Origin of the sequence: Acidovorax sp. sic0104, assembly GCF_019219095.1 — a bacterium.
GTDB lineage: Bacteria > Pseudomonadota > Gammaproteobacteria > Burkholderiales > Burkholderiaceae_C > Acidovorax.
Genome location: NZ_JAHUWH010000030.1, coordinates 1 through 44,550, shown reverse-complemented (window position 1 = coordinate 44,550; position 44,550 = coordinate 1). Strand labels below are relative to the sequence as shown.

Below are 44,550 nucleotides of genomic sequence, written 5' to 3'. Positions count from 1 at the left end.
TGCCGCTGGCGTCCACGATCTCGCTCAGGTATCCCTTGCTGGTGGGCGTGAGGTCGTAGCGCAGGGTGGTGGTGCGGCCGTCGGCGTAGGTGACCAGGGTCGGGCGGCCGAGCCGGTCTCGCTCAATACTGGTGGTTTGGCCCAGGGCGTCTGTGATCGTGGCAGCCAAGCCCAGCGCGTCGTACTGGGCGCTCTCTGTACCCGTGTCCGGACTGGTCTCGCTGGTGGCGTTGCCCAGCGCGTCGCGGGTGTAGGTGGTGGCCACGCCCTTGAAGTCGCGGGCCTGGGTGGTGGCATCCAGGGCGTTGTAGCTCAGAGACGCTGTGGCGTTCTCTGCGTTGGTAATGCTGGCAACGCGGCGCAAAGCATCCAGGTTCTGGCTCTCGCTTTGCCCCTGGCCATTGGTGACCGACGTCGAATCGCCGTTGGCGTCGTAACCAAAGGTGGTTGTCTGCGCGCCGACTGTGACGGAGGATGCACGATTGAGGTTATTGATGGTGCGTGCAACGCGCCAGGCAGTTTGCCCCTGGGCGTTACGCAGGTCTTCCTGGGTGCGGTTGCCCATGGCATCCAGGGTGTAGACGCCGGAGTTGCTGCGGTTGTCGCTCCAGCCTGTCATGCGGTGAGCATCGTCGTACTGGTAGGTGACTGCGTAGCCCGCTGAGTCGGTGACCGTATGGACCTGCCCACTGGGCAGATAGGTCATCGTCTTGGTGTAGCCAGCACTGGCGAGCGTGAGCAGACGATCACGCGCATCCCAGGTGTAGCTGACTACGCGCCCGTTGGGGTAGGTGACGCTCGCCAGGCGGTTCCCGCTGTCCCAGCTGTACGTCGTGACATGACCCAGCGCGTTGGTCATCGTGGCTACATTGCCCACGCTGTCATAGGTGTACTGGGTAACAGCTCCGTTGGCGGCGGTGGCAGTCGCTACGAGGCCTTGAGCGTTGTAGGTCCAGCTCGATGTTCGATTGGTGTTGGGCGAGACCGTCGTATCTACGATCGTCCGGCTCAACGGGCGACCTTGCGTGTCGTAGGTAAAGATGGTGGTGCGCCCGGTCCTAGTGATACCGACCGGCAACCGCAGGTTGCTATGCCATGTGTACGTGGTTGAGCGCTGCTGAGCTGTCCCGAATGCTTCCGTGTAGTCGGTTTGCAGGAAGCGAGAGAGATCCCACGATGTTGTGGACTTGTTGCCTTTGAAGTCTGTGCTTTGCGTGACCAAGCCCTGCGCATTGATGGTGCGATTGGCAATGACAGAAGTGCCGGGACCAGAGGCAGCACTGGACGACGCGACCTGGCTGTATCCTCCCGCCGTGCTGTAGGAATAGCTGCGGGTGATGCCCAGCGGATCTTTGATGGTGCTTTGCCGCGCAGCCGGATAACCCACCTCATAGCGGCTGACCCCGCCGGCGAGTTCGCTACTGACCGCCCGACCCCATGCGTCATAGGCGAAGGTCCCCCACCGCTTGTTGTTCTCATCAATGATGCCGGTGAGCGCGTTGGGGAACAGCGTGTGTTCGTACACGAACTGGCGCTGCTTGTTGTCCGGGTAGGTGACCGAGGTGAGGCGGCGCGAGGTGTCGTAGCCGTAGCTAAGAATTCGGCCATCAGGCGTTTGCACGCTGGTCAGCTGATTCTGGGCGTTGTAGCCCAATGTGATCTGGCGCCCGAAGGGGTTGGTGACACCGGTCAGGAGACCGTTGGCTGAGTATGTATAGGTGGTGGTCCAGCCCGTGCGGTTGGTGGAGCTGATCAGCAGGCCGGTGGAACTAAAGATCCACAGGCTGTCGTCGTTGGCACGCTTCCACGTCCATGTCTGATTCGGGTTTTGGGTGAGCTGGTCCAATCCGTTTGCGGTTGTCCAACTTGTCGCGCCATTGAGCTTGCTGTAGACGTGCTCATCACCCGACGGCAGCTTGATGATGGCGCCGACAGGTCCACTTGCCGGGTACAGCGACAGGCTGGCACCCCAGTTGTGATTCCAGCCTTTGCCGATGCCCAGATCCGTATTGGTCTTACTGCTGTAGTAGCGAACAAAGCTCAGTGGGGATGGACCGCCATCGATCCAGTCCAGTTCATTGCGGATTTTTTCTGCCTTGGCGGGGACGATGGGATTCTCTGTGCAATTTGCGGGCTCCCAGGGCGGCGGCGTGTTCTCCGGTGGCCTGGGTGGCTCTGGTGGGGTGTCAGGGGGGAGATCTGGAGGTGGATTCTCTGGGGGCTGCTCTGGAGGCGGGGAGTCTTCATTCCCGCTTTCGTCGGGCTTATCTATCCAGCAATAAAGTTTGCCGCCGGCATTGTTTGTAATTGTCCACGCCCAATATCCTTCCTCGATATCTGAAAGCGTGAAAATTGCATCGAGATGGCCGGGCCAGACTTGGTGCCATATTTCGATATTGAACTCGTTGCAAGCCCCTGGGCTGGAAAACTTTCTGTCCTGATAGAAATGCGACCGCCATTCATTCGCCGAGTGAGCCGACTCTGTAAAAAACGCTACAAAAATTAACGCTGCAAGCGTTGAGATTCTTGGAGTCGCCTTTGAGCTTTTGAACATTGGTTTCCCTCTCTTATTATTTGAGGCAGGTTGATTCGCGTTATTCACCAAGGCTGGCGCACGCATCTCAAAAATCTACACGGATATGGAGCAGCCGCATGTACTGCATTGGCCTGATATTTGTTACGAATCGCTAAATCTGCAGCCAACCCAGGAACACGGTTTTCAGGGCGATTGCGTATAAATGCAATTTAATTCACATCGCGGCAGACGAAAATGTTAGCGCAACGTTTTCGTGTGCACTCTCGTCATCACTCATATTTCTTGTAGTTTCGCGACATGCCCATTTCTGTTAAGGAAAGGCGTGTAAAACCAGAAACCGTAGAACCTCTGCGTGAAAGGTTTTCAGGATTTCGAGGACACAGGGACATGGCTGCGCAATACGCCCGCACTACGCAGAAACACCCCGCACTTCCGCGAGTTTCACCAGCACCTGCAGCGCATGGTTCAGCGGTGTCGGCACCCCCAGAGCCGCTCCGCGCTTGACCACATAGCCATTCAAGTGGTCGATCTCGGTGGGTTTGCCCCGTGACAGATCCTGCGCGGTGGACGAATACTGCCCTGGCATGGTGCTGGCGATGCCACGCACGGCAGCCTGCACATCGCCCGGAATGGTGACTCCATCGGCAGCCGCCACTGCCAGGCATTCGGCCACGATGTCGGCAATCACCTGCGTCACGCCAGGCACCTGCACCAGCGGCCCATAGGGCTGTTGCGACAGGGCCGACAGCGCGTTGTAGGCGCTGTTAAGCACCAGCTTGGCCCACAGAGCGCCCCGCACGTTGTCAGACACCTGGGTGGGAATGCCCGCCGCCGTGAGCTGGCGGGCCACCGTGTCGCTGCGCGGCGAAGGCGCAATCACCAGCTCGCCCCGGCCATGGTGCACCACATGCCCCGCTCCACCCATGGCGGTGGCCACATAGACCACGGCTGCGGCCACCGGGGTGCTCGCATCCAGTACGGCGCGCACACGCTCATCGTTGTCCACGCCGTTCTGCAGCGTCAGCACCAGCGTACCGGGTGCCAGGTGCGGGCGAATCTGCTGCGCAGCGTCTTCCGAGTCGGACGATTTCACGCAAAACAGCACCACATCGGCACCCTGCACGGCACTGGCCTCGGTGCTGGCCGCCAGTGGCACCTGCACATCCATCGTCGCCGTCTGCAGTCGCAGCCCCTTGTCGCGGACGGCCAGCACGTGGGCAGGCCGCCCGATGAGCGTGACGGCATGGCCTGCACGGGCCAACAAGGCACCAAAGTAACAGCCCACCGCGCCCGCGCCCATGACGGCAAAGCGCAAGGCCGGGGTGGCGGAATCAACGGCTGGGGATTGGGCGGACTCGGTCATGGCGCTCTGGATGTTGGTGAAACTGGATGAGCAAAGTTGAACACATGGTATCGCCCGAAAAGCCATGCAGCGAAGACCCCGAATTTCCTTGCACCATTGCGATCTCACCCCGATTGACGCAAAATGCGCCAATCAGGAGATCACCATGTCTGCTACCGCCTTTTCTTCCGTCAAGCTGCCCGCCCATCTGGTGGAACAGGCCCGCCAAGCCGCACAGCCCATGCGCCGCTCCGTGGCCAGCCAGATCGAATACTGGGCCACGCTCGGACAGATCGTGGAGCACACAGGCCTGAGCGTCTCGGAGGCCCGCAGCGCCATAGAGCAATATGAAGCTGCGACTTCGCGGAACAGCGCCCTGGTAGCCCCGGCATCGGTGAACGACCTCACAGCCCGCCTGCTGGCAGCGCAGACTCGCGGGACTCTGGCGCAGCGGGTACGGGACGTGGTTCAGGAAAACCAGGCCAAGGCGGCTGCCGTCTGAAAAGTCGATGGCGCCGTCGCAGCCTCGCACTTCACCGCCGTCCAGCAGCTCCACCCCAACTCGCTGGTTTCACCTGCTGGCGGGCCCCAACGGCGCCGGCAAATCCACGCTCTACCGCGCGCTGGTGCGCGAGGGCATCCTCGGCCCGCCACTCCCGTTCGTGAACGCGGACCTGCATGAGCAGGCCCACCTTCAGCACATCGCCGACCCGGAGGCACGGTCTGAAACAGCCCGGCAATGGGCCGATGCACGCCGAGCCGCGCTGCTGTGCGAAGGCGCCGATTTCGCCAGCGAGACCGTGTTTTCGCACCCGTCCAAACTTGCGCTGATTGAGCAAGCCCAGCAGTGTGGCTACACAGTGGCCTTGTACATCGTGGCGCTGGACGACCCGGCGCGGCTGCTGTCGCGTGTGGCCCAACGTGTGCGCGAAGGCGGGCACGCCGTTCCGCCTGAACGCATCCTCGCGCGTTACCCCCGCACCATGGACAACCTGGCGCAGGCGGTGCGCCAAGCCAATGTGTCGTACCTGTATGACGCAGCAGAAGCCGCTGCCACCGGGCCGCAACTGGTGGCGATGTGCTCACCCGGCCAGATCACCCCGTTGGTCCAGCCGCTACCCGTATGGGCGCGGCGCCTGATCGGCCGATAGCCCGCTGCGGCATGTCCGCAAGGCGATCCAGAGCTGTCCGAACAGTCTTCGGGCACTGGATTTCACATAAAAATATGCCTCTAGCGCTTACTGGAAATACGCCAGAAGCTATGAATTAGATAGCAATTTCAGAGCTTTAAAAATCCCTGTTGCCGTTGTGGGTGATCACCATTGCCAAGACAATAATTGTCTAGTCAATTAAATTCCCTGCCCATGACCTCCCCAACCTCCTCTTCTTCCGCTCAGGGCTTTTACGACCCCAGCCAACTGAACCCGCAGGAGAGCGTGGGCTACCTGATGCGCAAGGTGATGTCGTCGATCCGCACCCAGGCGGACGCCCAGTTGTCCACGCACGACCTGACCTATGCGCAGTGGCTCCCGCTGTTCAAGATCTCGCTGTGCGACCAGACGACGGTGGCCAGCCTGGCGCGGGACCTGGAGACCGACCCCGCGTCCATGACCCGCGCGATGGACCGCCTGGAAGCCAAGGGCCTGGTGCTGCGCGAGCGCTCCACCACCGACCGCCGCGTCGTGCGCCTGGCGCTCACGGCCGAGGGCGACAAGGTCGCGGCCCGCGTGCCACCTGTGCTGGCGGAGGTGCTCAACGGCCACCTCAGCGACTTCAGCCACGACGAGTGGCAGCAGTTGCTCAGCCTGCTGCGCCGCATGCTGGCCAACGGCGATGCGCTGCGCCAGCAGCGGCCGCCGGATTCAGCCTGACGCCGTCAGCCCGCGCACTGTTTCCGACCTCCACACACAACACCCCATAAAACCATTTTGGAGAACCCTGTGAACACCACAGCCCCCCTGCCCTCGATCCGCTCGGCGTTTGCCGCGCATTTCGCCGTATCGGCCCTGGCATTGGCCGCCGCCCTCCTGCTGGTCGGCTGCGCCAGCCCCGGCGCGCCCCACACCCCGCTGGCCCAGACCACGCCTGCCGCCGTGGGCCTGGCGGAGTCCGCCACCACCGACACCGCAGCACCCAGCCAGTGGTGGACGACGCTGGGCGATGCCCAGCTCGACGCCCTGGTCGAGCAAGCTCTGCAAGGCAACCCCAGCCTGGCCGTCAGCCGCGCCCGGCTGGAGCAGGCGGTTGCCCTGAGTCAGGTGCGCGAAGCGGCCAACGGCCCGCAGGTCAACCTGGGTGTGGACGTGACCCGCCAGCGCTACACCGCCAACGGCCTGGTGCCGGCGCCCATCGCCGGCAACACCTACAACAGCGGCACGGTGCAGGCCACGCTGTCGTGGTCGCCGGACTTCTTCGGCCAGCATGCGGCCGAGCTGCAGGCTGCGCTGGGCCAGGCCCGCGCTGCCCAGGCCGATGCCGCCGCCGCCGCCAACACCCTGGCCGCGCAGGTGGGCCGCAGCTATGTGGCGCTGGCCCGGCTGGTATCGCAGCGCGATGTGGCCGCCCGCGCCCTGGCGCAGCGCGAAGAGCAGCAACGCCTCACCCAGGAGCGCGTGTCCGCCGGCCTGGACAGCCAGGTCGAGCTGACGCAGGCCCAGGCCGCCGTGCCCGATGCCCGCACGCAGATCGAAGCGCTGGACGAGCAGATCACTCTCGCACGCCGCCAGATCGCGGTGCTGAGCGGCCAGCCCCCCGATGCGCTGCCCACGCTGGCCCCGCAACTGGCCCAGCTGCAACGCAATGCCGTGCCCGACGTGCTGGGCGCAGACCTGCTGGGCCGCAGGCCTGACGTGGTGGCCGCACGCTGGCGCGTCGAAGCCGCCACGCAGGGTGTGAACAGCGCACGCAGCGAGTTCTACCCCAACATCAACATCGCAGCCTTCATCGGCCTGAACTCGCTGGGCCTGGACAATCTGTTCAATGCCGGCTCGCGCCAGATGGGCGTGACCCCGGCGCTGCGCCTGCCCATCTTCGACGGCGGCCGCCTGCGCGCGCAGCTGGGCGGCCGCCAGGCCGAACTGGACGCCGCCATCGCCCAGTACAACGGCGCGGTGCTCGACGCGGTGAAGGAAGCCGGCGACGCCATGGCATCCATCCAGTCGCTCACACGCCAGCAAACGCTCCAGGACGACGCCGTGGCCAGCGCCGAAAAGGCCTACCGCTTTGCGCAGGACCGCTACCGCGCAGGCCTGGGCAACTACCTGGTGGTGCTCTCCACCGAAAGCCAGGTGCTGGCCCAGCGCCGCCTGGCCGTGGACCTGCGCGCGCGCCAGCTCGATACCCGCCTGCAGCTGATGAAGGCGCTGGGCGGCGGCTGGACCGATGACACGGCAACGCTGCAGACCGCAGCGCGATAGACGCAAGGTTTGCTGTGGCCCAGTCCGAGCGCCTTCGCATGCCGTGCCTTTCCCACGCCCCTCATCCGTTCACGCTGAGCCTGTCGAAGCGCCGCGCAAGGCTTCGACAAGCTCAGCCCGAACGGTCGAGGTGACGTGCGAACGCTGACCAGCGCAACAGCCCGAAGCCAGCCCCCTACAAAAACCACACAACAACACATTCCTGAAAGACCACTGCCATGAGCGAACCTCTCACCGCCAACGAAGCCAACACCGCCCGCCGCCGGGGCCTCACCATCATTGCCGCCGCCGTCGCGCTGGTAGCCATCGGCTGGGGCGGCTGGCACTGGGCCAACGGCCGCCACGTCGAGACCACCGACAACGCCTACGTGGCGGGCAACGTGGTCCAGATCACGCCGCAGGTCGGCGGCACCGTCGTCTCCATCGGCGCGGACGACACCGACTACGTGAAGGCCGGCCAGCTGCTGGTCAAGCTCGACCCCGCCGATGCACGCGTGGCATTGGAGCAGGCCGAGGCCCAACTCGCGCAAACGGTGCGCGAAGTGCGCACGCTGTTCGCCAACAACTCCACGCTCAAGGCCCAGGTCAGCCTGCGCAGCGCCGACCTGGCCCGCGCGCAGGCAGAAGCCGCACGCCTGCAGGACGACGTGACGCGCCGCGCACCGCTGATGGCCAGCGGCGCCGTGGGCAAGGAAGAGTTCCAGCACGCCACGGCCCAGGTCACAGCCGCCAAGAGCACCGTCGCCGCTGCCCAGTCGGCCGTGGTGGCCGCGCAGGAGCAACTGGCCGCCAGCCAGACGCAGACCGAAGGCACCTCCATCGAGCAGCACCCCAACGTGCAGCGCGCCTCGGCCCGCGTGCGCGAGGCCTACCTGGCCGTGCAGCGCGCCCAACTGGTCGCGCCGCTGGACGGCCATGTCGCCAAGCGCGGCGTGCAGGTGGGCCAGCGCGTGCAGGCCGGCGCACCGCTGATGACGCTGGTGGCCTTGAACGATCTGTGGGTGGACGCGAACTTCAAGGAAAGCCAGCTGCAAAGCCTGCGCATCGGCCAACCCGCCGAGCTCGAAGCCGATGTATACGGCACCAAGGTCAAGTACCACGGCACCGTGACCGGCCTGGGGGCCGGCACCGGCGCAGCCTTTGCGCTGCTGCCCGCGCAGAACGCCACCGGCAACTGGATCAAGGTGGTGCAGCGCGTGCCTGTGCGCATCGCACTGGACGCCAAGCAGGTGGCCGAGCACCCGCTGCGTGTGGGCCTGTCGATGGAGGTCAAGGTGGACACGGCCGACCAGAGCGGCAAGACCCTGGCCGACACGCAACGCTCCACCCCCGTGGCCGCCACCGCCGTGTTCGACGAACAGTTCAAGGCGGCCGACGATGAAGTGGCGCAGATCATTGCCGCCAACCTGGGCCGCAGCAGCAAGGCCGCCGTGGCCGCGGCGTCGCCCAAGGTGGGCGCGGCCGGCAAGGCCAGTACGAAGTCCCCGGCCATGGCTTCAACGCCCTCCGCGCCCCACATCGAGAAGCATGCGTCTGCACCCGCAGCAGCCGCGCAAGCCCTGCAATCGCCAGCGGTGCAGTAAGCCGGGGTTCGCATGACTGCCGCCAACCCTACTGCAGACACCGCAAGCCAGGCAGCCGCCGCGCCTGCGGTCCCTGCCGCATCGCCACCCGCAGCCCCGCCGGGCCCACCTGCGGGCTACCCACCGCTGCAGGGCACTGCCCTGCTGCTGGGCACGCTGTCGCTCTCCCTGGCCACGTTCATGAACGTGCTGGATTCGTCCATCGCCAACGTCTCCATCCCCGCCATTGCCGGCGACCTGGGCGTGAGCCCCGGCCAGGGCACCTGGGTCATCACCAGCTTTGGCGTGGCCAATGCCATCTCGGTGCCGCTCACCGGATGGCTCACGCAGCGCTTCGGCGCCGTGCGCCTGTTCACCATGAGCGTGCTGCTGTTCGTGCTCACGTCCTGGCTGTGCGGGTTCGCCTCGTCGCTGGAGATGCTGGTGTTCTTCCGCGTGCTGCAAGGCCTGGTGGCCGGGCCGATGATCCCGCTGAGCCAGACGCTGCTGCTCGCCAGCTACCCCAAAGCCTTGGCCGGCACCGCCCTCGCCTTGTGGGGAGTGACAACGCTGGTCGCCCCCGTGGTGGGACCGCTCTTGGGTGGGTGGATCACCGACAACATCTCCTGGCCGTGGATCTTCTACATCAACGTGCCCGTGGGCCTGCTGGCCGGGCTGCTCACCTGGGGCATCTACCGCAAGCGCGAGACGCCGATCCGCAAGCTGCCCATCGACACGGTGGGGCTGAGTCTGCTGGTGCTGTGGGTCGGTGCGCTGCAGCTCATGCTCGACAAGGGCAAGGAGCTCGACTGGTTCGCCTCGGGCGAGATCATCATCATGGCCGTGGTCGCCGTGGTCGCGTTCGCGGTGTTCCTGGTGTGGGAGCTGACCGAGAAGCACCCGGTAGTGGACCTGAAGCTCTTCAAGGGCCGCAACTTCACCTTCGGTGCACTCGCGCTGTCGGTGGCGTATGCCCTCTTCTTCGGCAACGTGGTGCTGCTGCCGCTGTGGCTGCAGCAGTGGATGGGTTACACCGCCACCTCGGCCGGCATGGCGCTGGCGCCGGTGGGCGTGTTCGCCATCCTGCTCACGCCACTGGTGGGCAAGAAGGTCGGCCAGTGGGACCCGCGCCGCATGGCCACGGGCGCGTTCATCGTGTTCAGCACGGTGCTGTGGATGCGCTCGCAGTTCACGGTGCAGACGGACTTCATCCACATCCTGATCCCCACCCTGCTGCAGGGCGCGGCCATGGCGTTCTTCTTCATTCCGTTGACCACGCTCACCTTGGCGGGCATCCCGCCCGAGCGCATACCGGCGGCTGCGGGGTTGTCCAACTTCGTGCGGATCACCGCCGGGGCCATGGGGACGTCGATCGCCACCACGCTCTGGGAGAGCCGCGCCGCCATGCACCACGCGCACCTGACCGAAGGGCTGGTGCAAGGCCAGGGGGTGTTCGGGCAGACGCTGGACAACCTGACCGCATCGGGCCTCACGCAGATGCAGGCGCTGGCGCAGGTCAACCGGCTGATCGACCAGCAGGCCTTCACGCGGGCTGCCAACGACATCTTCCTGGGGTCGGCGTTTTTGTTCCTGCTGCTCATCGGGCTGATCTGGCTGACCAAGCGGCCGCCACGGGCCGCGGGCGGCGGCGCGGCCGATGCTGGTGGGGCGCACTGACAAAGCGCCCGCGCGCTCTGCGCCACAGCGCAAACAACCGGCCCTTGGGCCGGTTCTTTTTTGGGCCACGCATCGCGCAGCAACTGCAGGGCTCGCCACATGCCACGCTGACGCCCCTGCAATCCCACACTCCCTGTCGGAAATTCCTGACCCGGGAGCAGGCGCAGCACCTTCGGTCACCTACAGGGTACGAGCCCAACAATGCAGTCACCGTAACCCATAACAAGGAACTGCCATGTCGCTCTCGCTGATTCTGCTGATTGTCCTGATCCTCATCCTCGTTGGCGCACTGCCAACCTGGGGCCACAGCCGTTCGTGGGGCTACGGACCCAGTGGTGGTATTGGCCTCGTGGTGCTGATCCTGGTGATCCTGCTGCTCATGGGCAGGATATAAAAGTGCGGCACCAGGGTGGCGCGGGCGGACAACGTCCGCAGCATCCCGGTGTCACACCTTGAAGACAAAAGCGGCCCTCGGGCCGCTTTTTCGTGGGCGCTGTACTTGCCTGTCATGCCCGCCGCGCCACTGCAGACCCGGTGCCGCGCACCGCGCAAATACCTTACACCGTGCCCACACGCGTTTCTGCGCGGGCAAACGCCGTGGTGAACGCAGCGAACTCGTTCTGGTTCACCACGCCGTTGGCATCGCCGCCCTTGTCCATCATCTGAAGCACCGCTTGCGAAAAATCGGTGCCCTGCTTCTGGATCGATGTGCTGGCCATGCCCTTCAAGAACTCGTCGTGCGAGATGCTGCCGTCCTTGTTGGCATCAAAGCCCGCTGTGATCTGCTGCTTTTGGGCATCGTCGGCGCCAAAGCGGGTCAGGATCTCCTGAAAGTCCTGCACCGACACCGAGGCGCCCCCGCCCGCCGCCCCTGCGCTGCGCCCGCTCTGCGCGCCACCGCGCTGGACGGCACCCAAGGCACCATCGAGCTTGCCTTGCGACACCAGAATGCCCTTGCCCGCAAACCCGGCCAGCGCCTCGGCCTGCGGGCTGAGCGTGACGACCGCAGAGGGTTGCGCATCGGCCGTCTCGCTGCTGCGGCGCGTGGCCGCTGCCTTGGAGGATCCGCCCGAGGCGGCGTTGAAGACCATCGACGCAACGGACGCCAGGCCGGAAATGAGAGGTGACATCGCCATGAACTCCTGTGTGGCGACACCCCGGTGCCGTGGGACGACCATCGACGGGCCACCGTTTCGCCTTGCCCCGCCAGGGTACCCGCACCGTGCACCTGGCAAAGGCCTGAGAAGCGGCGACATCGCCCCCCACCTTGCCTACTTGAGCACGTAGCCCGCCAGCACCGACTGCACCTCGTAGATGCTGAGCCGCTTGTTGAACTGCTTTTGAAACGGCGCGGCGCTGCCCGAGATCCAGATCTTCAACTCGGCATCCAGATCGAAGGTTCCGCCGGTCTCGATGCTGAAGTGCGTGATGCTCTTGTAGGGCAGCGAGTGGTATTCCACCTTGCTTCCGGTCATGCCCTGCTTGTCCACCAGCACCAGCCGCTTGTTGGTGAACACGAAATAGTCGCGAATCAACTGATAGGCATGCTCCACCACCTCGCCGGGCGCGAGGATGCGCCCGAACTCTTCCTGGATCTTCGCTGCATCGATCTTGGATGCATTGCCCATGACGCCGTCAAAAAGTCCCATCGTGTTCTCCTGCTGTTGTGATGTCCCGGTGGCCCGTCAAGCCCCGGCCCTTCAGGCCAGCGACTGGTAGCCCGGCCCGAAGGCGACGAACTCGCCCTCCAGCTGCCCGGCGGGCTGGCCCTCGTAGTGAAGCACCGAAGTCTGCACGATGCGCCCGATGCCCTTGCGCTGCAGCATGCGGGTGAAGGAACTCCACACCGCGGCCGACGGGGCGTCGGCCACGGCGGTGAAGGTGCCGGCCATGGGCGCCAGGTAGTCCATGGTGTTGCGCTGGATGACCAGCCGGCTGCCCAGCGCTTGTGCCGACAGCCGCACATGCAGCATGCTCCACGCCGCCAGGATGGCCACGGCCGACGCGCTGCCGCCGAACACCGTGTCGCGGTGGTTGATGTTGGGCGCCAGCGGCGCGGTCAGCACCACGCGCTGCGGTGATGCGTCCACCACCGACACGCCCATGGCACGGGCCAGGGGGATGTGGTCGTGCAGGTAGGACTCCAGGTCACGAGGATTCATGCAGGGGCTTTCTGGTCGGTGGGTGCGGGAGCCGGGTCGCGGTGCACGAAGTGCTGCACATGACCAGGTACGTCACCCAGCGTTGCCAAGGCTTCGCCAAGGAAGGCCGGGCGCAGGTCCAGTTCGGCCAGGCTGGCACGGGCAAACCACGCGAACTCCAGCCCGCGATGGCCTTCGGCGCCCACATACGGGCCGGGCGTCTGGTCCAGCAGGCTGCCTGGCTGCGGCTGGGCGTGCAGGTACAGGCCCATCTCGTGGTAGTCCACGCCGCCATAGGCGTAGAAGTTCTCCACCACGCAGGCCAGCGCGCCGGGCTCCACCGCCGCGCCCAGTTCTTCGTGCATCTCGCGCACCAGCGCTTGGGCGGCACTCTCGCCCGGCTCGATGCCGCCGCCGGGGAGTGCCCAGAACATGTCGCCTTCGGCACGGTGCAGCAGCACCTGCCCGGGCCGCGTGATGACAGCTGCGGCCCGCAGGCGAACGCGCGGCGCGATGGGGGTGGACGGTGCCATGGGCTTCATGCTGCCGATCCTATCGCGGCATGGTGACAGGCACCGTGCGCTCCGCTCAGTCGGGCAGCAGCAAGCCCTGCTGGGCGCCCACGGTCTCGCGCAGGAAGGCCCAGGTGGCCTGCATGCGGGCCACGTGCTTGTTTTCCTCGGGCATGGACATCCAGAACGTGCGCGTGAAACGTGCCAGCCCCGGCAGTACGGGCCGGAGCGCCCGGTCCTGCGAGGCCACAAAGGCCGGCAGCACCGCCAGGCCTGCGCCTGCGCGCACTGCCTCGTACTGCGCCAGGATGCTGGTGCTGCGCAGCGCAAAACGCGCGGGGCGGTGCAGTTCGTCCAGGATCTGCAGCTCTTTGGTGAACAGCAGGTCGTCCACATAGCTGATGAAGCTGTGGCCGCGCAGGTCGTCGGGCGAGCGGATGGGGGCATGGCGCGCCAGGTAGCCCTCGTTGCCATAGAGCTGCAGCACATAGTCCGTGAGCTTTACCACCACTACCGCGCCCCGCGCGGGGCGCTCCAGCGAGATCACGATGTCCGCCTCGCGCCGCGACAGGTGCACCAGGCGCGGCAGCGCGAGCAAGTCCAGCACCAGGCCCGGGTGTTCCAGCGCGAAGTGCGCCAGTTGCGGCGCCAGCACCAGGTTGCCAAAGCCCTCGGTGGTGCCGATGCGCACCAGCCCCTGCAGTCCCTGCCGCACGCCGGGCGCCGCACTCTCCACCGCCAGGAAGGCGGCCTCCATGGCCTCGACCTGGGGCAGCAGCGCGCGGCCCGCCTCGGTCAGCCTGTGGCCCGCCGCCTCGCGGGCGAACAGGGCCGAGCCCACCTGCTTTTCAAGCGCCTGGATGCGTCGCGCGACGGTGGTGTGGTCCACCGCCAGGCGGCGGGCGGCGCCGACCAGCGTGCCGGAGCGGGCAAGCTCCAGAAAGTAGCGCAGGTTGTCCCAATCCATGGTGTTGAAGCTGCTCGCGCGTCAGCGCGCCGGCCTGGTTCGGGCATCTTCCTGCGCGGGAGCGATTGCCGGCTCGTCCGTGTCATAGATCAGCACCATGCCCAGCAGAATCTCGCCGCCCCGCTCAGGGCTGACGAACAGGTAAGCGGGCTTGCCCCCGATCATCCCGGTGTAGGTGGGCGCCACCTTGTGGGCCGTTCGCACGAAATCCCGGGGCGTGGCGACGGACTTCCAGCGCGCGCTCGGGAATGCCTTCTTCCAATCCGCCGCATCCACCTTGGAACTCACGAAAAGCCGTGACAGCTTGCCACCCGCAGTCATCCAGGCCCCGACATCGTCGTGAAGGTCGACGGATGCAGGCCGTTTCGGAGCATAAAACGCATCGAGCGCGGCCTCGGCTTGCGCGGCGATCAGCTTCTGCTGCGCAGGCGTGGGCTGGTGGTTGGGTTCTGCATCCCATGGATACAGCGGGTACAGGCCATGGGCACGAACATGTGCCAGCATGGCGAGGTTGTACTCCTTGGCGAACTGCCGCAACTGGCCCATGCGCTCGACCGCCGCCTGCCCCACCACGGTCTCGCATTCCAGGGGTTCGATGCGGTCCTGGCCCTTCCACCACGCGGTGGGTTCGAACGGCATCCCCGGAACCTGGTTGGCCACACAGGCCGGAACGCCCATGAAACGGGTGTCCCCCTTGTGGGCCGCAGCCTGCGCGGCGGCAGCAGGCGATGCCGCCAACAACTCTTCCAGGGTCTGCGCAGCCACCGCTTGGCCCGCATGTACCAAGCATCCTGCGGCCAGCAAGGCCATCGACAAAGCTCTCATCGTCTGCTTTCCAGCGTTTCGCTCTCGAACACATTGAAGGTCCGCGCCTCTGCGGCAGCAATCTGCATTTTTGCAAACCTTGTGCGCAGTATTGTCTATTGTCTTCACAATTTTGCACAGCTACCATGCGTCGGTGGCCCACTTCGGCGCCCTACTGCCTTCATTCCCATTCAGGAGACAACACCCATGAACGCACCGACCTCCCAGGCCGTACTCGCCCCCACCGTCAAGCTGCTGATCGGCGGCCAGTTCGTCGAGTCCAAGACCACCGAGTGGCGCGACGTAGTGAACCCTGCCACGCAACAGGTGCTGGCGCGCGTGCCGTTTGCCACGGCCGAGGAGATCGATGCCGCAGTGGCATCGGCCAAGGAAGCCTTCAAGACCTGGAAGAAAACGCCCATCGGCACGCGCGCCCGCATCTTCCTGAAGTACCAGCAGCTTATCCGCGAGAACATGGCCGAGCTGGCCGCCATCCTCACAGCCGAGCAAGGCAAGACCCTGCCCGACGCCGAAGGCGACGTATTCCGTGGGCTGGAGGTGGTGGAACACGCTGCCAGCATCGGCAACCTGCAGCTGGGCGAGCTGGCCAACAACGTGGCCGGCGGCGTGGACACCTACACGCTGATGCAGCCGCTGGGCGTGTGCGCAGGCATCACACCCTTCAACTTCCCCGCCATGATCCCGCTGTGGATGTTCCCCATGGCCATCGCCACGGGGAACACCTTCGTGCTCAAGCCGTCTGAGCAGGACCCCATGGTGACCATGCGACTGGTGGAGCTGGCGCTCGAAGCCGGTGTACCTGCCGGTGTGCTCAACGTGATCCACGGCGGCGAGATGGCTGTGAACGCGATCTGCGACCACAAGGACATCAAGGCGATCAGCTTTGTGGGCTCCACCAAGGTGGGCACTCATGTCTACAACCGCGCCAGCCTCAACGGCAAGCGCGTGCAGTGCATGATGGGCGCCAAGAACCACGCCATCGTGATGCCCGATGCCAACAAGGAACAGACCCTGAACGCCCTGGCCGGTGCGGCCTTCGGCGCCGCAGGCCAGCGCTGCATGGCGCTGTCGGTGGTGGTGCTGGTGGGCGAAGCGCAAAAGTGGATCCCCGAGCTTGTGGCCAAGGCGAAGACGCTGAAGATCAGTGCTGGCACCGAAAAGGGCACGGACGTGGGCCCCGTGGTGTCTTGCGCCGCCAAGGACCGCGTGCAGGGCCTGATCGAGCGCGGCATTGCCGACGGCGCCACGCTGGAACTGGACGGCCGCAACCCAGAGGTGGCTGGCTACGAAAAGGGCAACTTCGTGGGCCCCACGGTGTTCAGCGGTGTCAAGCCCGGCATGGCCATCTACGACCAGGAAATTTTTGGCCCGGTGCTGTGCCTGTCGGCCGCAGCCGACATTGACGAAGCCATCGCCTTCATCAACGACAACCCCAACGGCAACGGCACCGCCATCTTCACCCAGTCGGGTGCGGCAGCGCGCAAGTTCCAGGAAGAGATCGACGTGGGCCAGGTCGGCATCAACGTGCCAATCCCTGTGCCAGTGCCCCTGTTCTCGTTCTCGGGCTCGCGCGCATCCAAGCTGGGCGACCTGGGCCCCTACGGCAAGCAGGTCGTGCTGTTCTACACGCAGACCAAGACCGTGACAGCACGCTGGTTTGACGACAGCACCATCTCTCATGGTGTGAACACGACAATTAGCCTGAAGTAAACCCCTGAGCGGCTTCGCCGCTTCCCCCTTTCTCTGCATCGCTGCGCGATGCGGAAGGGGGACGCCACCCGCGCCTGAGCCGCTTGATGGCTGCCCTTGCACGGTGGCACTGGCCTGGGCCGCGCGGTTTCAGCGGCTGTGGGCGGTGGTAAAAGCGGTGCATGCAAACTTTTCAGTCAACGATGCGGAGATGGGCCATGGTCTTCGGTGCTGCGTGCGTGATGCTGGTTGGTGCCGATGCCCACGCTCAGGCCGGTTCCGCCTGCAAACCGGGTGGCAGCGTCGAAGAAACCAACGCCTGCGCCGTGCAAGCCTTCCAGGCGGCAGATACTGAAATCGCCGTTCTCTATGGTGATGTGATGCGTGCCCTGTCGGCCCACGAACGGCCCCAGCTGCGGCAGGAGCACGCGGCCTGGCAACGCGAGCGCACCACGCGCTGCAAGCAGGCGCAGCGCAGCAACGAATCGCAACCCCAGTGGCCGCGCCTGTACCACGAGTGCCTCACGGCCGAAACCCAGGCGCGCCGAAAGGGCCTGATGCGCTGGCTGACGCTGGACCACCCGTCCGCCAAGCCGTGAACACGCCCCCCAGAACAACAAAAAGCCAAGAGACAAGACACCATGGACTTTGAACTCACCGAAGAACAACGCGCCTTTGCCCAGACGGCCCGCGACTTTGCACAAGCGGAGTTCGCCCCCCACGCCGCGCACTGGGATGAAGAAGGCATCTTCCCCAAAGAAGCCATCGCCAAGGCGGGCGAGCTGGGCTTTTGTGGACTGTACGCGCCCGAAGCCGCCGGAGGCCTCGCCCTGCCCCGCCTGGACGCCACGTTGGTCTTCGAAGAGATGGCAGCCGTAGACCCCAGCACCACCGCCTTCATCACCATCCACAACATGGCCACCTGGATGCTGGGCACCTGGGCCACCCCTGCGGTGCGCGACCACTGGGGCCCGCTGCTCACCACCGGCGAAAAGCTCGCGTCGTACTGCCTGACCGAACCCGGCGCGGGCTCCGACGCGGCCTCGCTCAAGACCCGCGCCGAACTGGCGGGGCACGAATATGTCATCAACGGCAGCAAGGCCTTCATCAGCGGCGCGGGCGCCACCGACGTGCTGGTGCTCATGGCGCGCACGGGCGATGCGGCATCGGGCGCGGGCGGTATCAGCGCGTTTGTGGTGCCAGCCGACGCACCGGGCATCAGCTACGGCAAGAAGGAACAGAAGATGGGCTGGAACAGCCAGCCCACGCGCACCATCAGCTTCGACAACGTGCGCATCCCCGCCGACCACTTGCTGGGCCGCGAAGGCGAAGGCTTCAAGATCGCGATGAAGGGCCTGGACGGCGGCCGCATCAACATCGCCACCTGCTCGGTGGGCGCGGCGCAAGGCGCGCTCAACGCCGCCCAGCAGTACATGCAGGACCGCAAGCAGTTCGGCAAACCCATCGCCAGCTTCCAGGCCCTGCAGTTCAAGCTGGCCGACATGGCGACCGAGCTGGTCGCCGCCCGCCAGATGGTGCGCCTGGCTGCAGCCAAGCTCGACGCCGGTGCGCGGGATGCATCCACCTACTGCGCCATGGCCAAGCGCTTTGCCACCGACGCGGGCTTCACCGTCATCAACGACGCGCTGCAACTGCACGGCGGCTACGGCTACATCCGCGAATACCCGCTGGAGCGCCTGCTGCGCGACGCCCGCGTGCACCAGATCCTGGAAGGCACCAACGAGATCATGCGGGTCATCATTGCGCGGCGCATGCTGGATGGGGATGCGACGGAGGCGATTCGCTGACACTATATTTTTGATAGCTACCGGCGCTTACCCATCAATCGTTAGCTGCCCATTATTATCAAAACCATGCCCGCACGCCCCCTCTCTGACGAAACCCTGCACCTGATCGACGCCGTGCGCACGGCGCTCGCCCGATGCGGCGATGTGGAAGAACGCCCGCTGTTCGGCACCCATGCGTTCTTCGTGGACGGCAAGATGTGCATCGCGGTCAAGGGCGAAGAACTGCTGGTGCGCCTGCCGCCAGAGCGCCATGGCGAGCTGCAGGAGATGCAGAACACGCGCGAGCTGTCGCCCGGCGGTGGCATGAAAGGCTACTTCTGGGTGGAGCCCAATGGCTACTCCACGCGGGCGCAATGGAGCTTCTGGGTCGACCAAGCCCTGGCGTACAACCCGCTGGCCAAGGCCAGTCCGCGCAAGAAACGCGCGCCCGCTGCTGCAGCCAGCAAGGCAGCCGTCACCACCGGCAAGAAGCCTGCCGCCAAAGCGTCCGACAAAAGTGCGGGCGTGAAGAAGCCGGCAAGGAAGACAGCGGCAACGAAGACAGCGGCAGCCAAGAAGCACAGCATCTTCGAAGCCGACGACTGAGCCGCCCTCGCCCTCGCCCGCACCCGCACCCGCACCCGCACCATCCCCCAGCCCACCCCGGAGCCACCACCATGCCCATCCGCATCGTCCGCCTCGGCACCCCGCGCGCCACGGGGGAAGGCACCCGCATCGGCACCGTACGCCGCCCGCCGCGCGGCGTGCCCAAGGCCGAGTTCGCCATCCGCGACTACTACGATGTGTGGTACCCGCTGCTCGCCCCCACGCAACAGCTGATGGCCCAGGGCCAGCAGGTCGCCGCAGGCCCCGAGGGCGACAAGGACTGGCAGGCGTTCGTCCAACACTTCCGCAAGGAGCTGGCCCAGCCCGAGGCCAGCCGCACCCTGGACCTGCTGGCCGCACTATCGCAACACAGCGCGATGTCGGTGGGCTGCTACTGCGAGCACGAGTCGCGCTGCCACCGCTCGGTGCTGCGCGCTGAGCTGGCCAATCGTGGAGCGGACATCAAAGAATGAACTTCATGCCTGCCTGTGGCACCAGTCAATCGCCCCAAATATTCCCCCATCCGTTCGGGCTGAGCCTGTCGAAGCCAGCGCGATCTTGCGAACGGTTGTTGATAAACGCTGGGCGAACAGCTTGCCCCAAGCCGACAATTCATGAATGATTTTTTGGCCTGTAGCGCTTACTGGTCAATCGTTATCCGCTATCAATTTCATATCAAACCCCTTTAACCCGTCCCTTCACCATCACAACGACACCAAGGAGCAACACAGCATGAAGATCGCATTCATCGGCCTGGGCAACATGGGCGGCCCCATGGCCCTGAACCTGCACAAGGCTGGCCACGACGTGGGCGCCTTCGACCTCTCCAAACCTGCCTGCGACAAGCTGGCCGAAGGCGGTGTGCGCATTGCCGCCGACGCCGGCACCTGCGTGCTGGGCGCCGAAGTGGTCATCAGCATGCTGCCCGCCAGCCAGCACGTGGAGGCGCTGTACCTGGGCAACGACAAGCAGCCTGGCCTGTTGCCCCAACTGGCCGAGGGCGCGCTGGTGATCGACTGCTCAACCATAGCCGCCGCCACCTCGCGCAAGGTGGCCGATACCGCCAAGGCACGGGGCCTGGCCTTCATCGACGCCCCCGTCTCGGGCGGCACGGGCGGCGCCATCGCCGGCACGCTCACCTTCATGGTGGGCGGCGACACCGCAGCGCTGGAGCGCGCCCGCCCCATCCTCGAAAAGATGGGCGCCAACATCTTCCACGCCGGCAGCGTGGGCGCCGGCCAGACGGCCAAGATCTGCAACAACATGCTGCTGGGCATCCTGATGGCCGGCACCAGCGAGGCCATCGCCCTTGGCGTGGCCAACGGCCTGGATCCCAAAGTCCTCTCAGAAATCATGCGCCGCAGTTCGGGCGGCAATTGGGCGCTGGAGAAGTACAACCCCATGCCCGGCGTGATGGAAACCGCGCCCGCGAGCAAGGGCTACGCTGGCGGCTTCGGCACCGACCTGATGCTCAAGGACCTGGGCCTGGCGCAGGAGAACGCAGCGGCGGTGAAGGCAGCCACGCCTTTGGGCGGCCTGGCGCGCAACCTGTATGCGGCGCACAGCCTGGCGGGACACGGGGGGCTGGATTTCTCCAGCATTATCAAGATGATGCAGAAAGGGTGAGGGGCACCTTTCCATCCAATAAAAATGCCAGCAGATGCTGGCATTTTTTTGATCTGAATGATCTTGAATTATCATGAAAATACATTCCTACTGGCTGTGGCTTACGCAAAATCGATGGCACAGCCATCTGGGTAGCACGCACGCCGAGGGACCGGAGTGCAGAACTCATCAGCCTCAAAATATCTTTAGCGCAATTACTACCAAGAGCAGCTTGGCGCTCAATCGAACATACGGATATATGACTTGGTCAGGCTAGGCATCCGCTGCTTTTCCCAGACACCATCCCCGGCATCACTATCCCTTTCACCCCTGCCGTTGGTATTTCCCTCAATCGTGACGATCTTGCTATTGATCGAGACCTGGTTTTCAATGACCAAGCCTATGTGCGAAAAATCAAAAACAACAAAATCGCCCGCACGAGCCTTTTCTGTTTCTGGAAGTACCGAAATATTCCTTTGCCGGGCCCACTTCTCCCACCCGAAAGCACTGGCATCCCGACATCGCCACTTTTCGGCCAAAGAAAAAGTATCAAGATTTAGCAGTTTTCTCACAGATTCATCTTCAAGCCATTCTCTCATGACCCAAGCGGTGAAGGCTGCACACCAAGGCCAGGCCCCAGGTGCCAACCAAGTTGCCCCTTGGTATTCTACAATTCGCGCACCGGTATTGTTGACTGCATCTTCTCGCGTGCCCAGCTCGGATCGCGCTATGCTGATTAGTCGCCGTATCGCATCATCCATGCAAACCTCCTATCGAGAATTCAAAACCAATTAAATTCCAGGTTAAATAAACATGCCCGCGACAGTAGCGCACGAGGCAAAAACTGCGCTAAAGCAAAGCAAATCCAATTTTTCCATTGACAAAATCCTTGACAACTTTCAAGGCCGCATTGATCGCGGCCTGCACTGCGGAAATGCCCATTCCTTCAACGGCTGTAAGGACCGCTGATGTTGCGATTTTTTGTTGATTGAGAAGAATCTTTGCCTCGGCCTGACTTATTTCATTTGCTGCGCGTGCCTCGATGATCATGCGCAAGGTGATGGCGAACTTTTCCGTCTCCGCCTTGGCAAACTGCTTCACAGATGAAAATTTTGCTCCCAAGGACATTTGGACCGCCTCAAGCATCTTGTCGCCAAGATTTTTTTCGGTAACGATATTTACTGTTGCCATGATTGCTCCTTGATATTTCTTATATCAATTACGCTGCTTCTTCGACAGCTCGTGCGCAAGAGCGATGCCAATGATCTGATTTATGTTGCGCTGATTGAGTTCTAGCACACCTCGCCGAGGACCTTCCATCTTATTGCGCTCAAGGCAATGAGTGGCCTGGAGGCTCGTTGGCGCGGGTGTCTCGTCCTCTTTGACTACAATACCTCTGCCATTGTTTTCTTCATCGCAACGACGCTCATCCAATTCCGACAGCAAGACAGCTGAACGTACATCGGCGACAAGCTTCTGCGTTCTGGAGTTATTTGGAATACTCTGCACGCGAAATTCCAGGATTCGCAATTTTTCATCAAATTCAACATAGAATTTTTTCTGTGCTGCATAGGTATTTTTTGCAGAGCGCCCTTGCTTGTCCCACCTAGGAGTTTCGATCAACATTTTGGCAATGAATGTATCCATTGTCTGCTGAAGTGAGGTGAGCTGCTTGTCGGTCTCTTGATCATAGTCGGATGTTATCGATACTGTGCTGCATCCCGCCAATACAGCAAACATACCGCTCACCAAGGCAAATCCGCATGGACGCCGCATATAATTTTCAATAAAAAAACTCATGCCACAATACTCGTCAGGATTTCAATTTGCACAACTTGATGCCCCAATGGGGCCAGGACCAAGCGATCATCCTAGCGGAAGTTACAAAGCAGAATCCGCCAAACAAACGCAGGCGTTTAATACATCCTGCGATAATCTCTTCTCGCGAGATGGCTTGCACCCTGATTGAAGGCATGAAAGCAGTTCGAACAAATATATTTCAAGCCCACTGCCCGCAATCGCTTTCAACCAGAAAGTAGCGCTGCGATATTTAAGGCATGTCTCGTTGTCGATGCAAGCTTTAAATTGCCAATGGGCAAAGTCAATGATGGCAGTTTTGGAATTGGTTGCGGATGTCGGCGGTGCAGCAGAAAAAGGTGGCAGGGCGGCCTGATACTGTCAGTCGGCCGCCGCAAGACAGGTGCCTCACAATGCAACACCATGAGCCAACCGTCAGCCCCCCTCCCTGTGCACTCCCGCACAGCACCTGCACTGTGGATCGTCAAGACCGGCAACGCCCCCGCACCGCTGCGCGCGGTACACGGGGATTTCGAAGATTGGATCGCGCTGGGGCTGCGCGCAGGCCTCCACGGGTGCCCGCTGACAATACGCATCATCGATGCCCGGCTGTTGCCCGCCTGGCCCGCGCAGGAAGAGATCGCGGGCGTGGTGGTGACGGGCTCCCCCGCCATGGTCACGGACCGCGAGGCGTGGAGCGAGCGCACCGCGCAGTGGCTCTCCGGGCTGGTGCAGGACGACACACCGGTGTTGGGCATCTGCTACGGGCACCAGTTGCTGGCGCATGCGCTGGGCGGAGAAGTCTCCCATCACCCGGCGGGCCTGGAGATCGGCAGCGTTGCCGTGCGGCGCCTGCCCGCTGCCTTGGGTGACGCCCTGCTGGGTGGTCTTCCCGATGAGTTCGCGGCGCACACCGTGCACGAGCAATCGGTGCGGCGCCTTCCAGCCGGCGCCGTTGCGATGGCCGCCAACGCCCACGAGGCACACCATGCGTTCCGGGTGGGACGCTGCGCCTGGGGCGTGCAATTCCACCCCGAGTTCAGCCGCGCAGTGATGGGCGACTATGTGCGGTTCTTCGCACCTTTGCTCGCTCGCGGCGGCGTGGATGTGCAGGCTCTTGAGCGCGGTGTTGCCGCAACGCCGGCCGCCAGCGACCTGCTGGCGCGGTTTGCACGCCTTGCGCAGGACTGGCGAGCCGACACCTCGATGCTGGGCGCTGCGGCCACAGGAACGACCGCTTGAGCTGCAGCCAACGCCGACAGCGACCACCCCGTCGCGCCGTGGCCAAGGGTGGCAGCGATGGTGACTTTACGTGCCCCCCAGAAACTGCTGCTCGAAATCCTCGACCGGCAAAGGCCGGCTCAGCAGGTAGCCCTGGATCTCGTCGCAGCCCAGCAGCGCCAGCCGGCGCAGTTGGTCCTGCGTCTCCACGCCTTCGGCCACTACGTTGAGCCTCAGGGAATGCGCCAGGTTGACGATGGTGGCTACCAGCACGTGGCCCTGAGAGCCGGTGTCCATACCCATCACGAAGGAGCGGTCGATCTTGAGGGTATCCGCCGGCAGAGTGGCCAGGTAGCTCAGCGATGAAAAGCCGGTTCCGAAATCGTCGATGGCGACGGTGATGCCCATTTCGCGCAGCGCATGCAGGCTGCGGCGACTGTGTTCCACATCATCCATCACCATGCTTTCGGTGAGTTCGAGCTCCAGCCCCGCACCCGCTTCCGGGTCGAAAGCGAGCGCCTGGCGCACTTCTGCAATGAAGTTGCGGTGCCGCAGCTGCAGGAAGGACACATTGACGGCTACCCGCAGGGCTGAATGGCCCGCGCGGCGCCACCGCTGGTTGTCCAGGAGCGCCTGGCGCAGTGCCCAGCGGCCCACGTCATAGATCAAGCCGGTCTCCTCCAGCACCGGGATGAAGAGGCCCGGGGGCACCAGACCCCGGAGCGGGTCGTTCCACCGGATCAGGGCTTCAGCGCCCACGATCTGTCCGTCGGCCAGGCGCTGCTTGGGCTGGTAATGCAGCACGAACTGGCCGTGTTCCAGCGCTTCGCGCAAGCGGCCCTCCAGGCTCAGCGTCTCGGCAACGCGCGTGTTCATGCCCGATGTGTAGAACAGCAGGTTTTCCGCAGAGTCCTTGGCCTTGTTCGCGGCGGCCTCGGCGTTGCGCAGCAGTGTTTCAGCATCGGCGCCATCGAGTGGGTACAGGGCGACACCCGCCTTGGCCGCCATGCGCAGCTCGGTGTCACCCAGCACGAAGGGCGCGTCGAAGCAGCTGCGCAGCAGGTGATCCACCGCCAAGGCCACCGCATCGGCATCGCGGGCGTCCGTGACAGAGATGCCGTAGCTGTTGATTCCGACGCGGGCCACGCCGCAGGCTTCTCCGGCGGCCTGCCGCAGCCGCTGGGCCACCTGCCGCAGCAGCTCGTCACCGCGCTGGCGCCCCAGCGTGTCGTTGACGAAGCGAAACCGGCTGATGTCCATGAGCGCAAGGCCCTGCAGCGCACGGGCACCTTCGCGCGACCTCAGGTGCTGGGCACTGCGTTCGAGGAAAAGCGTGCGGTTGGGCAGGCCGGTGATCTCGTCGTAGAAGGCCAGGTAACTCAGTCGGTCTTCCTTGTCCAGATGATCAAGCGCAAAGCCGATGTCGCCGGCCAGCTCCACAAGGAGCTTCATCTCGACCGCATCGAAAAAGCCCACCTCTTCGGAGAACAGAGCAAGGAGACCCACCACCTTGCGCGCCACGATCAGAGGCAGCATGGCCAATGACGCGACACCATGCTCGGCCAGCAGGTCGGGCATCAAGATGCGCGGGTCGCCACGCACGTCGTCACACACTGCGGGCTGCCCCGTGCGCGCCACTTCGGCAATCAATGCTTCTCCCGGCGTGGGCTGCGCGTAGAGCCCGAGCCGGCCGCGTATCCGCCCAAGGAACTGCGGCTCGGCACCGGCCAGCGCCACGGGCACAAGCTGCATCTGCGCCTCGTCGACACGGCCCAGCCAGGCGATCTTGAACTGCCCGGCTTCCACGGCGATGCGGCAAGCCTCCTGAAAAAGCTCTTCGCGCTTGCGAACGCGCACGATCAAGGTGTTGATGCCGCTGAGCATCGCGTACACCCGGTTGAGCCGCTTGATCTTGCGCTCGGCCTCCTTGCGCTCCGTGATGTCCTCCCCCAGCGCTGCCACGCCCGAGACCTGCCCGCCCACCGAGCGCAGCACGGTGTTGTTCCAGTGCACCAGCCGACGCTCCCCCGAGCGGGTGACGATTTCGTTCTCGTAGTGCCATGCCGATGATCGCCCGGTCAGCACGTCTGCGAACACCTGGCGGATGTGCGCCTGCTCCGGCGGCAAAAACAGCGAGAACCAGCTCTGCCCCGCCACCTCTTCGCGTTGCCATCCAGTCAGGCGCAGCAGGTAGTCGTTGCAGTAGGTGACGCACCCTTCGTTGTCGAGCATCAGCGAGATCATCTCGACCTTGTCCAGCATGTCGTTGAAACGCCGGTCGCTCTCGCGCAAGGCTTCTTCGGCGCGCTTTTGCACGCTGATGTCCTGGATGGTGTTGAACCAGCGCACACTCCCGCGCGCGCCGTCTTCGCCAGGCAGGGGCTCCATCACCTGGCGCAGGTGGATCAGCACGCCGTCCGCGCGCACCAGTCGGTAGGTGAAGTCCGTGCGCACGCGCTTGCGGCCAGCCTCCAGCGCGCGCGCCCGGAACAGCGGCTGGTCGTCCGGGTACACCCGCGCCATCCACTCCCGGGCAGAGCGCGGCATCGCTGAGGGCTCCACGCCCAGCATGGTGGGGCAGGTGCCAGGCCAGCTCTCGAACACGCCGTCGCGCCCACTGACCACATGGGTGATCCTGGCCAGCACCTGAGCGCGGTGAAGGCTCGCTTCACTGGCGCGCAGCTCTTCGATGACGCGCTTGCGCTCCAGCACTTCCAGCTGCAGCCTGTCCGCATGCCGCTGCACCTCGATGTAGAGGCTGCCGTTCTCATAGATGCGGCCCACCTGCGCGCCAAGGATGGACAGGATCTTTTCATCGTCGGCGCTGAACTGCGAAGCTCCGGTCTTGTTGACCAGGCACAGCCACCCGTAGGAGTACGACAGTGAGGTGACGGGCGCGATCAGGGCATTGTGCAGCGGCGGGTATCCGGCCGGCAGGCCCACAGCCGTAGGATCGCCGTGATCATGCACAAAGCGCTGGGCGCGCCGTTCCGCGCGAACCCGGCCCAGCAGGCCGTGCGAGACCACAGGCAGGTCCAGCGGCCCCGTGGCGGAGGGGTCGATGCCGCTGGTACAGACCAGCGACGCATGGATGTCCTTGCGCACCACGCACAGCACCACATACTGCGCGCCCACCAGATCGCAAGCGCCCCTGCAGACGTTGGCCAGCAGCACCTGGGGGTCGCGTTCGGACGCCAGTTGCAGGTTCAGGTCGGTCAACGCAGCCAGGCGGCGGTTCATGGCTTCCAGCTCGGCCACGTTGCCCGTGAGCTTGTCGGTCACCAGTTGCAGGTGCCGTGTCTGGAATCCTTGTGCGAGCAGCGGGGCAGCAATGGACACCTCAGACAGAGCCTGTTCGATGGCCGCCAGGATGTCCTGCGGCTCGCACGGCTTGGCCAGGACCTGTCGCACACCGCAGGCCGCCGCCAGGTTGCGCGCCTCCTGCTCGCGGTAGTGGGCGCTGTAGAAGATCACATGCGTGCCGGCGAGTTCGGGGTCGCTGCGCATCTGGCGCACGAGCTCATAGCCGTCCATCGTCGGCATGAGGATGTCGGAGATCACCAGTTCGGGCCGTTGCGCACGCACCATGGCCAGCGCTTGGGCGCCGTCGGACGCTTCCAGCGCCTGGTGCCCACTGTGCTCCACCAGCGTCACCACCAGCGCCCGGTTCACCGGGATGTCGTCGACGACAAGGATCTTGGCCATGCGTGTGCGAACGTGTCAGGTCCCGCCTGGTTGCGAACGGAAGGAGGGGCCGAGGAACGCCTCGATCTGCTGCACGAACGTCTCGGGCGTGATGGGCTTGGACAGGTGGTCGTCAAAACCCACTTCCAGGGCCTTTTCGCGGTCGCCCGGCATCGAGAAGGCCGTCACGGCCACGAGTGGGACAACACGCCATTCAGGGTGCAAGCGAAGATGCCTCGCCACTTCGTAGCCGTTCATCACCGGCATCTGCAGATCACACAGGACGAGGTCGGGCCCGTGGGCCAGTGCCAGCGCCAGGCCCAGGGCGCCGTTCTCGGCGGCCAGAACCCGGTGTCCTGCGTCTTCCAGCAGGTACAGCACCAACTGCCGGCTGGCCTCGTCGTCCTCGACGACGAGGATGGTGGCTTTGCGGGGTTTGGTGGTCATGAGGTCGTCTCCGGAAGTTCGACGGTGAAGGCACTGCCCTGCCCTTCGATGCTCTCCAGGTCCACGGTGCCTCCGAGCGCCTCAGCCAGCTTTCGGCTCAGATGCAGCCCCAGTCCCGTTCCCTCCTGGTGCCGGCGCTCGGCGGTCTCCACGCGGGAAAATGCCTCGAACAGGCGGGATTGCTCTGATCGGGGGATGCCCGGCCCCGTATCCTGCACACGCATGCAGACCAGGCGCTGCTGAGCCCTGGTGGCAGTCTCCAGCGTCACATCGACCCGCCCTTCGTGGGTGAATTTGATGGCATTGCCCACCAGGTTGATGAGGATCTGGCTGACCGCCCTGCGGTCGGTGTACAGGGGCACGGCTGTCGCAGGCAGGTGAAGCGCAAACACCAGGCCCTTGCGCCGTGCCTCGGGCTCGAGAGTGGCCGCGACGTCCTCCACCAGACTTCGGCCGTCCAGCGCTTCCAGATTGAACGAGGCTTTGTTGGCGCTGAGCTTGGCCACGTCCAGCAGGTCGTTGATGAGCGACAGCAAGTGGCGCGCACCCGTCTGAACGATGCGCAACTGCTTGTCCTGCTCCGGATTGAGCGGGCCCGGCAGTTGCATGAGCAGGGTGCCGGTGAAACCGATGATGGCATTGAGCGGGGTGCGCAGCTCGTGAGACATGCTGGCCAGAAAACGGTCCTTGACGAGCGCAGCGTTTTCAAGCTCCAGGTTCTTGTCGCGCAGCGCCCGCTCGATGTGCTTGCGCGCGGTGACGTCGCGGATCGCGCTCGACACGAAGAGCCCCTCCTCCGTCTCCAGCGGGCTCAGGCTGATCTCCACCGGAAACTCTGACCCGTCCTTGCGCAAGCCGTACAGGTCCAGCCCGGCTCCCATGGATCGGGCGCGGGGCTCCGAGAAGAAACCGTGGCGATGGTGCGGATGGCGGTCCTTGAACCGATGCGGGACCAGCAGCTCCACCGGTTGATCGAGCAGCTCTTCGCGGCTCCAGCCGAACAGCTTCACGGCCTGCGAGTTGACCAGCACGATGCGGCCATCCCGGTTGACGATGACCATGGCGTCCGGCGCTGCTTCCAGAAGATCCCTGAACTTCTGATCCGCCCGCTTGCGGTCGGTGATGTCCCGGATGGCGGTCATCGCCATGGTGCCTTCTTCTGTGGCGATGGGACTCAGGCTGATTTCCACCGGAAACTCGGACCCATCCTTGCGCAGCCCGTAAAGTTCCAGCCCGGCCCCCATGGTGCGGGTGCGCGGCTGGCCGAAGAAGCCGCTGCGGTGGCCCAGGTGCGCTCCCCGGTAGCGGTGCGGCAGCAGCGTCTCGATGGACTGGCCCAGCAGCTCCGTGCGCACATATCCGAACAAACGTTCGGCCTGGGAATTCACAAGCACGATGCGTCCGGTCACGTTGACCATGACAATCGCATCCGGTGTCGATTCCAGCAGGTCGCGAAAGCGTGCTTCGAGCAATTTGGCGTCACGCTGGACCTTCAGTGGCGTGACGTCCTTCTTGCTCGACAGAAAGTACAGCAGGACCCCGGCCGCGTCGCGCACCGCCTTGGTCGAGACATTGACGTGCACCAGCGAACCATCCTTGCGCCTGCGCACGGACTCATGCACCTCCGTCGATCCGCGCAGCGCCTGGGCACGGATGCCTTCTTCTTCCGCCAACTTGTCCGGCGGCACGATCAGCTCGCCAATGGAGCGGCCCAACGCCTCGGACTCGGTGTAGCCAAAAATCGCTTCGGCCGCAGCGTTCCAGTTGAGCACGGCCCCTTGCGGCGACAGCACCAGCAAGGCGTCGGGGTTCTGCTCCCAGTACGAGAGCGAAAAATCAGCCTCCATCGAGCCCTCCGGCAATGGAGCCGTCAGTGGGCGCCTGCCATGACATCTGGACGCAATGTGCGGTCAAGACGCCTATGTGGCAGGCAGGGCACCCGGTGATGGCGTTTTTTGTATGGGCCTGTCCGCCGCTTGCCCGGCGCTGGCGCAGCCCGCGCCCACGCCGCGGCGACAGGTCAAAAATATCTTAAGAGCATGAGCACAAAATGCCAACGAACAAATGGCCAAGCCCGGCCACTGCACGCCGCAGGCGCCGCTGTGGATCGCGCAGGCGCAAAAAAGCCCCGGCTCCGCCAGCGGAAGCAAGGGCCTTTGGCGCCAAATCGGCGCTGCATTGCTCTGGTGTGCGACGCCGGGCGCCGCCACCGCTACTGCATGTGATCGATCATGACCTGCCCGAAGCCCGAGCAGCTCACTTGCGTGGCGCCCTCCATCAGCCGTGCAAAGTCGTACGTGACCTTCTTGGATCCGATGGATCTTTCGAGAGAGCTCAGGATCAGGTTGGCGGCTTCCACCCAACCCATGTGGCGCAGCATCATCTCGGCCGAGAGAATCTCCGAGCCGGGGTTCACATAGTCCTTGCCGGCGTACTTGGGCGCCGTGCCGTGCGTGGCCTCGAAGCACGCCACAGAGTCGGACATGTTGGCGCCAGGAGCGATGCCGATACCGCCCACCTGGGCTGCCAGCGCGTCGGAGATGTAGTCGCCATTGAGATTGAGCGTGGCCACTACCGAGTATTCGGCCGGGCGAAGCAGGATCTGCTGCAGGAATGCATCGGCGATGCTGTCCTTGATGGTGATTTCCTTGCCCGACTTGGGGCTCTTGAGTCTGCACCAGGGGCCGCCATCGATCAGTTCGGCTCCAAACTCCTTTTGCGCCAGGGCATACGCCCAGTCGCGGAAACTGCCTTCGGTGTACTTCATGATGTTGCCCTTGTGGACGATGGTCACACTGGGCTTGTCGTTGTCGATGGCGTACTGGATGGCCTTGCGCACCAGACGCTCGGTGCCCTCGCGCGAGACGGGCTTCACGCCCAGGCCGGACGTATTGGGGAAGCGGATCTTCTTGACACCCAGCTCGTCGCTCAAAAACTTGATGAGCTTCTTGGCCTTGTCGGATTCGGCTTCGAACTCGATGCCGGCATAGATGTCTTCCGAGTTCTCGCGGAAGATCACCATGTTGGTCTTCTCGGGCTCCTTCAGCGGAGAAGGCACGCCCTTGAAATACTGCACCGGGCGCAGACACACGTACAGGTCGAGCTCCTGGCGCAGCGCCACGTTCAGCGAGCGGATGCCACCGCCCACGGGCGTGGTCAGCGGGCCCTTGATGGAGACCACGTACTCGCGCAGCACCTGCAGCGTCTCGTCGGGCAACCACACGTCGGGGCCATAGACCTTGGTGGCCTTCTCGCCCGCGTACACCTCCATCCACTGGATCTTGCGCTTTCCGCCATACGTCTTGGCCACAGCAGCGTCCACCACCTTGATCATTACGGGCGTGATATCCAGACCCGTGCCGTCGCCTTCGATGAACGGGATGATGGGCTGGTCGGGCACATTGAGCGACATGTCGGCGTTGACAGTGATTTTCTGCCCTTCGGCGGGCACCTGGATGTGCTGGTAGCTGGTCATGGACGGGGTGTCTCCTGTGGGAAAGCTGACATGGATCAGCAGGCGGTGCAGTGCGGATTGTCGAAAGAACCAAACAATTCTAATGACAAAAAAAATCGCAAAAGACCCTGTCAACGCGGCCGCCGCTGCTATCGTTGCGAGTGGAGCCTTGCGGTTCGCGCAGGGCCCCTAGAACCTCAATGCAACACTGGAAACGGCATATATGAAAAAACTCCTCGCTGTCCTGGTGGCTGGTCTGTTCGCTGCAGGTGCTTTTGCACAGGCACCCGCAACGGCCCCTGCCCCCACACCCGCCGCTGCACCCGCCGCAGCCGCACCCGCACCAGTAGCCAAGGCCAAGGCGACCCATACTGCCAAGAAGAAGACCGGCAAGAAGGTCGCCAAGAAGAAAACTGCCCACAAGGCTGCCTGACCTGGACGCGCAGGGCCTCTCAGGCCCTGGCGAAAAGCCCGGTAACCGCCCGCATTCGCGGGCGTTTTCGTTGGGGAGCCCTCACGCTGCGGCCGCTGCGCCCCCGAGTGTTCATGGACCGACTCTGCCAGCCGTTGGAATTTTTTGCGGTGCCATCGCCTCCATACCCAGACTGGCCGCTGCCGGCATCGCCAAGCCCCGCGCCGCGCATCGCCTTCAATCCCTGCCCCATACTCTTTTCCATCGCCGTCCAGTTGCACCGAAAGCATTGCCCATGAAGACTCTCACCCTCGCACACGCGTCGTTCACTGCGCGCCCCGCCCTGGCTGCCACCCTGTTTCTGGCCCTGGGCCTGCTGGGCAACACCGCCGCCGCACAGGAAGGCCCACAGCTCAACCTGCAACGCGTGGAGCTGACGGCCGGGATGCACCGCATCGACGCCCAGGTGGCGGCCACGCCGGAGCAGCGCCAGATCGGGCTCATGCACCGCAAGGAGATGCCGCAGCACGAAGGCATGCTGTTTGTGTTCGAGCAGCCTGCACAGCAGTGTTTCTGGATGAAAAACACGTTGCTGCCGCTGACGGCGGCCTTCGTGGCCGATGACGGCACCGTGGTGAACCTGGCGGACATGAAGCCCCAGACACTGGATTCGCACTGCTCGGCCAAGCCCGTGCGCTATGTGCTGGAGATGAACCAGGGCTGGTTCGCCCAGAAGGGCCTCAAAGCCGGCGCCAAGCTTGCCGGGGCCCCGTTTCGCCGGCAGTGACGGGCGCAGCCAAAAAAAAAGCGGCCTTGAAGCCGCTTTTCTCTGCCCCCCCCCGCAGCGTGATGCGGCGAAGTGGGCTGACTGCCGATAATCAGGCGAAGTTGGCTTCAGCAAACTTCCAGTTGACCAGCTTGTCGAGGAAGGTCTCGACGAACTTGGGGCGAAGGTTGCGGTAGTCGATGTAGTACGCGTGTTCCCACACGTCCACCGTCAGCAGCGCCTTGTCGGCGGTGGTCAGGGGCGTGCCGGCGGCTCCCGTGTTGACGATGTCCACGCTGCCGTCAGCCTTCTTCACCAGCCAGGTCCAGCCCGAGCCGAAGTTGCCCACGGCGCTCTTGACGAACGCTTCCTTGAACGCGGCGTAGCTGCCCCACTTGGCGTTGATGGCTGCCGCCAGCGCGCCGGATGGCTCGCCGCCACCCTGGGGCGCCATGCAGTTCCAGAAGAATGTGTGGTTCCAGATCTGCGCAGCGTTGTTGTAGATGCCGCCGCTGGACTTCTTGACGATCTCTTCCAGCGTCAGGTTTTCGAATTCGGTGCCCTTTTGCAGGTTGTTGAGGTTCACCACATAGGCGTTGTGGTGCTTGCCGTGGTGGAATTCCAGCGTTTCCTGGCTGTAGTGCGGCGCCAGGGCGTCGATGGCATAGGGCAGCGGGGGAAGGGTATGTTCCATGGTGTTTTCCTCGTGGTTTGAAATTCTGGGATGCATGCCACCTGCAGCGCTCACCTCGGCAATGCAGTCGGACACAGCGCGAAAGGGGCATTGTAGGAACATCGGATGACCTGTGCAGGCTCCTGCCCGGCCCCGCCCCCAAAAAGCTTCAGATGGCGCGCACGTCCTACAGCGGCGACCGAACCTTCCCCCCTCACTGCGCCATCACGGCGCCCTGTGCCGCGGGCCGGGCACCCACCCACGGGACTACAGCAGGCGGGGCTGGGCGGCCACGGTCACATCCACCGCTCCATCGGCCAGCGTGGCGCGCAACGCATCGCCGGGCTGGGCCTGCCGCACGCTGGTCACAGCGTGGCCCTGGGCGTCCGTCAGCAATGCGTAGCCGCGCTGCAGCACCAGCCGCGGGTCGAGCAATTGCAGCCGCAGGGCTGCGCGGTCCAGCCGCTCTGCCTGCTGGCCCATGCGGCGCTGTATCTTGACCGGCAGATCGGCCTGTAGCGCCTGCTGGGTCTGCGCCAGCCGCTGCAATTTCAGGATCATTCCGTGGCGCATGTGCTGCGATAGCCGCGCCAGTTGCAGTTGCTGGCGTGCGACGAGGCCTGAAGGGCGCCCCAGGCGGCCCGCGGCCTGGTCCAGCCGCTGGTGCCGGCTGTCCAGTTGGCGCTGCAGGCTGTCTTCCAGGCGCTCGGCCATCAGGTCCAGTGTCCCCAGCCACACGGCGCGCGGCTGGGACACGAGTTCGGCGGCCGCCGTGGGTGTCGGCGCGCGCAGGTCCGCGCAGAAGTCGGCGATAGTGAAGTCGGTTTCGTGGCCCACGCCGCAGACGAGCGGCACCGGGCTCTGGACGATGGTGCGCGCCAGTTGCTCGTCGTTGAACGACCACAGGTCTTCCATGGAGCCCCCACCGCGCACCAGCAAGATGGTGTCGATGGGCGGCGTGGTGCCGTGATCGGCCCCTGGCGCTTGCCTCGCCTGCGCGAGCCGATACAGTTTTGATAGCGCCGCCACCAGCGATGCAGGCGCTGCACCGCCCTGCACCTGGGCCGGGACCAGCACCACCGGGATGTGCGGCACGCGGCGGCGCAGTGCGGTGACCACGTCGTGCAGCGCCGCTGCGCCCAGCGACGTGACCAGCCCGATGCCGCGCGGCATCAGGGGCAGCGGGCGCTTGCGGGCAGCGTCGAACAGGCCCTCGGCCTCCAGTTGGGTCTTCAAGCGAAGGAACTGCTCGAACAGCGCGCCCTGCCCTGCGCGCTGCATGCTCTCCACGATGAACTGCAGGTCGCCCCGCGCCTCATACACGCCGATGCGTCCCCGCAACTCCACCAATTCGCCATCACGCGGCGAAAAGTCAAGCAGGCTGGCGGCGCGGCGGAACATGGCGCAGCGCAACTGCCCGTTTGTGTCCTTCACCGAAAAGTAGCAATGCCCGCTGGATGCGCGCGAGAAGCCCGTGATCTCCCCGCGCACCGCGACAGGGTTGAACCGGGCCTCCAGCGCATCAGCAATGGCGCGGCATAGCGCGCCAACTTCCCACACGCGCGGCGCCGCTGCGAGGCCTGGGCCCTCAAACATCGGCGGTTGCGCGCTTTGGCGCCGTCAGGGCGGCGCGAGTACTCCACAGCGCATCGCGTGCGGCAGCACCAGCGAACACGTAGCCACAAAATGCCCCCACAGCACGATTGCACGTGCAAGTCATTGATTTATAAGCGTTTTTCATTGCACAATTTTTCATCAATCTGTTGCAATCACGGTGTGGCGCCACTTTGCGGACCGCCAAAGCCGGGTTTCCCACAAAGTTATCCACAGATTTTGTGGGTGAGAGCAATGCCCGGACTATGGGGCGGCAAGGTAACTGTTTGTGACGCAAGGGCGCGCCGGATGCACGCGCAAGCTGGGCCATAATCGCCGATTGCTTTCATCTGCGCGGAGAGAGATTTGCTGTCCATCATACAAGCCGCAGGCTGGCCGATCTGGCCCCTGATTGCGTGTTCCGTCCTGGGACTGGCGTTGATTTTCGAACGTTTCCTGGCCCTGAAGACGGCCCGTGTCGCTCCCCCCAAACTGCTGGACGAAGCGATCACGGTATCGTCCAAGGCCATTCCCACGCCCGATGTGGTGAACCAGCTGGCGCAGAGCTCCGCTTTGGGGGAGGTTCTGGCCAGCGGCCTGCGCACCGTCAACAGCAACCCCCAGTGCAGCGAGACCGATCTGCGCGCCGCCATGGAAGGCACGGGGCGTGCCGTGGCGCACCGGCTTGAAAAGTACCTTGCTGCACTGGCCACCATCGCCTCGGCCGCGCCGTTGCTGGGCCTGCTGGGCACGGTGATCGGCATGATCGAGATCTTCGGCTCGCAAGCTGGCGGCGGGGGGGTGGGCCAGGCCATGGGCGGCGGAAACCCCGCGCAGCTGGCTCACGGCATTTCGATTGCGCTATACAACACGGCGTTCGGCCTGATCGTGGCCATCCCAGCGCTGATCTTCTGGCGCTACTTCCGCGCCCGGGTCGATGCCTACCTGCTCACGTTGGAGCTGGCCTCCGAGCAGTTCGTGCGCCACATCCTGCGCCTGCGCAAAGCGGTCAAGTAAGAAGAACCACAGCAAGCCCATGAACTTTCGCCCCCGCGCCAAGGAAGAGCCGGAGATCAACCTGATCCCGTTCATCGATGTGCTCCTGGTGATCCTCATCTTCCTGATGCTGACCACCACCTACAGCAAGTTCACAGAGCTGCAGCTCACCTTGCCCGTAGCCGACGCAGAGCAGCAGCGCGACCACCCCAAGGAAGTCATCGTCGCCGTCGCGGCAGACGGACGCTATGCAGTCAACAAGGCCGGCGTGGAAGGCAAGAGCGTGGATGCCATCGCGCAGGCGCTGCGCGGCGCAGCCACTGCCGGACAAGGCAGCGTGGTGATCATCAGCGCCGATGCGATGGCCCCCCACCAAGCCGTGGTGTCGGTGATGGAAGCCGCCCGCCGGGTGGGCCTCACACAGATCACCTTTGCCACCCAGTCCTCGGCGGCCGGACGCGCGCCCAGCCGCTGACTGACCGCATGGCCGGCTCCGGGCCGCAACCGCCGGCCCCCTCCTCCCAGGCTTTGCCTTCACTGACTGCTGCGCAGAGCCTGCACAAGGCCTGGCAGTCGCGCGGCGTCGCCGCGTGGGTGCTCTGGCCGGTGTCCTGCATGTACCGGGCCCTGGTCGCGTTTCGGCGCTGGCTATACCGTGCAGGAATCCTGTCGTCCAGCCACCCTGGCCGACCCGTCATCGTGGTGGGCAACGTGATTGCAGGCGGCGCAGGCAAGACGCCGGTCGTGATTGAACTGGTCCGGTACCTGCAGGCGCGAGGGCTGCGCGTGGGGGTGATCTCGCGCGGCTATGGCCGAAAGACAACGGGCTGCCGCGAGGTGCTTGCGGACAGCCCGGCGTCGGAGGTGGGTGACGAGCCTGCACTCATGGCGCGCAACCTGAGCGACGGCGGTGCCACCACACCCCTTTTCGTCGCCCGCCAGCGCACCGAAGCGGCACGTGCCCTGCTTGCGGCGTACCCCGAAACCCAGATGATCGTTTGCGACGACGGCCTGCAGCACCTGGCACTGCGCCGCGATGTGGAGGTTTGCATCTTCAACAATCAAGGGGTGGGCAACGGCTTTTTGCTGCCCGCCGGCCCGTTGCGCGAACCGTGGCCTCGGCCCACAGACCTGGTGCTGTACGCAGGGGATGCCCCCCCGCGCAGCGCAGCACCCAGTTTTCGCATGGAACGCCACCTGGCCGACTTCGCGCTGCGCGCGGATGGCAGCCGGGTCCCACTGCAGGACCTGCAGGGCCAGCCGATGCACGCAGTGGCCGCCGTCGCCCGCCCCGCTGACTTCTTTGCCATGCTGCAAACCCGGGGATTGACGCTGGCCCGCACCGAGGCACTGCCAGATCACTATAATTTTGATAGCTGGCAGCGCTTGCAGGACAACCGTCAAGTGCTGATTTGCACTGAAAAAGACGCCGTCAAGCTATGGCCGCGCCACCCGGACGCGCTGGCGGTACCACTGCAATTGCACATCGACAGCGCATTCTTTGCCGCACTGGACGCCCATCTGCCAACATGATCTGCGAGCGGCCCGCCGCTATCATCGCCGCCTGCCTGACGAAGACACCCCATCCTGCTTACCGCCTTGCCCGAAAGCCACGCCATGGACCCCAAACTGCTCGAACTGCTGGTCTGCCCCGTCACCAAAGGCCCATTGACCTATGACCGAGAGGCGCAGGAACTGAAGTCTCGCAGCGCGCGCCTGGCCTACCCGGTACGCGATGGCATTCCGGTGCTGCTTGAAAACGAAGCCCGCCCGCTGACCGATGAGGAACTGCAGGCGTGAGCACGCCGCCCGCCACCACCAGCAGGAGTTGCGGCGATCGCTTCACCGTGTTGATCCCCGCGCGCATGTCATCCAGCCGCCTGCCCGACAAACCGCTAGCAGACATCGGCGGCCTGCCCATGGTGGTGCGGGTTGCGCAGCGCGCTGCCGCAAGCGCCGCAAGCCGTGTCGTCGTGGCTGCGGATGACGCTCGCATCCTGCAGTCCTGCGCGCAGCATGGGGTGCAGGCCATCCTCACGCGCGCCGACCACGCCAGCGGCAGCGACCGGCTGGCCGAAGCGTGCACACAACTGGGCCTGGACGGCGACGACATCGTGGTCAACGTGCAGGGGGACGAACCCCTGATGGACCCGGCGCTCATCGACGCCGTGGCAGCCCTGCTGCATGCACGGCCAGATGCCAGCATGGGCACTGCGGCGCACGCGCTGGCCGCGTTGGAGGACTACACCAACCCGAACGTGGTCAAGGTGGTGCTCGATGCGCGAGGCCTTGCGCATTACTTCAGCCGCGCCCCCATTCCGTTCGCGCGCGACCATGCGGGCACCGCCTGGTGGCAGGACGGCGCCGCACAGACAGCAGCGCCGGGGGTGGCCGCACTGGCAGGCTTTGCGCCGTTGCGGCACGTGGGCATCTACAGCTACCGCGCGGGCTTCCTGCGCCAGTTTCCAGGCTTGGCACCTGCACCGACCGAGGCCGTGGAGGCGCTTGAACAGTTGCGCGCACTCTGGCACGGCCACCGCATCGCAGTCCACCTGGCCGACTCCGCTCCGGGCCCCGGCGTGGATACGCCCCAGGACCTGGAGCGCGTGCGCGCACTTTTTCGCTGACCTGTGCGCGACAAACTCCGCTGTGCGGGCAACGCACCTCGGTGGCACACGCTGAACGCCAGCGCTGCGAAGCTGCTCGCAAACGGTGCACCTTGTAAGTCAAGTCAAGGTTGTCACATGCTATCCTCGAATGCAACGAGAGAGAGCATCGCATCCCGGGTACGCCTCTGCTCACCGCGACCTGCACGCGGTGATCTTGGCGCGCCCCCGCCAGCGGCGCCAGACGATTTCTAACCTTCGAGGACTTCCATGAGACTGATTCTGTTGGGCGCGCCCGGTGCCGGAAAAGGCACGCAAGCCACGTTCATCTGCCAGAAGTACGGCATTCCGCAAATCTCCACCGGCGACATGCTGCGCGCCGCCGTGAAGGCCGGCACCCCCCTGGGCCTGCAGGCCAAGGCGGTGATGGATTCGGGTGCACTGGTCAGCGACGACATCATCATCGGCCTCGTGAAGGAACGCATCACCCAGCCGGACTGCGCCAACGGCTTTCTGTTCGACGGCTTTCCCCGCACCATTCCGCAGGCCGACGCCATGAAGGCGGCAGGCGTCAAGCTCGATTACGTGCTCGAAATCGACGTCCCCTTCGATGCCATCATCGAACGCATGAGTGGCCGCCGCTCGCACCCCGCCAGCGGCCGCACCTATCACGTCAAGTTCAACCCACCCAAGGTCGAAGGCAAGGACGACGTGACGGGCGAAGAGCTGATCCAGCGCGAAGACGACAAGGAAGACACCGTCAAGAAGCGCCTGCAGGTCTACAGCGACCAGACCCGTCCCCTGGTGGACTACTACAGCAGCTGGGCCCAGGCCGAGCCCCATGCCGCCCCCAAGTACCGCGCCATCAGCGGCACGGGCAGCGTGGACGAAATCACCACCCGCGCACTGCAGGCGCTGGCCAGCTGAGCTTTCGCCAAGATTGTGGTTTGAATCACGGCGCCTTGCGACAAGGCGCCGTTGTTGTTGGCGCCCACGCGTTCGCCAACTGCCGCATCGACAACCGTGGGCTATGGAACGGGGCTGGATCCTGTCCAAGTCCTTTTTGGGAAGATGCTGCCGCCGCTCTTTGAACCAAAGTTCAGGCAGGGCCTGACCGCAGGCCATAGGCCTTGCCATCCACGAACAGGTATTCGGCGCGCAGCACCGCGTCGCCCTTTTCATCACGCAGCGTGAAGCCCACCACCGACAGCGCCGTCCCCGGCTTGATCTCCTGCACCTGCCAGGCCTGCATGCGCGTAAGCGGCGCCAGCTCGATCTCCCACTGGCGGTCCTTGCGCCGGGGAAGCACAGCCTTGGCCAGCAGCGCCTTGCCATCCACCGGTGCCGTCTGGGCAGGTACGGCTCGCTGCGCCAGATCGGTGGGCAGCGCCAGGCCCGCAGGTACATCCAGCTGCAACTCGGCGTGCGGGTTCTGCCAGCGCACGGACCGCACCGTGCCTTCCAGGTAGATCGGGCGATCGGCATCGAAACTGCTCCATCCGTGGTGTGCATGGGCACCCAGCGGCATGGTGGCGGCAGCCACAAGCAGATGACGGCGGTGCAGGCTCATCGAAACACTCCTTTCATGGTCAATCACGGCGATCAGGCAAGCAGCGAGGCCTACAGGCCGGACGGCTGGCAGCCCGCATCCCGCTACTACAAATAGGCGATCCAGCGGCCACAAACCACCACACCCAGCCAGATGAAGGTGGACACCAGCATCTGCGCCCGGGCCAGGCCATCCAGGCGCGCCAGCGAACCCCGCCCATGGAACCACGCAGCATTGCAACCCGCAAGCATTAACAACAGCATCTTCAAGGTGAATGCCCGGCTGCTGAGCAGCTCTGCGGGTTGCGTGGCGAACATCAGCAGCCCCGACGCAGCTGCCAGCCCGAAGCCGCACAGCGCCACAGACAGGCTCAGCCGAGCGAGATCCGGCACCGGCAGCGCGGCGCCACGGCCGAACACCCGCAACTCCAGCAGCACCAGATTGCCCAGCAGCAACGCGATGCCCACGATGTGCACAACCTCCAGCGCCGGGTAGGCCCAGGCATGGGTCTTGAGAGATGCGAAGAACATGCCGTGCGTCGCCTTTGCTTGCGGTGTTGCCGTCCGGTGCCTGCCGATGGATCAGGCCGACTGGCCTTGCAAGATATCCAGCATCAGGGAAACGCGAGCCTTCACCGGCGACAGGCCCTGCGAATCCGGCAACGCATCGCCCGGTTTGGGCAGTACCTGCCCCTGCGCGCAGCGGGTGGACCGCACCACGCGAACACCAACGTCCTGCGCCTTGAGCAGCGCAGCCTCCAGTGCATGGTGAAGCGTGCCGTTGCCCGTGCAGGCGACGACGATGCCCTGCACGCCGTCACGCACCAGCGCATCCACCATCGCCCCGCTCGCGCCAGCGTGGTTGAGGACAATCTCTACACGCGGCCAGAGAGGCGCGTTTGCTATCATTTTAAAAGCATTCAACGCAGATGGATTCGGCGCAAGGGGCCAGTCTTGCACCAATCTCACTACCCCTTCCTCCACCCAGCCCAGCGGCCCCGCCTCTCCCGAGCTGAATGCATGAACACGGTACGGATGCACCTTCTGCACGTGGCGGGGGCCGTGTATTTCTCCAGCGGCCACCGACACCACCCCGCGCGCGCCCTGTGCGGCGGCCACAGCCATCGCATCCAGCAGGTTCTGGGGCCCGTCGGGAGTGAGCGCAGTGGCTGGACGCATGGCGCAAGTGAGCACCACGGGCTTGCACCGCACGTCGAGAACCTGGCTCAGGAACCACGCCGTTTCTTCCAGGGTATCGGTCCCATGGGTGATCACAACACCTGTCACGGCCGGGTCCTGCAAGTGCTGCGCGCAGCGCAAGGCCAGCGTCTGCCACACCGACATGTCCATGTCCTTGCTGTCGATCTGGGCCACCTGCTCGGCGTGCAACTCCGCGCCACCGGCGGCGTGCTGCAGCCCCGGCACCGCCGCGAGCAACTGCGCGACCCCGACCTGCGCAGCCGTATAGCCGATGTTGTCGCCTGCCTGCGCCGACGTACCCGCGATGGTCCCCCCCGTGCCCAAAACCACAATTTTTTGCCCGCTCACTTGCATACTCCGAAAAACTGGTGAAAAATACAGTTACTGGATTAAAAAACAGTTGTTCGCCACTGTAGCGTCTCCACCGGAAACCACCATGCTCGACAACCCGAAACTGACCGCACGCCAGCAGCAGATCCTGGATCTCATCCAGAACGCCATCGCCCGTACGGGTGCGCCCCCCACCCGCGCTGAAATCGCCGCCGAGTTGGGCTTCAAGTCCGCCAACGCTGCAGAAGAGCATCTGCAGGCTTTGGCACGCAAGGGCGTCATCGAACTGGTCAGCGGCACTTCGCGCGGCATCCGGCTGCGCAATGACACGGTGCGCTCCATCAACGCAGCACGCGGAAACCAGTTCAGCCTCCCCATTCCGGGGCTGTCCCAGTTGGTACTTCCGCTGGTGGGCCGCGTGGCTGCAGGCTCGCCGATTCTCGCGCAAGAACATGTCGACCAGACCTACAGCGTGGAAAACAGCCTGTTCCAGCACAAGCCCGACTACCTGCTCAAGGTCCGCGGCATGTCCATGCGCGACGCAGGCATCATGGACGGCGACCTGCTGGCCGTGCAATCCACCCGCGAGGCCCGCAACGGCCAGATCATCGTGGCGCGCTTGGGTGACGACGTCACCGTCAAGCGTCTGCGCCGCACGGCCACATCCATTGAACTCTTGCCCGAGAACCCCGATTACCCCGTGATCGTCGTCCAGCCCGGCGAGCCTTTTGAAATCGAAGGCTTGGCCGTGGGCCTCATCCGAAACACCATGCTCATGTAGCACCCTGGTTTTTTGCCGCACCCCAGGTGGCGGGCGTTTGGTGTGCTGGCAATGCCGGTACGCCAGCCCTGCGGTGTCGGTTGTCATTGCAATCCTGCCTATGTCCAACCCCCGAACTTCGGAGTTTTCACATGGGAATTGCCTTGTCCACCCTCTCTGCCGCCCTGCCCCACCCGCTCCAGAACCTGGCACGCTGGCTGCACAGCCTTGTTCAGCTCGAAGAGGCTCCTCGCAATGGCAGCCACAGCGGCACAGCGTCGCCCTTGCCGGCAACAGATGCCAGCTCCCAGGGCAGCCAAGTTTCGGGCCACCGCAGTCGGCCTGCGGATGATGAACGCACCGTCGGCGCTCCCCGCCTTCGTCCGCTGAGGGGCAACTGGCCCTTCACCGTTTCGCAACCATCACAGGGGCAAGTGACAGCAAATGGGCCCAAGCCGACTGCCACGCGGTCCTGCCCTGCGGCCCACCGCTCCTTTCTTTGCGGCCCCAGCGGCAGCAGCCGGGATGCCTTCCTGGCGTCCATCGCATCAGGCACGGCGTCGCAACGATCTGCCACCACTGTCCGCAAGGTAGCCCATGCCAGCGGCCGACTCGTGATCGCTGGCCGCATGGCGGACGTGTGCGCAGAACTGGACCGCATGGCCGCATCGGAAGCACTGCAGGCTTAGCGGACCTGCCGCAGCTTCGCAGTGCAGTGCGCTCTGCAATCGGCAGCCCGGTTCGCCCAGGCTGGGCGGCCTTGCACCCCAACGCTCACACAATGCCCGATGGCGCTACTGCAAGGCAGATCACGGTGGAAGCAGCGCAGATATGCCCATGCCGGGCATGCAGCGCCATCACACTCTCAAGTAAATGCTGGTGGCGGATGCGACAGCAAGGCACGGTACGTTGTGTGGGCGTCGGCAGGTCATCAGGGTTTGGGCAAACAGGGCTGCCCATTTCGCAAGGCGTGCGCACCAAGTGCAGCGCGCGTGCCGCGAGCGGACCTAGCGGCGAACCTGCAGCGCGCCGGGATTGACGATGTTCGTCGGCGTGCCCTTGATGAAATTCACAACGTTGTCGAATGCTGCACCAAAGTAAAGCTCATAGCTGTCTTGCTCCACATAGCCGATGTGGGGCGTGCAGATGCAGTTCTCCAGTCGCAGCAAGGCGTGCCCTTGCAGGATGGGTTCGCTCTCGAATACATCCACTGCTGCCATGCCAGGTCGGCCCCGGTTGAGCGCCGCGATCAACGCATCGGGCTCGATCAGCTCCGCGCGCGATGTATTGACGAGCAGTGACGTGGGCTTCATGCACGACAGGTCTTCGAGCGACACGATGCCGCGTGTCTCGTCGTTCAATCGAAGGTGCAAAGAGATCACATCGCATTGAGCGAAGAACTCCTCACGCGTGGTGGCGGCCTGGTAGCCATCCGTCAGCGCCTGGGCGCGAGATGCTTCTCGACCCCAGATCCGCACGTTCATGCCAAAGGCTCGACCGTAGCCGGCTACCAACTGGCCGATGCGGCCATACCCCCAGATGCCCAGCGTCTTGCCGCGCAGCACATTGCCAAGGCCGAAGTTTGGCGGCATGGAGGCAGCCTTCAGGCCGGATTGTTGCCAGGCGCCGTGCTTGAGGTTTGATATGTACTGCGGCACCCTGCGCATGGCAGCCATCACCAGCGCCCAGGTCAACTCCGCGGGGGCCACCGGCGAGCCGATGCCTTCAGCCACTGCAATGCCGCGCTCTGTACAGGCGACAACGTCCACATGGTTGCCGACTTTGCCGGTCTGCGCGATCAGCTTGAGCCGGGGAAGCTTCTCCACGAGTTGGCGCGTGATCTGGGTACGTTCACGGACAAGGACAATGATGTCTGCATCCTTGAGCCTTACGGAAAGCTGGCCCAGACCCTTGACCGTATTGGTATAGACCTTGGCTGTGTATGCGTCGAGCCGGGAGGCGCAATGGAGCTTGCGCACTGCGTCCTGATAGTCGTCGAGGATCACGATGTTCATCCCGACATTGTGCCTTGGCAGAAGGCGCCGCACTGCGCCGCTCGGCTTTCCGTCATGCCGAAAAGCCGGCTTTTGGTGACGGAATGTGGCGCGGGCTTCGTTGCATGCACGGTCGTGTCACGGTGCGGGTCTTCGCCGTGAGATCGAATCGTGGCATTGCAATGAGCGTGAATTCGGCGCGGTGCAACTGCAACTGCAACTGCAACTACAGCTGTTCGCGTCAATGGCAATGGCAATGCCCTTCACACTTCACCACTGACCCGTCCTGAATTACGTTGACACTCAAACAGCCGGCGTTCAGCCGGCCAGGGACGCCCGGTGCACAGCATCGGGCGTTTGCATTTTGAGCGACAGATGGGGTCGTTCGTGGTTGTAGATCTGCA

The 44,550-nt window shown here is 64.3% G+C and carries 44 protein-coding genes; 23 read left to right on the top strand and 21 right to left on the bottom strand.

Going from position 1 to position 44,550, the window contains the following annotated elements; all coding sequences use genetic code 11:
* Both KW835_RS26100 and KW835_RS26095 read right to left on the bottom strand, forming a co-directional pair.
* Positions 1-2,554 (bottom strand): DUF6531 domain-containing protein (locus KW835_RS26100; RefSeq protein WP_218387664.1); only part of this gene is annotated, 2,554 nt, incomplete at its 3' end.
* A gap of 391 nt (positions 2,555-2,945) precedes the next feature.
* A complete protein-coding gene (locus tag KW835_RS26095) occupies positions 2,946-3,899 on the bottom strand; it encodes a ketopantoate reductase family protein (RefSeq protein WP_218387663.1) in 954 nt (317 codons plus the stop codon).
* A gap of 145 nt (positions 3,900-4,044) precedes the next feature.
* On the opposite strand from KW835_RS26095, the gene KW835_RS26090 reads away from it, so the two are divergent.
* From KW835_RS26090 to KW835_RS26060, 7 genes are all read left to right on the top strand, one after another.
* Positions 4,045-4,380, top strand: coding sequence for a ParD-like family protein (locus tag KW835_RS26090; RefSeq protein WP_218387662.1), 336 nt, complete (start codon positions 4,045-4,047; stop codon positions 4,378-4,380).
* Between the two features lie 7 nt (positions 4,381-4,387).
* Positions 4,388-5,029, top strand: coding sequence for a zeta toxin family protein (locus KW835_RS26085; protein ID WP_218387661.1), 642 nt, complete (start codon positions 4,388-4,390; stop codon positions 5,027-5,029).
* Between the two features lie 213 nt (positions 5,030-5,242).
* Positions 5,243-5,749, top strand: coding sequence for a MarR family winged helix-turn-helix transcriptional regulator (locus KW835_RS26080; RefSeq protein ID WP_218387660.1), 507 nt, complete (start codon positions 5,243-5,245; stop codon positions 5,747-5,749).
* Positions 5,750-5,818: 69 nt separating this feature from the next.
* A complete protein-coding gene (locus KW835_RS26075) occupies positions 5,819-7,294 on the top strand; it encodes an efflux transporter outer membrane subunit (protein WP_218387659.1) in 1,476 nt (491 codons plus the stop codon).
* Positions 7,295-7,512: 218 nt separating this feature from the next.
* Entirely contained in the window at positions 7,513-8,877 is a 1,365-nt protein-coding gene (locus KW835_RS26070; protein ID WP_218387658.1) for an HlyD family efflux transporter periplasmic adaptor subunit, read from the top strand.
* A 12-nt stretch (positions 8,878-8,889) separates the two neighbouring features.
* The gene (locus tag KW835_RS26065) at positions 8,890-10,533 is read left to right on the top strand and encodes a DHA2 family efflux MFS transporter permease subunit (protein ID WP_255593980.1); all 1,644 of its coding nucleotides are present in this window, start codon (positions 8,890-8,892) and stop codon (positions 10,531-10,533) included.
* Between the two features lie 235 nt (positions 10,534-10,768).
* Positions 10,769-10,927, top strand: a complete 159-nt coding sequence (locus KW835_RS26060; protein ID WP_007856361.1) for a DUF3309 family protein — start codon at positions 10,769-10,771, stop codon at positions 10,925-10,927.
* Between the two features lie 163 nt (positions 10,928-11,090).
* On the opposite strand, the gene KW835_RS26055 is transcribed toward KW835_RS26060, so the two are convergent.
* The 6 genes from KW835_RS26055 to KW835_RS26030 form a co-directional block, all read right to left on the bottom strand.
* Positions 11,091-11,663, bottom strand: a complete 573-nt coding sequence (locus KW835_RS26055) for a hypothetical protein (protein WP_218387657.1) — start codon at positions 11,661-11,663, stop codon at positions 11,091-11,093.
* A 141-nt stretch (positions 11,664-11,804) separates the two neighbouring features.
* The gene (locus KW835_RS26050; RefSeq protein WP_056414834.1) at positions 11,805-12,182 is read right to left on the bottom strand and encodes a PH domain-containing protein; all 378 of its coding nucleotides are present in this window, start codon (positions 12,180-12,182) and stop codon (positions 11,805-11,807) included.
* Positions 12,183-12,233: 51 nt separating this feature from the next.
* Positions 12,234-12,695, bottom strand: coding sequence for a YiiD C-terminal domain-containing protein (locus KW835_RS26045; RefSeq protein WP_218387656.1), 462 nt, complete (start codon positions 12,693-12,695; stop codon positions 12,234-12,236).
* On the bottom strand, positions 12,692-13,216 hold the full coding sequence (locus KW835_RS26040) for an NUDIX hydrolase (protein ID WP_255593979.1): 525 nt from the start codon (positions 13,214-13,216) through the stop codon (positions 12,692-12,694). The genes KW835_RS26045 and KW835_RS26040 overlap by 4 nt, the downstream gene beginning before the upstream one ends.
* A gap of 46 nt (positions 13,217-13,262) precedes the next feature.
* Positions 13,263-14,153, bottom strand: coding sequence for a LysR family transcriptional regulator (locus tag KW835_RS26035; protein WP_218387655.1), 891 nt, complete (start codon positions 14,151-14,153; stop codon positions 13,263-13,265).
* Positions 14,154-14,174: 21 nt separating this feature from the next.
* On the bottom strand, positions 14,175-14,978 hold the full coding sequence (locus tag KW835_RS26030; protein WP_218387654.1) for a hypothetical protein: 804 nt from the start codon (positions 14,976-14,978) through the stop codon (positions 14,175-14,177).
* 186 nt (positions 14,979-15,164) lie between these two features.
* Between KW835_RS26030 and KW835_RS26025 the strand changes: the two genes are divergently transcribed.
* The 6 genes from KW835_RS26025 to mmsB all read left to right on the top strand — a co-directional run bounded on the left by KW835_RS26025 (position 15,165) and on the right by mmsB (position 20,686).
* A complete protein-coding gene (locus tag KW835_RS26025; RefSeq protein WP_218387653.1) occupies positions 15,165-16,688 on the top strand; it encodes a CoA-acylating methylmalonate-semialdehyde dehydrogenase in 1,524 nt (507 codons plus the stop codon).
* 197 nt (positions 16,689-16,885) lie between these two features.
* Positions 16,886-17,266 (top strand): lysozyme inhibitor LprI family protein, encoded by a 381-nt coding sequence (locus KW835_RS26020; protein WP_218387652.1) that lies wholly within the window; start codon positions 16,886-16,888, stop codon positions 17,264-17,266.
* 42 nt (positions 17,267-17,308) lie between these two features.
* Positions 17,309-18,475 (top strand): acyl-CoA dehydrogenase family protein, encoded by a 1,167-nt coding sequence (locus tag KW835_RS26015; protein WP_218387651.1) that lies wholly within the window; start codon positions 17,309-17,311, stop codon positions 18,473-18,475.
* A gap of 66 nt (positions 18,476-18,541) precedes the next feature.
* On the top strand, positions 18,542-19,060 hold the full coding sequence (locus KW835_RS26010; protein WP_218387650.1) for a TfoX/Sxy family protein: 519 nt from the start codon (positions 18,542-18,544) through the stop codon (positions 19,058-19,060).
* A 71-nt stretch (positions 19,061-19,131) separates the two neighbouring features.
* Entirely contained in the window at positions 19,132-19,533 is a 402-nt protein-coding gene (locus KW835_RS26005) for a DUF488 domain-containing protein (protein WP_218387649.1), read from the top strand.
* A gap of 259 nt (positions 19,534-19,792) precedes the next feature.
* A complete protein-coding gene (mmsB, locus tag KW835_RS26000; RefSeq protein ID WP_218387648.1) occupies positions 19,793-20,686 on the top strand; it encodes a 3-hydroxyisobutyrate dehydrogenase in 894 nt (297 codons plus the stop codon).
* 218 nt (positions 20,687-20,904) lie between these two features.
* On the opposite strand, the gene KW835_RS25995 is transcribed toward mmsB, so the two are convergent.
* The 3 genes from KW835_RS25995 to KW835_RS25985 all read right to left on the bottom strand — a co-directional run bounded on the left by KW835_RS25995 (position 20,905) and on the right by KW835_RS25985 (position 22,465).
* Entirely contained in the window at positions 20,905-21,426 is a 522-nt protein-coding gene (locus KW835_RS25995) for a CHAP domain-containing protein (RefSeq protein ID WP_218387647.1), read from the bottom strand.
* An 88-nt stretch (positions 21,427-21,514) separates the two neighbouring features.
* On the bottom strand, positions 21,515-21,856 hold the full coding sequence (locus KW835_RS25990; RefSeq protein ID WP_218387646.1) for a hypothetical protein: 342 nt from the start codon (positions 21,854-21,856) through the stop codon (positions 21,515-21,517).
* 24 nt (positions 21,857-21,880) lie between these two features.
* Positions 21,881-22,465 carry a hypothetical protein gene (locus tag KW835_RS25985; protein WP_218387645.1) on the bottom strand — a complete coding sequence of 195 codons (585 nt, stop codon included), beginning with the start codon at positions 22,463-22,465 and terminating at the stop codon, positions 21,881-21,883.
* A gap of 420 nt (positions 22,466-22,885) precedes the next feature.
* Here KW835_RS25985 and KW835_RS25980 point away from each other — a divergent pair, with 420 nt between their 5' ends.
* The gene (locus tag KW835_RS25980) at positions 22,886-23,704 is read left to right on the top strand and encodes a glutamine amidotransferase (protein WP_218387644.1); all 819 of its coding nucleotides are present in this window, start codon (positions 22,886-22,888) and stop codon (positions 23,702-23,704) included.
* Positions 23,705-23,770: 66 nt separating this feature from the next.
* Here KW835_RS25980 and KW835_RS25975 read toward each other — a convergent pair whose 3' ends face one another.
* The 4 genes from KW835_RS25975 to icd form a co-directional block, all read right to left on the bottom strand.
* Positions 23,771-27,388, bottom strand: coding sequence for an EAL domain-containing protein (locus KW835_RS25975; protein WP_218387643.1), 3,618 nt, complete (start codon positions 27,386-27,388; stop codon positions 23,771-23,773).
* 15 nt (positions 27,389-27,403) lie between these two features.
* Complete coding sequence (locus tag KW835_RS25970; RefSeq protein ID WP_218387642.1) at positions 27,404-27,814, bottom strand: response regulator; 411 nt, start codon at positions 27,812-27,814, stop codon at positions 27,404-27,406.
* Positions 27,811-29,661 carry a PAS domain S-box protein gene (locus KW835_RS25965; RefSeq protein ID WP_218387641.1) on the bottom strand — a complete coding sequence of 617 codons (1,851 nt, stop codon included), beginning with the start codon at positions 29,659-29,661 and terminating at the stop codon, positions 27,811-27,813. Before KW835_RS25965 ends, KW835_RS25970 begins: the two co-directional genes overlap by 4 nt.
* Positions 29,662-30,026: 365 nt before the next feature.
* Positions 30,027-31,289, bottom strand: coding sequence for an NADP-dependent isocitrate dehydrogenase (gene icd / locus KW835_RS25960; protein ID WP_218387640.1), 1,263 nt, complete (start codon positions 31,287-31,289; stop codon positions 30,027-30,029).
* A 202-nt stretch (positions 31,290-31,491) separates the two neighbouring features.
* On the opposite strand from icd, the gene KW835_RS25955 reads away from it, so the two are divergent.
* Both KW835_RS25955 and KW835_RS25950 read left to right on the top strand, forming a co-directional pair.
* Complete coding sequence (locus KW835_RS25955; RefSeq protein WP_218387639.1) at positions 31,492-31,701, top strand: hypothetical protein; 210 nt, start codon at positions 31,492-31,494, stop codon at positions 31,699-31,701.
* A 274-nt stretch (positions 31,702-31,975) separates the two neighbouring features.
* Complete coding sequence (locus KW835_RS25950; RefSeq protein ID WP_218387638.1) at positions 31,976-32,467, top strand: DUF192 domain-containing protein; 492 nt, start codon at positions 31,976-31,978, stop codon at positions 32,465-32,467.
* Positions 32,468-32,558: 91 nt separating this feature from the next.
* On the opposite strand, the gene KW835_RS25945 is transcribed toward KW835_RS25950, so the two are convergent.
* Positions 32,559-33,140 carry a superoxide dismutase gene (locus KW835_RS25945; RefSeq protein WP_218387637.1) on the bottom strand — a complete coding sequence of 194 codons (582 nt, stop codon included), beginning with the start codon at positions 33,138-33,140 and terminating at the stop codon, positions 32,559-32,561.
* A 246-nt stretch (positions 33,141-33,386) separates the two neighbouring features.
* Complete coding sequence (gene xseA / locus KW835_RS25940) at positions 33,387-34,715, bottom strand: exodeoxyribonuclease VII large subunit (protein WP_218387636.1); 1,329 nt, start codon at positions 34,713-34,715, stop codon at positions 33,387-33,389.
* Positions 34,716-35,078: 363 nt separating this feature from the next.
* Between xseA and KW835_RS25935 the strand changes: the two genes are divergently transcribed.
* From KW835_RS25935 to adk, 6 genes are all read left to right on the top strand, one after another.
* The gene (locus KW835_RS25935) at positions 35,079-35,729 is read left to right on the top strand and encodes a MotA/TolQ/ExbB proton channel family protein (protein WP_218387635.1); all 651 of its coding nucleotides are present in this window, start codon (positions 35,079-35,081) and stop codon (positions 35,727-35,729) included.
* A gap of 19 nt (positions 35,730-35,748) precedes the next feature.
* Positions 35,749-36,183, top strand: a complete 435-nt coding sequence (locus KW835_RS25930; RefSeq protein ID WP_218387634.1) for a biopolymer transporter ExbD — start codon at positions 35,749-35,751, stop codon at positions 36,181-36,183.
* Between the two features lie 8 nt (positions 36,184-36,191).
* Positions 36,192-37,241, top strand: a complete 1,050-nt coding sequence (gene lpxK / locus KW835_RS25925; RefSeq protein WP_218387633.1) for a tetraacyldisaccharide 4'-kinase — start codon at positions 36,192-36,194, stop codon at positions 37,239-37,241.
* An 84-nt stretch (positions 37,242-37,325) separates the two neighbouring features.
* On the top strand, positions 37,326-37,508 hold the full coding sequence (locus KW835_RS25920; RefSeq protein ID WP_218387632.1) for a Trm112 family protein: 183 nt from the start codon (positions 37,326-37,328) through the stop codon (positions 37,506-37,508).
* Positions 37,505-38,335 (top strand): 3-deoxy-manno-octulosonate cytidylyltransferase, encoded by an 831-nt coding sequence (gene kdsB / locus KW835_RS25915; protein WP_339385509.1) that lies wholly within the window; start codon positions 37,505-37,507, stop codon positions 38,333-38,335. The genes KW835_RS25920 and kdsB overlap by 4 nt, the downstream gene beginning before the upstream one ends.
* Before the next feature lie 249 nt (positions 38,336-38,584).
* Positions 38,585-39,241, top strand: a complete 657-nt coding sequence (gene adk / locus KW835_RS25910) for an adenylate kinase (RefSeq protein WP_218387631.1) — start codon at positions 38,585-38,587, stop codon at positions 39,239-39,241.
* 172 nt (positions 39,242-39,413) lie between these two features.
* Here the strand turns inward: adk and KW835_RS25905 are convergent, their stop codons facing one another.
* The 3 genes from KW835_RS25905 to KW835_RS25895 all read right to left on the bottom strand — a co-directional run bounded on the left by KW835_RS25905 (position 39,414) and on the right by KW835_RS25895 (position 41,416).
* Complete coding sequence (locus KW835_RS25905; RefSeq protein WP_218387630.1) at positions 39,414-39,884, bottom strand: DUF6152 family protein; 471 nt, start codon at positions 39,882-39,884, stop codon at positions 39,414-39,416.
* An 86-nt stretch (positions 39,885-39,970) separates the two neighbouring features.
* A complete protein-coding gene (locus tag KW835_RS25900) occupies positions 39,971-40,393 on the bottom strand; it encodes a hypothetical protein (protein ID WP_218387629.1) in 423 nt (140 codons plus the stop codon).
* Between the two features lie 51 nt (positions 40,394-40,444).
* Positions 40,445-41,416 carry an asparaginase gene (locus KW835_RS25895; RefSeq protein ID WP_218387628.1) on the bottom strand — a complete coding sequence of 324 codons (972 nt, stop codon included), beginning with the start codon at positions 41,414-41,416 and terminating at the stop codon, positions 40,445-40,447.
* Positions 41,417-41,498: 82 nt separating this feature from the next.
* Between KW835_RS25895 and lexA the strand changes: the two genes are divergently transcribed.
* Positions 41,499-42,173 carry a transcriptional repressor LexA gene (gene lexA / locus KW835_RS25890; RefSeq protein WP_218387627.1) on the top strand — a complete coding sequence of 225 codons (675 nt, stop codon included), beginning with the start codon at positions 41,499-41,501 and terminating at the stop codon, positions 42,171-42,173.
* 986 nt (positions 42,174-43,159) lie between these two features.
* Here the strand turns inward: lexA and KW835_RS25885 are convergent.
* Positions 43,160-44,167: a D-2-hydroxyacid dehydrogenase family protein gene (locus KW835_RS25885; protein WP_218387626.1), complete on the bottom strand. Its 1,008-nt coding sequence runs from the start codon at positions 44,165-44,167 to the stop codon at positions 43,160-43,162.
* Between the last annotated feature and the right edge of the window lie 383 nt (positions 44,168-44,550).

Coding starts and splice junctions, on each gene's coding strand:
- KW835_RS26095 (WP_218387663.1), bottom strand. CDS start 3,899: ATGACCGAGTCCGCCCAATCCCCAGCCGTTGATTCCGCCACCCCGGCC.
- KW835_RS26090 (WP_218387662.1), top strand. CDS start 4,045: ATGTCTGCTACCGCCTTTTCTTCCGTCAAGCTGCCCGCCCATCTGGTG.
- KW835_RS26085 (WP_218387661.1), top strand. CDS start 4,388: ATGGCGCCGTCGCAGCCTCGCACTTCACCGCCGTCCAGCAGCTCCACC.
- KW835_RS26080 (WP_218387660.1), top strand. CDS start 5,243: ATGACCTCCCCAACCTCCTCTTCTTCCGCTCAGGGCTTTTACGACCCC.
- KW835_RS26070 (WP_218387658.1), top strand. CDS start 7,513: ATGAGCGAACCTCTCACCGCCAACGAAGCCAACACCGCCCGCCGCCGG.
- KW835_RS26065 (WP_255593980.1), top strand. CDS start 8,890: ATGACTGCCGCCAACCCTACTGCAGACACCGCAAGCCAGGCAGCCGCC.
- KW835_RS26060 (WP_007856361.1), top strand. CDS start 10,769: ATGTCGCTCTCGCTGATTCTGCTGATTGTCCTGATCCTCATCCTCGTT.
- KW835_RS26055 (WP_218387657.1), bottom strand. CDS start 11,663: ATGTCACCTCTCATTTCCGGCCTGGCGTCCGTTGCGTCGATGGTCTTC.
- KW835_RS26050 (WP_056414834.1), bottom strand. CDS start 12,182: ATGGGACTTTTTGACGGCGTCATGGGCAATGCATCCAAGATCGATGCA.
- KW835_RS26045 (WP_218387656.1), bottom strand. CDS start 12,695: ATGAATCCTCGTGACCTGGAGTCCTACCTGCACGACCACATCCCCCTG.
- KW835_RS26040 (WP_255593979.1), bottom strand. CDS start 13,216: ATGAAGCCCATGGCACCGTCCACCCCCATCGCGCCGCGCGTTCGCCTG.
- KW835_RS26035 (WP_218387655.1), bottom strand. CDS start 14,153: ATGGATTGGGACAACCTGCGCTACTTTCTGGAGCTTGCCCGCTCCGGC.
- KW835_RS26030 (WP_218387654.1), bottom strand. CDS start 14,978: ATGAGAGCTTTGTCGATGGCCTTGCTGGCCGCAGGATGCTTGGTACAT.
- KW835_RS26025 (WP_218387653.1), top strand. CDS start 15,165: ATGAACGCACCGACCTCCCAGGCCGTACTCGCCCCCACCGTCAAGCTG.
- KW835_RS26020 (WP_218387652.1), top strand. CDS start 16,886: ATGGTCTTCGGTGCTGCGTGCGTGATGCTGGTTGGTGCCGATGCCCAC.
- KW835_RS26015 (WP_218387651.1), top strand. CDS start 17,309: ATGGACTTTGAACTCACCGAAGAACAACGCGCCTTTGCCCAGACGGCC.
- KW835_RS26010 (WP_218387650.1), top strand. CDS start 18,542: ATGCCCGCACGCCCCCTCTCTGACGAAACCCTGCACCTGATCGACGCC.
- KW835_RS26005 (WP_218387649.1), top strand. CDS start 19,132: ATGCCCATCCGCATCGTCCGCCTCGGCACCCCGCGCGCCACGGGGGAA.
- mmsB (WP_218387648.1), top strand. CDS start 19,793: ATGAAGATCGCATTCATCGGCCTGGGCAACATGGGCGGCCCCATGGCC.
- KW835_RS25995 (WP_218387647.1), bottom strand. CDS start 21,426: ATGGATGATGCGATACGGCGACTAATCAGCATAGCGCGATCCGAGCTG.
- KW835_RS25990 (WP_218387646.1), bottom strand. CDS start 21,856: ATGGCAACAGTAAATATCGTTACCGAAAAAAATCTTGGCGACAAGATG.
- KW835_RS25985 (WP_218387645.1), bottom strand. CDS start 22,465: ATGAGTTTTTTTATTGAAAATTATATGCGGCGTCCATGCGGATTTGCC.
- KW835_RS25980 (WP_218387644.1), top strand. CDS start 22,886: ATGAGCCAACCGTCAGCCCCCCTCCCTGTGCACTCCCGCACAGCACCT.
- KW835_RS25975 (WP_218387643.1), bottom strand. CDS start 27,388: ATGGCCAAGATCCTTGTCGTCGACGACATCCCGGTGAACCGGGCGCTG.
- KW835_RS25970 (WP_218387642.1), bottom strand. CDS start 27,814: ATGACCACCAAACCCCGCAAAGCCACCATCCTCGTCGTCGAGGACGAC.
- KW835_RS25965 (WP_218387641.1), bottom strand. CDS start 29,661: ATGGAGGCTGATTTTTCGCTCTCGTACTGGGAGCAGAACCCCGACGCC.
- icd (WP_218387640.1), bottom strand. CDS start 31,289: ATGACCAGCTACCAGCACATCCAGGTGCCCGCCGAAGGGCAGAAAATC.
- KW835_RS25955 (WP_218387639.1), top strand. CDS start 31,492: ATGAAAAAACTCCTCGCTGTCCTGGTGGCTGGTCTGTTCGCTGCAGGT.
- KW835_RS25950 (WP_218387638.1), top strand. CDS start 31,976: ATGAAGACTCTCACCCTCGCACACGCGTCGTTCACTGCGCGCCCCGCC.
- KW835_RS25945 (WP_218387637.1), bottom strand. CDS start 33,140: ATGGAACATACCCTTCCCCCGCTGCCCTATGCCATCGACGCCCTGGCG.
- xseA (WP_218387636.1), bottom strand. CDS start 34,715: ATGTTTGAGGGCCCAGGCCTCGCAGCGGCGCCGCGCGTGTGGGAAGTT.
- KW835_RS25930 (WP_218387634.1), top strand. CDS start 35,749: ATGAACTTTCGCCCCCGCGCCAAGGAAGAGCCGGAGATCAACCTGATC.
- lpxK (WP_218387633.1), top strand. CDS start 36,192: ATGGCCGGCTCCGGGCCGCAACCGCCGGCCCCCTCCTCCCAGGCTTTG.
- KW835_RS25920 (WP_218387632.1), top strand. CDS start 37,326: ATGGACCCCAAACTGCTCGAACTGCTGGTCTGCCCCGTCACCAAAGGC.
- adk (WP_218387631.1), top strand. CDS start 38,585: ATGAGACTGATTCTGTTGGGCGCGCCCGGTGCCGGAAAAGGCACGCAA.
- KW835_RS25905 (WP_218387630.1), bottom strand. CDS start 39,884: ATGAGCCTGCACCGCCGTCATCTGCTTGTGGCTGCCGCCACCATGCCG.
- KW835_RS25900 (WP_218387629.1), bottom strand. CDS start 40,393: ATGTTCTTCGCATCTCTCAAGACCCATGCCTGGGCCTACCCGGCGCTG.
- KW835_RS25895 (WP_218387628.1), bottom strand. CDS start 41,416: ATGCAAGTGAGCGGGCAAAAAATTGTGGTTTTGGGCACGGGGGGGACC.
- lexA (WP_218387627.1), top strand. CDS start 41,499: ATGCTCGACAACCCGAAACTGACCGCACGCCAGCAGCAGATCCTGGAT.
- KW835_RS25885 (WP_218387626.1), bottom strand. CDS start 44,167: ATGAACATCGTGATCCTCGACGACTATCAGGACGCAGTGCGCAAGCTC.